This is a genomic window from Cellulophaga algicola DSM 14237, assembly GCF_000186265.1.
GTDB lineage: Bacteria > Bacteroidota > Bacteroidia > Flavobacteriales > Flavobacteriaceae > Cellulophaga > Cellulophaga algicola.
The window spans coordinates 1,672,473-1,730,143 of record NC_014934.1; the positions used below are offsets into that span (position 1 = coordinate 1,672,473).

The following is a 57,671-nucleotide window of genomic DNA, read 5'->3' on the forward strand; positions in this document are numbered from 1 at the left end:
AAAGCACCAGGCATTACCCTAAACAAACCTCTTATGAAAACCGTACTCCTAGCCTTTCTTTGCCTTTTAACTAGCATAGGAAGCGCCCAAGAACTTAGCACTGAAACCATCAGCGAGATAGAAGCTTTTGGCAAAAAGCAATTAATACATGTAAAAGAGTTTCAAATGAAAAAGTACTACGCCTCTTTTTCAGAGGAGTACCTACTGCTGTTTTTAGGAGAAACTATTGATATGAAAGAAAGAATAAAATGGGCCAAAAAACAAAAAAGATCCTATAAAAAAGATCCTAATGCGATAACATCTCCTAGAATGCGGAAATTATACGGGATGACTTCTGAAGATTTTTATGCTGATTTTAATACCTATATTTTTACTCAAGATGCTATTGCTAATGGCTATGTAAACGCTAGTGATCTTATAAAAAAGACAATGCTACTGTTTTCTAAAAGTTTTAACCCTGCCCTAGTCTTTACAAAAGATAGGTACCTGATGGTGATGCTTTCTAAACCTAGTGCAGACGGAAAACATAGCAAACATAGGGATTATATGATCCTACAAATTATTGAAAAAAAGAACACCAAATGGCAAGTGTATGCTTCGTATTTTTAAGCGCACAAAAGGCATCAAATTTTTAATTTCCCTTATATGAAAAACCACTACCTACTACTCGTTGTTCTTATGCTAAGTGCGCATGCTAAGCTATGGCCGCAACAGCAAGCAAAAGAAAGTACCATTTATACGGTTGCTGCTAAAAATGGCCTTAGCGTTAGGAGTGAACCTTCCACTAGCGGGGAAAAAATAGGGAAATTTCCTCCCGGAGAATATGTAGTATTATTAGAAGATACAGGCTCCTATTTATCGCTTGTAGATAATGGCGTGCCTGTAAACGGAAACTGGTTTAAAGTAAAAACAATGCGTAATTCTTGGGACACCAAACCCATCTTAACCGGTTATGTCTTTAGTGGGTATTTATTAAAAAATGAAAGTAAGCCTTACAACCCTTCTGATGCGCTTACCACAGCAAACACCACCTTAAAATTTGACAGTTTTGATCTCAGTTTTTATTTTTATGAAACGGAGACTGGCTCTGAAACTTCTCCTATAGTAAAGCAAGATACCGTGTTTGTATCTGAAGATGTATTTAATGATTTAGGCGATAGATTACTATATATTGAACCTAAAGAAAGTACGACTAGCATAGCATTGTTCTATACGTTTAAAGAATCTATCTGGGAATATAATTTTGATGCCACAAAATCAAAAGAAAAGTATGCTTGGGAGGGGTATGGCCCTTACAAAGAACTACCGCTCACCAGAAATATGGCTCTTTTCCCGAAAATAGCGTATGAAAAAGTTGAAACCTCTAGAGAGGTAAATTTAAAACTAAAGGATACGCTGGTGCATTACCCAGGAGAAATGGGAGGCACTACAGCTACGATGAGCTACCAAGGAAGGCCATTAGTCCATTTTATAGCTGATGCTCTTTTAAAGATCGTGTTACACCATAGCAATGGTACTACAGAAATTAAATACGTAAACATTACCTTGTCCTACGGTTGCTAAACAAGGTATAGGCATGCCGATTTTTCAAATCGGTAGGATGGAGAAAAGCTATTTATTGTAATTGAAAAAATAAAAAAAATTGACCCCAGAAGAAGTAAAAAGTAAAATTTTTAAAGAAGCCACCATCTTTAAAGCGGGCGGTTTTAGACCTAAACATACTCTTGAAGAAAGTTGGATAGGAAAAGTAACGGTTTATACGGAAGCGGAAAGCATCCCTCTTGATGTACATGGGGATTTAATGTTTCCCTTAGCACAGTTCTACTTGCCTACCTTACCTTTTGTTCCTTCCAAACTATCAAAAACAAAAATAATAACCGTTTTTATCGCACCTACCTATCCAGAACGTTTAGAAGAAATGGGTCAGCATTGGGTTATTCGCGAGTATGAAAATTTAGAGGCTATTGTGGTTAAGGACTTATCTAACCCAGAATCCTTTCTTAAAGCTTTTCCTTTAAAACCAGCATTAGAAAAAGACTGCCCCATTTGGGATGGCGGAGGCTTATCTCCTGAAATGGAAGATGAGGTACTTACACTTGAAAATGAGGGTGTTATTGATAGTTATTATGACATTGCCGATTTTCACCAATATGAACATAAGCTTGGAGGGTACCCCTCCTACTGTCAGTCAGGAATTGGTATTGCTGATGGCTTTGGAGAAGGCTTTGAATTTATGTTTCAAATTACTTCGGATGATAAAATAAATTTGAATGTAATTGATCGTGGTAGTTTACTCTTTGCAAAAAATGATGAGACCAACAAATGGGCTATCTATTATGATTTTTATTGAAGAACTTGATAAAAAATGTACGTATTGAAATTAGCTAATAGAATGGTGGTTTATATTAAGCCAATTTAGTCTTGTTTGCTTTTGTAGTAAAAGTCAATTCTTTTTTAACTCTAGAATTTTTGTACATATACAAACGTGCTGTAGAAGTTTCGTAGCTCGTTTCTGTAACAATAGTTTTTGGCGTAGTTTCTACTTTCACTTCTTTAGTCGACTCTTGTGCTTGAGCAGTGATTCCAGTAAAGATTAAAAAGATAGTGATAAGTAAAGTTTTCATGTCTTGTAATTTGTTACACTAATAGAACGCAGTAACTCTTGTTTTACTAGGTTCTGATTCGCCCAACGACACTGTTTTTCGTTATCTTGAGGAATATCAGCCAAGCGGTAAAACAACTCCGATTAATGACAAGGGTCCTATTTTCCGTTTACCGAAGCCCTATGCATTTCATCGGTAGTGGTCTGTAGGAGTTGGTTTTTAATGTAGCGTTGTACCGTTTCATTTTTCATTTCTTTAGCAGGCCTTCTTATGTTAAAACAGCAAAAAAAAAATTCTTAACTTTCCTACTCACAAATAATAGGGCTATGAAAGATTTGAAAAAAGGGGCTATTTCTCAAGAGGTGTTTGATCTGTATGATGATTATGCGCACAATAAATTAGACCGCAGGCAATTTGCAGAAAAACTATCGCTCTATGCGGTGGGCGGTCTTACGGTAGCTTCTTTATTAAGCTTTATGTCTCCCAACTATAAAGACACCCTCTTGGTAGCACCTAATGATCCTAGTTTAGATTCTGACTACATCACCTATGATTCTCCTAAAGGTGGTGGTACTATAAAAGGATTGCTTTCTAAACCTAAAGGGATAAAAACCAAACTTCCTGGGGTTATTGTAGTGCATGAAAACAGAGGTTTAAACCCCTATATTGAAGATGTAGGCAGGCGCGTAGCCGTAGCAGATTTTATAAGTCTTGCACCAGATGCCTTAACACCGCTTGGTGGGTATCCAGGTAATGATGATGATGGTAGAGCCTTGCAAAAAGAGCGTAACCAAGCAGAAATGCTAGAAGATTTTATTGCTGCCTATGCCTATTTAAAAAACCATAAAGATTGCAATGGCCATATAGGCGTGGTTGGTTTTTGTTTTGGTGGATGGATTGCCAATATGCTAGCAGTACGTATTCCGCAACTTGGTGCTGCAGTACCGTATTATGGCAGACAACCCGAAGCAGAAGATGCCGCTAAAATTAAAGCACCCCTACTCTTACAGTATGGCGAACTAGATGAACGTGTAAATGCAGGAATACCAGAATATGAAGCGGTTTTAACAGCACATGCTATTGCCTACAAAACTTATATTTACCCTAAAGTAAATCATGGTTTTCATAATAATACAACGCCAAGGTTTGATAAAGAAGCTGCGGATTTATCGTGGAATAGAACTATCGAATTTTTTAAAGAACACTTAAAATAACCGGAACAACATAGCACAATACCTCTAAAAAAATGAACACACTAGACGAAAGCCTACATCTTGAAATAGAAAAATTATCTGAGCAAGGCGATGCCTTGGCAGAAGCGGGTAACTATAGCGATGCCCTTGATGCCTACTGGGCCGCTTATGATTTGGTCCCAGAACCCAAAACAGAATGGGAAGCCACCACCTGGATCTTGGTAGCTATTGGCGATGCTAATTTTTTAGGTGCCGATTTTCAGGCGGGTGTAGAGAACCTTAGCAATGCCATGCATTGCCCTAATGGCATCGGCAATCCGTTTATTCACTTAAGGCTTGGACAATGCCAGTTAGAAACCGGGAATTTAGAAAGGGCTGCAGATGAGCTTACCAGAGCGTATGCCTTGGAAGGTGAGGAATTATTTGCGGATGACGATCCTAAATATTTGGAGTTTTTAAAGACAAAAATCACCCTAGAAAAACCAAAGAAAAAACCTTGGTGGAAGTTTTAGTTGCTCATCTTCAATACGTAGTAGGACCTCTAAGGTTGCTGAAAAATCGGTAACCTTATCATGCTATAGGAACACCCCTCATTAATGCAAAGCATCAACCTATATTTCCTGGGCTGTAGGATAACACTATAGCAACATCACCCTAAAAAAAAACCTGTTCCCTCAAGGAAAGCACCACTTCCCTAGTTGCTCCTATTCCGCTAGGATAAAATAATCTAGATTTGAGCATCCATCTAAAAAACAACACTTATGAAAACTATTTTTAGTACCCTAATCACTTTACTACTTCTAGCCTCTTGTACCACGGAGAAAAAACCCAAAGTTGTATATACAGACCAAGAAGCTAAAACCTTGGTAAAAGACACCTCTATGGTTATCGTAGCAGATTTACCTATTTTAATAGATAGTACTAACTTTCTAATGCACCCTATTGGAGCATTGCAATTGTATGCTAAGGATCGTAAAATAGCATCGGGTTCTTGGAGCTATGCTTCTGGAACTAATTTTAATATTGCTAGTTATGATAATCATAAAGTCTATGGCAACTTAACCAATATAAAATTTAAAGAAATAGGGACGAATAAATTGGTAGCGCTTACCGATAAAGATATCCGGATTACCTCAGCAGATTTTTTATGGGATTTGTATGAGAGAACAGGCAAACAGCTTTTTATTTATGATGTGATTGATGCGGATACCAATGCCGATAGAACCTTAGATGACAAGGATATAAAAACCTTATACATTAGTAAAATAGACGGTTCTAGTTTTAAGCGTTTAATGCCAAAAAATCATGAATTATTGGAATGGAAAATTATCCCAGAAATAGACCGTTTGTATGTAAAAAGTATTGAAGACACTAATAAAAACGGTAGTTTTGATAAGAATGATAAATTGCATTACAACTATATTAATTTAGTAGATGATGCCTTAGAGGTGATTGATTATTACCCTTATTAAAAGGTTTACACCCCTCTTTTTCTCTGTAACTGATTTCTTATAGAACTACCTAAAAATAGAAATTAAGTTAAAAAATGGTCTAATTGCCTAAAAAGTATGTTTTAAAAAGTTCAGCAGTCTTTTAAGTTTGTATATTATCGTCCTAATTTTGAAAATGATGAGAAAAAGTTTTCCAGTGGTACTAGGCGTGTTTTTAGTAACCACAATGATGAGCCTGAATGCTCAAGAAATTCCGGTAGAAAATCTAAGCACAGATTTACCACTATACAGTCAGCAATACGCTAAAACCATATTAGCCGATGAAATTAAAGGCATCCATGTAGAACATATTGCATTAACAGGAAAAAATACAATTCTTGATGCTACAGAAGATGGGAATAAATTAATCTACCTGTTTTTTAAAGGGAATGGTACGGTAACGGCTGAAGGCACAGATTATGCGATTGTACCTGAAACTATTTTATTACCTAATGCTGTAGAAGAGATTCAGCTAAAAACAACAGCAAATGATACGCTTCATTATTTGAGAATTGCTAGCAAACTAAGCAAACAAGATCTTATAGATTTAGAAACGTTTCCTAAAGAGAATACACAGCACGTATATTATAAGAAGTTTACGGATTGTGAGCCGTATACAGAGCCTATAAAAAGTCCAAATACGGTGAGTAGAACTATTATGCCTAATAAGATAATTCCTAGAATTGCCATGGGAACGGTACAAACAACAGGACCAGATAAAGTAGACCCGCATGAGCACCCGATGTTAGAACAATTATTTTTAGGCCTTTCTGAAAATGACGTAGTGGTTTATGCAGATGATGAAAGTACCCCTTTAAATGAATATGCATTATTACACATTCCGCTAGGATCTAGCCATTCGGTTACCGTAGAAAAAGAAAAAGTTATGTACTATGTATGGATGGATTTCTTTTTAGATGCCAAAGGAGAAGAGTGGTTAAAAACACACCAAGTGATTGAGAAAGAAAACGAATAAGTTTCTATTACAATTTAAAAAGGTCCTACAACGTTGCTGTAGGACCTTTTTTTATGGGTATTACTTAAATATATTTAATCATTAAAAATAGGCGTCTCCTTTAAATTTACAAGTGCCCCTACCGAACTTTTAGCGATACGTTTTGCTCGTAAAAAACGATCATGATTGGCTTCATCATAATTAGCTGCATTGCTATCCATACTGCTAATATGTACCTGCCCTGAGGAATGTATAAATTCATTGTTACCAATCCACATGCCTACATGTACTACTTTTTCAGTTTTATCATCCGTAGCTGGCTTTCCAAAAAACAATAAATCTCCAGGAAGGAGTTTTTTAAAATTTTCTTTGGTATCAATCAATTCCCCCGTATGTACTTGTTGCGATGCATCACGTGGAATAATCATCCCGTTTAAAAAATAGATAGTTTTTGTAAAGCCACTACAATCTACTCCTTTCGTAGAAGTACCTCCCCATAAATACGGTAAGCCCATTAATTGTTTGGACGTAGCTACTAAATTTTCTTGGTTTGGTTCTGCAGTTGCCAACCATTCTGTGTACCAACTAGCTTCGGTTTTAGCAACGTAAGCTTCTCGCCCATCTGGGTATTTTACCATAAAAAAATCACTTTCTTCATCCTCATCCGTTACTAGTAGTTCTAGAATTCCGCCTGCAACAATATCAGAAACTACTTGCGAGGTTTCATCTGGCATGGTATACGTATTTCCACTAATCTTAGTATAGATCATCTTTTGTGCATCTTTCCAATGTTGATAATCGGCTGCATTCATAGCTACAATTCCGCCATCATCTACCCATGATAAATACTGGTCTGGTGTTTGAATCAAAGACCAGGAACCCTCTTTCTTAATTATTTTTACAGGTGTACCTAAAGTTGCTTGTGTGCCTAATTCTGCCGAATGTTTAGGATTGCTTCTTAAATTGGCTACAGATATAGTTACTAGTCCAAAGTGTTTATCTTTTAGATCTTCTTCCGGTAATAATTTTATATTATCTGTATATTTAATCCCCTCTTCGGTTAAACGTTCTCTTAAAGCCGTTACGGCATCAGGAAGGTTACTTTCCCCATACAGGGTATAGTTATTTTTTATTCTATAAGCAGAAACATCAAAAAGGGCTACCCGTTTATCAGGGGCGTATTCTGATCGTATAGCTGCGATATCATCCACTAAAACAGTATCGTTTTTATCATCATCAGAACAAGAAAACAAAGTAATTAGTAGAAAGGAAAAAGAAAGAATAAAAGTGATTTTTTTCATGGACGCAAATTTGATAGTAGCGGTATGCCCTAAAATTAAGACTATTTTTTTAGTTAATCTGTATTCCTAACAAGAACTTAACGCTATAGTATAATATTCATTTTAGTAGTTTTTAAAACTTAACATACTGTTAATCAATGTATTTTATTTTGAATTGACTAATATAAAGCGTACTTTCAAGATTATGATCGAATCGGAAAAACTAGAAAACAAGAACTTAATTGAGAAATCGGTAACTCATTTGCAGGCTACCGGATTTGAGCACATTAAAGCTGATATTGAAGGTTACGAGACTCCAAAATCATACACCAGGAAAGGGCATGATTCTAAAATAACCCCAGATATTGTTGCGATTAAAAATGGTAGAAAATACTTTTTTGATATTAGTTTAAAATCTAAAAAGCCAAGGTTACTAAAGACCAAATGGTTGTTTTTAGATACGATTAGCCGTATGAAATCTGACCGGTTTAGGATTATTACGACTAAAGGGCATTATAAATTTACAGAAGATATGTTAGAAGATATTAATCTAGCAAATAAAGAACCGATTAAACTATAATTGAAAAAGCGCCTTATGGGCGCTTTTTTTGTGAATACCTACTCCTACAGCGCTAGCAACCGTATATAAAATTAAAAAAAATAGTTTTAAAATTACTCGATTTCAACAACCGTCATTGAATTTCAACAACTGTCATTGAAATGATCAACCTCATTAGAGAACTCATACAAACTAAAAGCTTCTCGATACTAATGATTTCTCCGCTATCCCTACAAAATCATTCACTAGAAGTGACAACAGGAATTCAACAACTGTCCTTGAATTTGTACTTGATGAAAAACCGAAAATTAAACAACTGTCATTGAAAAAAACTAGATTGTCAGTTCGAGTGTTTTTCATGAAGAGAAACGCAATGAAAAATGTATCGAGAACTTATTTGAACTAAAAAGCTTCTCTATATTAATGACTTCTCCGCTACCGCTACAAAATAATTCACTCGAAGTACAACAGGAATTCAACAACTGTCATTGAAAAAACAAGCTTATCAAAAAACTAGATTGTCAGTTCGAGTGTTTTTTAGGAAGTGAAACGTATGGAAAAATGTATCGAGAACTTATCCGAACTAAAACCCTTCTCGATACTAATAATTTCTTCGCTACCACTTCAAAATTATTCACTCGAAGTGACAACAGGAATTCAACAACTGTCATTGAAAATCAACAACTGTCCTTGAATTGATCAACCTCATTAGAGAACACATACGAACTAAAAAGCTTCTCGATACTAATGACTTCTCCGCTACCGCTGCAAAATCATTCACTCGAAGTGACAACAGGAATTCAACAACTGTCATTGAATTGATCAATCTCATTAGAGAACTCCTGCGAACTAAAAAGCTTCTCGATACTAATAATTTCTTCGCTACCACTTCAAAATTATTCACTCGAAGTGACAACACGAATTTAACAACTGTCCTTGAATTTGTATTTGATGAAAAACCGAAAAATCAACAACGGTTGTTGAATTACTAAAACATAAACAAACTGTCCGTTCGAGTGCTACGACCAGCAGGAGAAGGGTATCGAGAACTTTTTGAAGTTATCAACACTTCTCGATACTAATGATTTCTCCGCTACCGCTACTAAATCATTCACTCGAAGTGACAACAAGAATTCAACAACTGTCCTTGAATTAATCAACAACGGTTCATGAAATATTCAAACATAAACTACACCGTCAGTTCGAGTGTTTTTCAGGAGGGGAAACGTATGGAAAAATGTATCGATAACTCCTGCAAACTAAAAAGCTTCTCGATACTAATAATTTCTTCGCTACCGCTACAAAATCATTCACTCGAAGTGACAACACGAATTCAAGGACGGTCATTGAAAATCAACAACCGTCCTTGAATTGATCAACCTCATTAGAGAACACATACGAACTAAAAAGCTTCTCTATACTAATAATTTCTTCGCTATCACTACAAAATCATTCACTCGAAGTGACATTACAAATTCAACAACTGTCCTTGAAAAAACAAGATTATCAAAAAACTAGATTGTCAGTTCGAGTGTTTTTCATGAAGAGAAACGCAATGAAAAATGTATAGAGAACTCCTGCTAGCTAAAAGCTTCTCGATACTAATAATTTCTTCGCTACCACTTCAAAATTATTCACTCGAAGTGACAACAGGAATTCAACAACTGTCATTGAATTTGTACTTGATGAAAAACCGAAAATTCAACAACTGTCATTGAAAAAACAAGATTATCAAAAAACTAGATTGTCAGTTCGAGTGTTTTTCATGAAGAGAAACGCAATGAAAAATGTATCGAGAACTCATACAAACTAAAAAACTTCTCGATACTAATGACTTCTCCGCTATCACTACAAAATAATTCACTCGAAGTGACAACAGGAATTCAACAACTGTCCTTGAATTTGTACTTGATGAAAAACCGAAAATTCAACAACCGTCCTTGAAAAAACAAGCTCATTAGAAAACTAGATTGTCAGTTCGAGTGTTTTTCAGGAAGTGAAACGTATGGAAAAATGTATCGAGAACTTATCCGAACTAAAACCCTTCTCGATACTAATGATTTCTCCGCTACCGCTACTAAATCATTCACTCGAAGTGACAACAGGAATTCAACAACCGTACTTGAAAAAACAAGCTCATTAGAAAACTCATACAAACTAAAAAGCTTCTCGATACTAATGATTTCTTCGCTATCGCTACAAAATCATTCACTCGAAGTGACAACAGGAATTCAACAACTGTCATTGAAAATCAACAACTGTCCTTGAAAAAACAAGTTCATCAAAAATAATTTAAGTACTCAGTACGAGAACTCCTGCAAACTAAAAAGCTTCTGAATACTAATGATTTCTCCGCTACCGCTACAAAATCATTCACTCGAAGTGACGACAGAAATTCAACAACTGCCATTGAATTTCAACAACTGTCCTTGAAAAAACAAGCTCATCAAAAATAATTTAAGTACTCAGTACGAGAACTCCTGCGAACTAAAAAGCTTCTCGATACTAATGATTTCTTCGCTACCGCTACAAAATCATTCACTCGAAGTGACAATACGAATTCATCAACTATCATTGAAAAAACAAGCTCATTAGAAAACTCATACAAACTAAAAAGCTTCTCGATACTAATGATTTCTCCGCTACCGCTACAAAATCATTCACTCGAAGTGACAACAGGAATTCAACAACTGTCATTGAATTTCAACAACTGTTCATGAAAAAAACAAGCTCATTAGAAAACTAGATTGTCAGTTCGAGTGTTTTTTAGGAAGTGAAACGTATGGAAAAATGTATAGAGAACTTATCTCAACTAAAAAGCTTCTCGATACTAATGATTTCTTCGCTATTGCTATTAAATCATTTACTCGAAGTGACAACAGGAATTCAACAACTGTTCATGAAAAAACAAGCTCATTAGAAAACTAGATTGTCAGTTCGAGTGTTTTTTAGGAAGTGAAACGTATGGAAAAATGTATCGAGAACTTATCCGAACTAAAACCCTTCTCGATACTAATGATTTCTCCGCTGACGCTACAAAATCATTCACTCGAAGTGACGACAGGAATTCAACAACTGTTATTGAATTTCAACAACCGTTCATGAAAAAACAAGCTCATTAAAAAACTAGCATGTCAGTTCGAGTGTTTTTTAGGAAGTGAAACGTATGGAAAATGTATAGAGAACTCCTGCAAACTAAAAAGCTTCTCGATACTAATGATTTCTTCGCTATCGCTACAAAATCATTCACTCGAAGTGACAACAGGAATTCAACAACTGTCCTTGAAATTCAACAACTGTCCTTGAAAAAACAAGCTCATCATAAATAATTTAAGTACTCAGTACGAGAACTCCTGCAAACTAAAAAGCTTCTCGATACTAATGATTTCTCCGCTACCGCTACAAAATAATTCACTCGAAGTGACAACAGGAATTCAACAACTGCCATTGAATTTCAACAACTGTCCTTGAAAAAACAAGTTCATTAGAAAACTAGATTGTCAGTTCGAGTGTTTTCCAGGAAGTGAAACGTATGGAAAAATGTATCGAGAACTTATCTGAACTAAAAAGCTTCTCGATACTAATGATTTCTCCGCTATCGCTACTAAATCATTCACTCGAAGTGACAACACCATTTCAACAACTGTCATTGAATTTCAACAACTGTCCTTGAAAAAACAAGCTCATTAGAAAACTCATATAAACTAAAAAGCTTCTCGATACTAATGATTTCTCCGCTATCGCTACAAAATCATTCACTCGAAGTGACAACAGGAATTCAACAACTGTCATTGAAAAAAAAAGTTCATTAAAAAACTAGCATGTCAGTTCGAGTGTTTTCAGGAAGGGAAACGTATGGAAAATGTATAGAGAACTTATCTCAACTAAAAAGCTTCTCGATACTAATGATTTCTCCGCTATCGCTACAAAATCATTCACTCGAAGTGACAATAGAAATTCAACAACCGTTCATGAAAAAAAAAGTTCATCAAAAAACTAGCATGTCAGTTCGAGTGTTTTTTAGGAAGGGAAACGTATGGAAAAATGTATCGAGAACTTATCTCAACTAAAAAGCTTCTCTATACTAATGATTTCTTCGCTATTGCTATTAAATCATTTACTCGAAGTGACAACAGGAATTCAACAACCGTCCTTGAAAAAACAAGCTCATTAGAAAACTAGATTGTCAGTTCGAGTGTTTTTTAGGAAGGGAAACGTATGGAAAAATGTATCGAGAACTCCTGCAAACTAAAAAGCTTCTCTATACTAATGATTTCTCCGCTATCGCTATAAAATCATTCACTCGAAGTGACAACAGGAATTCAACAACGGTCATTGAAAAAACAAGCTCATTAGAAAACTCATACAAACTAAAAAGCTTCTCGATACTAATGATTTCTCCGCTATCACTACAAAATCATTCACTCGAAGTGACAACAGGAATTCAACAACTGTCATTGAAAAAAAAAGTTCATCAAAAAACTAGCATGTCAGTTCGAGTGTTTTTTAGGAAGGGAAACGTATGGAAAAATGTATCGAGAACTCCTGCAAACTAAAAAGCTTCTCGATACTAATGACTTCTCCGCTACCGCTACAAAATCATTCACTCGAAGTGACAATAGGAATTCAACAACTGTCATTGAATTTCAACAACTGTTCATGAAAAAAACAAACTCATTAGAAAACTAGTATGTCAGTTCGAGTGGTTTTTAGGAAGGGAAACGCAATAAAAAATGTATAGAGAACTTATCTGAACTAAAACCTTTCTCGATACTAATGACTTCTCCGCTATCGCTACTAAATCATTCACTCGAAGTGACGACAGGAATTCAACAACCGCCATTGAATTTCAATAACGGTTCATGAAAAAAACAAGCTCATTAAAAAACTAGCATGTCAGTTCGAGTGTTTTTCAGGAAGGGAAACGTATGGAAAATGTATCGAGAACTCCTGCAAACTAAAAAGCTTCTCGATACTAATGACTTCTCCGCTATCGCTATAAAATCATTCACTCGAAGTGACAACAGGAATTCAACAACTGCCATTGAATTTCAACAACTGTTCATGAAAAAACAAGCTCATTAGAAAACTCATACATACTAAAAAGCTTCTCGATACTAATGATTTCTGCGCTACCGCTACAAAATAATTCACTCGAAGTGACAACAGGAATTCAACAACTGTTCATGAAAAAACAAGCTCATTAGAAAACTAGATTGTCAGTTCGAGTGTTTTCCAGGAAGTGAAACGTATGGAAAATGTATCGAGAACTCCTGCAAATTAAAAAGCTTCTCGATACTAATGATTTCTTCGCTATCGCTACAAAATCATTCACTCGAAGTGACAACAGGAATTCAAGAACGGTCATTGAAATTTAACAACTGTCCTTGAATTAACAAGTTATGAACAGGCTAATTTTTAATCATATTCATATGCGGAATACCGTCTTCTAAATACTCTTCACCTACCACATTAAACCCCAATGAGGTGTAGAATTTTAAAAGGTATTTTTGAGCAGAAATACGGATAGTATCTTCTCCATACGCTTTGTTAACAGCAGCAATAGAGGCTTTCATAATTTCTCTACCAAAACCATCCTTTCGGTATTTAGGGCTAACTACTACTCTACCTATACTGGCTTCCTTAAAATAATCGCCTGCTTTAAAAATACGCGTATAAGCTGCAATATCTTCATCGTTATACCCTATAACATGTAATGATTTGAAATCTTTACCATCTACATCTTGGTATACACAATCTTGTTCTACCACAAAAACTTCACTTCGCAATTTTAAAATAACATACAATTCTGTTGTAGATAATTCATCAAACCTTTTTACTTGAACTTTTAACATAGCTTAATCTTGAACTATAATTTGTTTGTTATCAATCTTATCATATTCTGGCTGAATATTGACATGGTTAATTCCAAATTTATGAAAGACCTCTTCTTCTATCTTCTCTAGAATAGCATCAAACTCTGATAACCGAATGTCGGTATCAAAATCTATATGTGCTTCTAAATGTACTTCGTCCTCATTTAATTGCCAAATATGTACGTGGTGTACATTTTTAATGGTATCTATCTTATGTAAAGCTTCTACAATTTTATTTATCTCTATTGTATTTGGCGTAAAAAGCATAAGTACCCGCGTAGAAGTTTTTAAAAGATCATACCCTACATAGATTAAGTAAAACGCAATACATAAGGTTAGTAAAGCATCTACCCAATACAATTCATAAAATTTCATAACCAGACCACCGATTAATACTGCTACAGAAGCCAACATATCTGTTAATAAATGTAGATATGCAGATTTCATGTTCATATTGGTATTGGCATCTTTCTTTAATAATAAGACACTTAAGCCATTGGCAACAATCCCTAATAAAGACAACCAAATAACAATATTAGACTGAATGGGGTGTGTATCAAAAAAACGTTCTACAGCTTCTTTAATTAAAATAATAGCAACTACAATTAAAGAAGCAGAGTTTACGAAAGCTGCGATAATTTCAGCCCTTTTATAACCAAATGTTTTATTGGTAGAAGCCTCTTTTTTCGCATAAATAGCAGCAATGTAACTCACAATAAGTGATAAGACATCACTAAAATTGTGCAGTGCATCTGATAATAAAGACAAACTACCAGATACCAAACCCCCTATAACTTGCGCTACGGTGATAATGATATTTAATAAGATAGAAATCAAAAGGTTTCTTCCTTTTAAATCTGGATGGTTATGTTGGTGGCCATGTGCGTGATTGTGACCCATATCCTAAATTATTTACAAGGTATTTTTTCTACTCTACGTTCATGTCTACCACCTTCAAACTTAGTCTCTAAAAATGTCTTTACCATTTCTAAAGCTTGAGGTAATGAAATATAACGCGCAGGGAGACTTAATATGTTAGCATCATTATGTTGCCGAGCTAAAGCAACAATCTCATTGGTCCAACATAACGCAGAACGTACTTTTTGATGTTTGTTGGCTGTAATAGAAGCACCATTACCACTACCACATATAATGATACCAAAATCTACAGCGTTAGAAGCTACATCTTCTGCCACTGGGTGAACAAAATCTGGATAGTCTACACTATCTGTACCATCAGTACCATAGTTCTTAACCTCTATATGCATAGATTTTAACATTCCTACTATGGCTAATTTGTAATCTGTACCGGCATGGTCATTGCCTATAGCTATCTTCATAATACACTGTTATTTATACCGTAAAGGTACAAATACCTATGGTTTCACCACAGATTTTGGCTTATTAACAACATTTTTTTAACCATATGGAAAAGATGCTGTTACTTAGCTCTTTAGTACTTATGTAGAATTGTTGATAAACTACTTAAAAAAACTAACTAGTAAATTTTGATATTAAATAGTAATTCTGGTTTACGAAACTTATTGGTATTTCAACGATAAACTTCTAAAAATCTACAGAAAAGATATCACCACTTCAAACAGAGTAGTTAACAATAAATTTACATCTACTTATCAATAAATTGATGTTAACAGAAGTTGTTAAGATTAGTTAATAACCTATTTAAAGGACTGATTTTAAATTTATAATCAATTGTATAAATTGTCAATAAAGTTATTTATAAACGCAAAACAAGTAAACTTAATTAAATTTATATCGGTTATTAACACACTATAATAATCACCATTTTATTTAAATTTTAAAAAAAAGAAAAAGTATATATATTATATATGTTTATAACTAAGAAGATTTAAAAAAGTGAGTTTACAAATGCTTAATGCTACCTATGGATTATAATTTGTAATTTTCCGATAAATTAAAGAATTGAATGTCGAAGAAAAAGAAAAGCTCTTCAGGTCAGAAAAAGAATGAAATTACAAGAGGTATTTTCACTGTCCTAGAAAAAGAACCAAATAAAAGTTTTAATTACAAAGAGATTGCTGCTAAAATACAAATTAGTGAGGCTAACGATCGTAATGACTTAATAAAGAGATTAGTACAATTAAAAGAGAAGCGTAGAATTGTAGAAACTTCCCCAGGGAAATACAAGGCTATAGAGAATACCAAAACCTATCATACCGGTACTGTAGATATTACAGGAAGAGGTAATGCTTACATCATTATTGAAGGTATGGACGATGATGTTTTCGTTCCTGTGAACAAAATAAACAAGGCTTTTCATAAGGATACGGTAGAAATTTACATCTATCCACGTAGAAAAGGGAAGAAATTAGAGGGTGAAGTTACTAAAATTGTAAAACGTTTTAAGACCAGTTTTGTAGGGATTCTTGATATGCAAAAGTCTTTTGCTTTTGTACGTGTAGGCGATTTTAGAATGTATACCGACTTCTTTATTCCTAAAGATAAAATTAACAATGCGGAAGATGGCGATAAGGTTATTGTAGAATATAACGAATGGCCAGATAAAACCGATTCTCCTTATGGTACTATTACACAAGTTTTAGGAAAACCAGGAGAACACAATACGGAAATACATTCTATCTTAGCAGAATATGGTTTGCCTTATGAATTTCCAGTAGAAGTAGAACAATTTGCAAATGATTTAGATACTTCTATTAAACCAGAAGAAATTGCAAAACGTAGAGATATGCGTGATACGCTGACCTTTACAATTGATCCACGTGATGCTAAAGATTTTGATGATGCCTTATCTTTTGAAGTTTTAGATAATGGGAATTTTGAAATAGGAATTCACATTGCAGATGTTTCGCATTATTTAACGCCAGATACGGTGATGGATGATGAAGCATATGAAAGAGCAACATCTGTTTATTTAGTAGACAGGGTGGTACCTATGTTACCAGAAGTACTTTCTAACAATGCGTGTTCTTTACGTCCGCATGAAGAAAAATATACTTTTTCTGCTATTTTTGAAATTGATAAAAAAGCACATGTCATTAAGGAATGGTTTGGCCGTACGGTTATAAATTCTAATGAACGTTTTTCTTATGAAGAAGCACAACATATTATTGAAAATAAAGTAAATAGCATTCCTGAAGATATTTCTATTAGAGCTGCTGCTTATGAAGTTTCTGAAGAAGTTGTTAATGCCACTTTAAAATTAGACGAACTCGCAAAAATTATGCGTTCGCGTAGAATGAATGCAGGAGCTATATCTTTTGATAAAGTAGAAGTACGTTTTAATTTAACACCAGAAGGAGAACCAGAAAGTGTTTATTTTAAAGAAGCTAAAGATGCTAATAAACTTATTGAAGAGTTTATGCTTTTAGCAAATAGAAAAGTAGCCGAATTTATTGGGAAGCAAAAACCAGAGAAAACTTTTGTGTATCGAGTGCATGATGAGCCAAATGAAGAGAAACTAATGGCTTTAAATGGGATTATCTCTCGTTTTGGTCATAAGCTAGACTTCAAGAGTAAAAAGACCATAAGTAGCTCTTTAAATCAGCTTTTAGAAGATGTAAAAGGTAAAGGCGAGCAAAATATGGTAGATACCCTTGCTATACGTACCATGAGTAAAGCTATTTATACTACCGATAATATTGGTCACTATGGTTTAGCTTTTGATTACTATACCCATTTTACTTCACCAATTCGTAGGTATCCTGATGTAATGGTACATCGTTTATTGCAACATTATTTAGATAATGGTGCTACCGCTAAAAAAGAGGTTTATGAAGAAAAATGTAAACATTCTTCAGATATGGAAGGTTTAGCTTCTAGTGCAGAACGTGATTCTATTAAATACATGCAAATTAAATTCATGGAAGATCATCAAGATCGTGAATTTGTGGGTGTAATTTCTGGAGTAACCGAATGGGGAATCTATGTAGAAATTGTAGAAAACAAATGCGAGGGAATGGTTCGTATTAGTGACATAAAAGGTGATTACTATAATTTTGATGAAAAACAATATGCTATCATTGGGGAACGTACTAAGAAAGTATACCAACTTGGTGATGAAGTAATCGTAATGGTAAAAAATACAGATCTTGTAAAAAGACATTTAGATTTTACATTGATTGGTAAGGCAGAATAGCGAATTTTTGTAGTTTGGAATAGAATTTGTTTAGTAATGATTAGAATTACCTAAAAACAAAAAAAATGAAACAATATTTTATAGTAACTTTCTTAGTGATTGGCCTAATTACTGGACAAGCACAGAGCGAGAAGGTTACTCAAAATCTTGATAAATTTACAACTGTCAAGGCATTTGATGGCTTGTCTATTAATTTAATAAAATCTACTGTTAATAAAGCAGTAATTACTGGTTCTAATACCAGTAAAGTAGCTATTGTTAATAATGAAGGTGTATTAAAATTACGAATGGAGCTCGGTAAAATTTTTAGTGGGTACAGAACTTTTGTAGATTTGTACTATACAGAAGATTTAATTACTATTGATGTTAATGAAGATGCGCGTATCACCAGTAAAGAAGCTATAAAGCAAGATTTACTAGAGTTAAAAGCTCAAGAGGGTGGTGAGTTGGTTATCAATACACAAGTAGAACAATTGCTTATTAAAACCGTTACTGGTGGTATAATAACTACAACAGGCTTTTCTGATAATCAAGATGTGATGATCAATACCGGTGGTATTTATCAAGGAAAATTATTTAAAACTAATTTTACTACTGTAAATGTTAATGCAGGTTCTAAAGCAGAAATTTATGCTATTAACTATGTGAAAGCAAGTGTTAAAGCAGGAGGAGAAGTTTTAGTGTATGGCAATCCGAAAAAAATGGATGAAAAAACTGTTTTTGGCGGGACTATAACCAGAATGTAAAAATTTATGATTGAAGATATACAGGCAGCCATACCATTAGGTTTTTTTTTAAGCTTTATGATTGGCCCTGTTTTTTTTGTTTTACTAGAAACAAGTGCTACAAAAGGGTTTAGAGCTGCGCTTATATTTGATTTAGGTGTTATTCTAGCAGATATTTTATTTATTACAGCAGCTTATTTCAGTAGTTTTCAATTGCTTGAAAATTTAAGCAATCAACCAGGACTCTATGTTTTTGGTGGCGCTATATTATTGGTGTATGGCATTATAACTTTTAAAACCAAACAAGTAAAACTTAGAGATGAAGCAGTTAAAGTAACTAGCGGCCATTACCTAAGTTTATTTGTAAAAGGCTTCCTACTTAATTTTATCAATATTGGCGTACTCGTTTTCTGGCTTGGAATTATCATTATTGTTGGTCCTAGCTTAGATAATAATAGTGACCGTATCCTCGTGTTTTTTGGTTCTATGATAGGTGCCTATTTTGTAACAGATATTTTTAAAATGTTATTGGCTAAGCAGTTAAGAAAAAAATTAACGCCTAGACGTATCTTCTTAGTAAAAAAAGTTTTGGGTATTATTTTAATTATTTGTGGTCTGGTATTAATTACGAAAGGTTTCTTACCTAAAGACAAATTAAACCTTCAAGAAGGAATAGAATTAATCCGTGAGGCGGAGCAACAATAGGCATTTTAAAGCGCTTTATTTTTACCTCTTCTTATGTATCTACTTATTTTAGCAATGCGATTTTATTACGTATTAGCAACCGTGTTACATTCAATAGCACCAAAAAAATCTGAATACATTTTAAAGACATAGTCTTATTGAGAACCGCGAATACTGTCTTAATAGTTTAAATTTCTTTATATATTATCTATAGAACAGGTACTATTCTCGTTACCAAATTTGATAAATTAATTTTTTAAAAATGATGAAAGAAAAATTTCTTAATTTAATGAGTACTTATTCTGTTGATGAAGCTTATAATGTTGAATGTTGGGAAGAAATAGCCCAGAACTATTCATCTAATTCTAGGTATTATCACACGCTTGATCATATAGAGCATATGCTTAAGGAATTAAATAAAGTTGAAACTGAAGTTAATAATTTAGATACTCTGTTATTTTCTATTTTTTATCATGATAGTATCTATTCCGCTACAAAAAGTGATAATGAGCATAGAAGTGCGGTACTCTTTCAAAAAAGAATAGCTAAAACATCATTCAAAAACATAAAAGAATGTATGGCTCAAATTGAAGCTACTAAAGAGCATAAGCTATCAGAAAATAAGGATATAAATATACTTTTAGATGTAGACTTAACAATTTTAGGTCAAGGTACTGAAACCTATAAAAAGTATGCTGAACAGATACGTAAGGAATATCAGATCTATCCTGATTTTATGTATAGAAAAGGAAGAAAACAGGTATTAAAAAGTATTTTAGAATTAGATACTATCTATAAAACAAATGTTTTTATAAAGGAATATGAAACGCAGGCACGAGAGAATCTGAGTACTGAATTAAAGGAATTATAATAAGAGTAAATGTATGCGAATCTTAAATTCTAAATTTTACAGAGCGCCAGCCACTTTAAAAACATATAGTTGAATAGTATTGTAGCGGTTGCTATAGCTATAGGATTTTAAAACAAAAAATCCCCTTCTAATGAAAGAAGAGGATTTTGAAGAGGCATCGAGCGGATTCGAACCGCTGTACAAGCTTTTGCAGAGCTCTGCCTAGCCACTCGGCCACAATGCCAATTTAGGTTTGCAAATTTACGAAAATTAATTACAATAGAAATTAATTATTGCAATGTTTATTCAATTTTTACTACAAAAAAGCTCTAAATCTTTCTTTAAAAAAAATTAGAGCTTTTTTTTTCGCTTTTATACTATGAACTTAATGCTAAATATACCTATTTAAGCGCTATTTTCAGAGGCATCGAGTGGACTCGAACCACTATGAAAGTTCTTGCGGAACTTTGTCTATCCATTTCGACCACAATGCCATAAATTGTGGTGCAAATGTCTGCATAATTATCATGTTATCCTATGTGTTAGGAGTGTAGTTCATCGACTTAATTGTAAGTTTATCGAAACCATTTCAACATCGCCATTAATTGGAGGGTTAATTTTTGATACCGTTACACTACCTGATTCTACAGTTAGACATTCTTTAAAAATTCGGTCTAAAATACGTTTAGCCACATGTTCTAAAAGTTTAGACTTTATAGCCATTTCTTCTTTAACAATGTAATTTATCACTACATAATTTACCGTATCTTTTAAATTATCTGATACCGATGCTTTAGCTAAATCTGCTTCTACTTCAATATCTACCCGATAATCACTACCATTAATACTCTCTTCTCTTAAACACCCATGATAGGCGTATACTCTTATATTACTAACGCTAATTTTACCCACTTGTGTTTACAATTTTGGCAAATTTAATGGATGTATTTTAAAATAACTGTTTTTAACCGTTAATATGTACATCTACAATTACTCAATCCTTGGAATAAATCTACGCCTAAGGTTACAACATGCGTACCTGTACTATAGTTTGTAATTTCGTTTAATTGTATTTGATAGGAATATCCGAAGTATAAATTATTCTTTTTAAGTCCAACAATCGGAGCAATATATAAAGGCTTTCCAATTTGATCATTTAAGAAACGGTAGTTGATACCTGCATAATAGTAATCTTCATATTGATAAAATCTAAATTTTAAGTTCATATCCGTTTCAGAACGGCCATCACTTTCAAACATTTTATATAAAATAGAAGGTTCTATTTCAAGGTCACTATTTTTACTTTTCTTGTAACGGTATCCTGTATACAAGTAATAATTTCTTAAACGGTTAGGTTCATAGGTAATGTTGAATCCTGATAAATCTTTATCTAAAATGTTTGATGCATTTAAACTCGCATAGAATTTGTCTTTTCTATATAAAAGACCAACGTCAAAGTTGTGGTTTGCCGTAGATCTATCATCGGTAACCCCAGGATCTCCCCCAGCGTTAACAAATTCCTGAATGTCTATTCTAAATTGGTTAAAATTATAGGATAAACCGAAAGATAAAAACTCATCATTATATCTATCTAGCGTTAAATGATGCGCAAAAGATAGTCTAGCCCCTTGTTGTTTGGTATAGCCATTTTTATCATTATATAAAAATATACCCACACCAGATCTATTTCCAATACGCATATCTGCCGCTAAAGATTGTGTATCTGGGGCATCTTCAATTCCTACCCACTGTGTTAATCCGTTAATACGAATTTTCACATGATCGCCAATACCTGCATAGGTTGGCGATAAAACGAACGGGTTGTCTGCTAAATACTGAGAGAGCTGTGGTGAGTTTAACTCTTGGCTTTTTGCAAATAAGCTGCATATACAGAGCACTAAAGTAATTCCAATTTTTTTCATTGCACTTGTAGGTTAATTTTTTTATCTGTACAGGGTAAAATGTCCGACAAATTCTCTTTCATCGTTTTCACCTTGTAGTTTTATTATGTACCAATAATCACCGGTTGGGAGCTCAGTGTCTTGGTAAAGGCCATCCCATCCTGGGTCGTTTGCACCCAGTCTATAAACCTCTCTACCATAACGGTCAAAAATGATCATTAGTATATTTGGGAAGCCTTCTAAATTTTGAGGAATCCATGTATCATTCTGTGAGTCGTTGTTCGGTGTAAAGAAATTAGGAATCTCTATATCAATGAATTCCATTTCAATACTTGCAATAGCCTCACAACCATTACCATCTACAACTGTTACGGTATATGTACCCGATTCATTGATGTACATAGTGTTATCATCTTCATTGTTTTTATCACCAAAATAGAAGGTATAATTACCATCACCACCAGCTGCAATTGCTGTAATTTCATTGATATTATTATTTTCTAATGAAAGTACTAATGGATCAAAATTTTCTATGGTAAACGGTATAATTTCTAGACAACCATTTAAAGAGATAATAAGTGTATGATTTCCAGGAGCAATGTTCGTAAAATCTGGCTCCAGACGTACATCTGTAGAATTTTCATCATCTAATTGATATAAGGCTAAACCTTCTACACTTGTATCTTCATGAGTTACTACCAAGTAATTATTAGGTGTATCTCCTGTACATTCATATACTGGTGTTACTGTTGCTTTTAGGTTTACACCTTGAGCAATGGTTACTTGAACATTTGTTTCACAACCTAAATCATCTATGACATAAACGGTATGTTCTCCAGAAGCTAAATCAGTATAACGAATCATATTAGCTACATAACTTGTATTTTTTAGTCGTGTACTGTAGGGCGCTGTGCCACCAGAAAGCACTAAATCTATACTTCCGTCATTGCTACCTAAACAAGTTTCTCCTGTTGGTGTTGCATCTATAACTATTGGTGTTGCCGCAGTAATGGTATACACAGTCTGTACAAAACACCCATTTTTATCTTGGGCAATTACGGTATAGATACCTGGGGCTAAATCTGTAAATGAATTGGTATCTTCAAATTTGGCTAAATTTGGAGAAATAGCGTAGAGATAATCACCAGATCCACCAGATAACGAAACATTGATATATCCGTTGGTATCACCAGCACATATAATTGCGGAGTAATCATCAGTGTATACTAATGGTGTTGGTTCATCTATAGTTATTACTGTTGTTGTTTCTTCACAATCTTCACTAGTTACTTTTATATAATAGTTTCCTGCAGTTAAATTTCTAAATATTCCATTAGTATTAGGACCTTGTAAAGGTGTAGTACTTGTTGGGGTATCTAATAATTCATAGAAATAATTTCCTAATCCGCCACTTGCTCTTGCAATTAATTGTGCTGTATTTTCTCCATTACAACTTATAGTTGCTGCGGTTTCATCTACTACAATTGTAATCGGAGCAACAGGTTCTGCTTTTATTTCATTAGAGAGTGTAGAGGTACAATTAAATGAATCTTGTACATAATATCTATACGTTCCTGCACCAGAATTTCCAGAAGCAAGAGTATTAAATATATGTTCATTTCCATTATTAAAGGCTGTAAAACTCACACCGTCTGTACTAAAACTATAAGGTGCTGTTCCTCCATTTGCTGTTAGTAATAATTCTAAATTATTAACACAAGTTATAGATTGTGTCATGGTCAATGAACCAAAAACATCTACAGGATCTGTGATGGTTGCTATTGGTGTTTCTGTAGAACATCTTACATCATCAGCTATTGATATACTATACAATCCAGAGAATAAACCTGAGAATGTATTTGAAGTTTGCGCTGCTGAGGTAGTTACAATTACGGTTCCTGTTGAATCGTATGTATTTAATCTATATTGTAAAGTTCCAAGTCCGCCAGAAGTAACTGTTGCAGTTACAAAACCAGTATTATCACCATAACAAGCTAAAGTAATATCTGCTGAAATAGCTGCTACAATTGGGTCTGGTTGTACTAGTATTTGAGAATACGTATCATTAACACAACCAAATGCATCTGTAATGGTTACTGCAAAATTACCAGCTGATAAGCCTGTAAAAATATGAGCTTGAACCCCTGTTTCAGTAAATGTTTGTGTAGCAGAAGCTATCGTAATGGTATAAGGTCCTTTTCCTCCAGAAGGATCTACTAAAATACTTCCTCTATTACCATCACAAGTTACATTAGACTGTTCACTAACTACTGCTGTAATAGGAAACTCTGGTGCATTAATAGTTACTGCATTAGAATTATCAGTACAGAACGTACTTGTAGCATCTGTCTCTATAATTTGAACATAATAACTACCGCCTGGTAAATCATCAATTACAAGTGCTGTACCTGTATTTCCTGATAAAATTCCAGAATAGGGTGTACCATCTGCTCTAAATACTTGGTAGTCATAGCCTCCTGTATAATTGGCTATAGTTACATTAAAACTACCACCATTTACACCATCATTTAAACAAGTTTCATCGGTAACTTTTACCGCTGTTACTTCAATAACCTTAGGATCTTTTGCACTATGTGTAGTGCTTACAAAACATCCTGTATCATTATTGGTAATTGTGATGGTATAGTTTCCTATTCCTAATCCCGTAAACTGTTCTGAACTGTTTGTAGAACTTATAGTTTGCCCATATCCGTTAGCACTAGAAACTACATAGGTTAAATTAGGTAATGCAGTTGCTGGAGTGATGGTTATACCCACCGTAATAGTTTCATCATCACCATTACAGGTTACCGTATCATCAATGATAACTGTTGGTGCACTAATCCCTACAAAAGGAGTTATGGTTGCTGTAGTTGTATCTGAACAACCCATATCGTCATACACCGTAATGGTATAATTACCACCCGCTAAGTTTGTTTCTGTGTATTCTGCATTGCTACCATCTTGTACCGGAGTACCTGGTGTGGCATCATTTACAAATACGTAACGTACATAGTTACCAGAACCACCAGTTACTAATCCGGTAAGAGCTATAGTTGCATAGTTAGTTGTATTTCCAGTAGTACAATCAAATTCTGATACTGTTGGCGTTCCAACAGTTAATGCAGCCGCAGGTTGTGCTATTGTTTGGTTTATGGTTACAATACAACTATTAGTTCCGGTTACTGTAATGGTATAACCAACACCAGTTGTATTTGCTAAGCCTGTAAATACAGCACTTGTTGCTGTACTGCTTGTTGGGTCAGTAGGTATCGTTAACGTAGTACCATCCATAGCTGTAATTTGGAAGGTATATGGATCAAAACCATTTGCCAATATACTTACAGAGATGGTTCCATCGGCAGCATTGAAACACGTTACATTAGTAAAGGCATCAATTGTTGGTGTTGCAGGAAGAACGGCAGCTTCTTGTGTTTTACTAATAGCTACAGAACATAATGTTGCATCTGTTATGGTGAAAGAATAGGTTCCATTTTGGGTTAATGTAGAGAAGATTCCGTCTGTATTTGCTGTTAAAGGCGTTCCGTCTGGGAATGTTCCTGTATAGTTAAATGGTCCGTTACCACCAGTTTGTGATATGGTTATTTGTCCACCAGGATCTACAGTACAATCGATAGCTTTCACTACGGTAGCTAAAGGCACCATTTCTTCGTATAGCGTAATGGCATTTGCTGTTGGAGCAAAACAACCCCACTGATCACTAACAATTACTTGATACTGTCCAGCACCTAGGTTACTAAAGGTATCATTAGTTTGAATTGGTCTTAGGTTTACATAAGCAGTACCATCAAAACGTTGTAATTGGTAGCTATAGTTAGTTCCTTGACCACCTGTTTGATTGATTACTTGCACTTCTCCTTCAAAATTAGAACAGTTTTCATTGGTTAATTGAAGGTCTGCAGTAATCGCAGTTGGTAAACTTAAAGTGATGTCTGCTAATTGTAAAGAACAACCACGACTATCTATCACCCAAATTTCATACGTACCTGCTGCTAAGTTTTCAAACTTAGGAGTAGCCACATAGTTGCTTGCATCCGTAGGATCTGGATTAGCTGTAGTACTTACGTAGTACGCATAGCCACCCCATCCGCCAGTTACATCAATAATTTCAATAACTCCGTCGGTACCTGGAACACAAGTAATAGGCGATTCAATAGGAGTACCTGCTGCTAAAGCATTTGTAGGTTCTGCAATACTAAATGGCGCTCTATTATCACAAGTAGGCACGCCATCTTGAGTGAAAGTTACATAGTAATCTCCTGCCAATAAAGCATTAGCAGTAAAATTAGGAGAACTTCCTGTTATTCCTGTTGTTGTTGTATTTGCATTGAACACCTCCCAAGAATAGGTTCCAGAATAGGTTGCATCATCCACTGTAAAAGTTGCAGTTCCTGTTGCAGTTCCCATACATATTACATCTGTAGTTACCGGAGTAGCTATGGTAAATGTATTTGGATTTTCTACGGTATGAGAAATAGTAACCACACAATTGGTATTTATATTTCTCACTTCAAAAACATGATTTCCTATGGCTAAATCTGTAAATACATTAGAAGTTCCGAATGCATTAGGTAATACTCTAAATTCATAGTTAGCAAGACCAGCAGGCGTACTAGAATCGGTTATAGAACCAAAAGCATTAATGGTAACATCTTCACCAGCATTTACACATGATATTGCTTCATCAATAGTAATGGTTGGAGTTAACAATTCATCAAAAGCATCAATGGTTGCTGTAGTTGTATCTGAACAACCCATATCGTCATACACCGTAATGGTATAATTACCACCCGCTAAGTTCGTTTCTGTGTATTCTGCATTGCTACCATCTTGTAATGGAGTACCAGGAGTGGCATCATTTACAAATACATAACGTACATAGTTACCAGAACCACCAGTTACTAATCCGGTAAGATCTATAGATGCATTATCATCTGTATTTCCTGTAGCACAAACAAATTGTGTAACGGTTGGTGTTGGTACATCTAATATTAGAGGTTGCGTAATTGTTTGCGTAATTGTTGTTGTACAACTATTTGCAGCGGTTACTGTAATTTCATATCCTGCTGCTATTGTATTTGCCAATCCTGTAAATACAGCACTGGTATTGGTAGTGCTTGTAGGATTAATAGTTGCCACAGCACCATCCATACTTGTAATTTGGAAAGTATACGGATCAAAACCATTTGCCAATATACTTACAGAGATGGTTCCATCGGCAGCATTGAAACACGTTACATTAGTAAAGGCATCAATAGTTGGTGTTGCAGGAAGAACGGCAACTTCTAGTGTTTTACTAATAGCTACAGAACATAATGTTGCATCTGTTATAGTGAAAGAATAGGTTCCATTTTGGGTTAATGTAGAGAAGATTCCGTCTGTATTTGCTGTTAAAGGCGTTCCGTCAGGGAATGTTCCTGTATAGTTAAATGGTCCGTTACCTCCAGTTTGTGATATGGTTATTTGTCCACCAGGATCTACCGTACAATCGATAGCTTTCACTACGGTAGCTAAAGGCACCATTTCTTCGTATAGCGTAATTGCATTTGCTGTTGGAGCAAAACAACCCCACTGATCACTAACAATTACTTGATACTGTCCAGCACCTAGGTTACTAAAGGTATCATTAGTTTGAATTGGTCTTAGGTTTACATAAGCAGTACCATCAAAACGTTGTAATTGGTAGCTATAGTTAGTTCCTTGACCACCTGTTTGATTGATTACTTGCACTTCTCCTTCAAAATTAGAACAGTTTTCATTGTTTAATTGAAGGTCTGCAGTAATCGCAGTTGGTAAACTTAAAGTGATGTCTGCTAATTGTAAAGAACAACCACGACTATCTATCACCCAAATTTCATACGTACCTGCTGCTAAGTTTTCAAACTTAGGAGTAGCCACATAGTTGCTTGCATCTGTAGGATCTGGATTAGCTGTAGTACTTACGTAGTACGCATAGCCACCCCATCCGCCAGTTACATCAATAATTTCAATAACTCCGTCGGTACCTGGAATACAAGTAATAGGAGATGTTGTAGGAGTACCTGCTGCTAAAGCATCTGTTGGTTCTGCAATATTAAATGGCGCTCTATTATCACAAGTAGGTACACCATCTTGAGCGAAGGTTACATAGTATCCACCAGCAAGTAAAGCTGTAGCTGTAAAATCTGCAGAAGTACCTGTTTGCACAGAGGTATCATCTAAATAGTTTGTAGGCGTATCATTATCATCAAATACTTCCCAAGAATAGGTACCTGTATAGGTGGCATCAGCTACTGTAAAAGTTGCAGTTCCTGTAGCAGTTCCCATACATATTACATCTGTAGTTACCGGAGTAGCTATGGTAAATGTATTTGGATCTGTTATATTAATTGAAGTGAATAACTCACAATCCGTATCCACATGTCTTACTAAGAAGTTATGTGTACCCACTCCTAAATTAGGAAATACACTAGAAGCTTGCCATGTAGTACCATTATCATTACTATATTCAAATTTAGTAGTATCACTATTTGTTGAGGTAACTGTAATAGTTACTTCTCCATCATTTCCAGGACTACAGGTAATTGCACTAGAAATAGCTGAATCAATAGTCAATAATTCATCAAAAGCATCAATAGTTGCTGTTGCTGTTCCAATACATCCATTGTCGTCATAAACAGAAATAGTATAGTTACCACCTGCTCTATTGGTTTCTGTATAGATGGTATTTGTACCGTCTTGAACGATTGTTGAAGTTGTTGTATTTTCAAATATGTAGCGTACATACGTTCCTGATCCGCCACTTACCGTATTTACAGTAATGCTTGCATTGTTATCTGTATTAGTACTTGGTGTACATGTAAACTGTACTACATCTACTAATGGATCAATAGTTACAACCACTGCTGTAGGTTCTGCAATTTGTATGGCAGCGCTATCTGTTGTACAAGCGTTAGTCGTAGCATCACCAGTAACGGTAACCACGTACCCTGCTGCAGTTGCTGTAGGCACAAGACCTGTAAATTCTGCGGTTGTATTTGTAGAACTTGTAGGAGCTATAGTTTGAGGCGTTCCATCTAAAGAGGTAATTTCAAAAGTATAAGGCCCTGTTCCGTTATCTACTGCAGTGATCGTTATAGTACCATCATTATCACCAATACACGTTATTGGTGTAGCAGCTGTTGTACTGATTACAGGTTCAACTCTAACTGGAACGTTTACTGTAAATACTCTATTACAACTTACACTACTAGGAGTAGCTGTATCATAAATAGTAATGATATAATCACCAGCTGCAGAGGCGTCATAAACAAACGGACTTGTCAAAGTTGTTTGTGCTACTGTTGCAGCTCCAGAGATTGAATATTCATAGTTTCCTGAACCTGTTAGAGCTTCGATTGTAATGGTTGCATCAGGTGTACCTGTACAATCTAATAATTTAGTTAATTCTGCTTTTGCTGAAAGCACAGGGTTTACGATATATGCTGTTTCTTCAGCTGTACATCCATTACCATCAATTACATAAACATTATAGCTTCCAGGAGTAACATTGGTAAATAAACCATTATTATCTAAGTAGCTTGTTGGCATAGGATCTCCCGCGGCAACAATAGCATAACGTAAGTTTCCGGCAGCAGAAGTACCTACTGCTTCAAGGCTTATTGGAGCAGCACAATTGTCTTGTGTTACTGTAATAGTCGGTTTAGGAGTTAAGCCTAATGTTACAGGAGCTAGTGTTACCGGACATCCGTATTGATCATTTAAGGTCACTATATAATCTCCAGCAGGAGAATTTACAGGTATTTGTATTGGATTACTTGTTAAGCCAGTTAACGTAGTTGTACCATCAGGATAAAGAACATCAAAAGTATACGGAGCACCGCCACCACCATTAATTGCAGATACTGTAATTAAACCAGGTAAATTACAAGAGATATCTCTAGTTGGTGCAGCAGTTGCAGTTAATTCTCTAAGTTCATCTACTAATACATTTTCACTACCACCTCGGCAAGTATCAGTTGTTCCATCTGTTTGCCAAACTTCTATATAATATTCTCCTTCGGCTAAATCAGGAACGATAATAGTATTGCTGTATGGGACGTTACTAGCTGGGGCAGGAACAATAGCACCACTAACCGCAGTCGGACTTAAATTTCCTAGTAGGTACACTTCCCATCGCATTTGTGTACTTGATGTTGTTGGATTAAGAGTAAATATTATTTCGCCATTACCTACACCTGGAGTAGCACTAAAACAACTAGGTATAACTTCAGTAGTAATTACAATTGGAATATTTGAAACAACATCATTAACATTAACATTACTTTGTCTAATACAACCAGCAGTATCTTCAACGTAGAACACATAGGTTCTACCTGGAACTAATAAAGGTAATCCAGGAAGTTGAGGTGTTGTAGGATCAATATTTGCGAATGTATGAGATGTTCCTGCTGGAATTCTTGCAGTCCATACAGGTGTTGATGTTCCAAAACTAGCAGGATCATCTGTATATGTATATCTATATCCGTTTGTATCATCTCCATTACTACCTCTAACAGTAACCTGTAAATCATTACAATCTAGTATTTGTGGAAATAAGGTAATATCTAAGCTATCTAAAGGATAAGGAATAATATATCTAGGAAAATCTTTTTGACAAATTGTACCACTTGCTAGGGTAACACGAATAGATGGATTAACTGCAGTTCCAGAAGGATAACCTCTTAATTCATTGGAGTTCTGCCAAGTTGTACCGCCATCAGCGCTATATTCTATTGTACCAGTTGGAGTAACTACATTTGTAAATTCAAATCCATATAATAAAGGATCTGGATCATCACAAACAACAGGTAATATAGGCGTAATATCTGCTGTAATTTCTACTGCATTGTTAATTGTAATTATAGCTGAAGTAAGAGAACATCCATTAACATCTGTAATCGTAATTTCATAATTACCAACACCAATTCCGCTAAAAGCATTTGTTGTTGCGTTGATGTTCGAATAACTTACACTATAATCAATACCATCTGCTGGAGATAAATCTGTTAAGGCATAGGTATATGGCATGTTTCCACCAGCAGCAAGAGCATCAATAGAACCTAATCCATCATAACATTCAGGATCTGTTGGAGTTCCAGAAATAGTTAAAGTAGCTGCCGTATTTACAATGATATCTTCTTCGGTAAACGAACATAGAGAACTTACACCATTATTATCAAGCACATACACATCATAACCAGCAGGATTAGCCGTTGCCATAGCATTGGTTACCGTTAAGCTATTTGATGTTGTATATAATCCAGTAGGATCAGTATTGGCAGGAACTATTGCGTATACTAAAGTTCCGTTACCACCTGTAGCATTTACTGTAATACGACCATCATTACATGAACTAACATCTAGAACAGTTGTAGTTACTACTAACTGTGGAGTCAATACCACTGTTTCTTGTACGGCATCACAACCAAAACCATCTTTTACATCAATGGTATAGGATCCATTTGCTAAGCCTGTAAAGGTATAGGTTGTTGCACTCACTGGAGAAGGAGTAATCCATGCCCCACCATTGATACTAAACTGGAAATTTTCATTTCCAGGTGTAGAGGTAATATCTACTTGTATCGTACCATCATTGGCACCAGAGTAACAGGCTGTAGGAGTTGCGGTAAATGTAGGTACTTCTGGAGCATCTACGGTTACCGCCGGTAAGGTTACATTTGTACAGTTTCTGCTATCTAAGATACGTACTACATAGTTTTCACCACTTGCATTTGCAGGTACATTAGTAAATGTAGCTGTAGTTTGGTATGCTCTAAGTATAGTTCCTGTATTTGTTTCTAATTGGTAGGTATATGTTGGAGTACCTCCATTAGCTACTGCTGTAATTGTTGCACCCGTATTAGCACACGTAAACGGTGTTGTTATACTAGCTGTTGCTGTAATTGCATTAGGCTGTGTAAGATTTTGCGTTAAAGGAATAGTACATGTTGTTGGACTACTTACATCTCTAACGGTAATTGAATAGTTTTGTGCGGTTAAACCAGTAACGGTTTCAGCACTTGTAAACGGACCTACAAAAGTGGTACCATCTAAAGAATATTCAAATCCACCTGCTCCAAAATTAGAAGCGTTAATAGTGAATCCTCCATTGCTTTCTCCAAAACAAGTGATGTTTATTGGTGCAGAAATAGAAGCGGTAAATGCTCTACCACTAGCTACGTTTACGATAATTTGCGTGGTACATTCACTTCCGTAATTTACCTCAATGGTATGGTTTCCTGCGGCAATAGTATTAAATACATTTGCTGTAGTTCCTGTTTGTGGTGTTCCACCATCAATTGAATACGTATAAGAAGCATCAAAAGGAGCGATGGTTATATTACCTGTTCCTTCACAATTGTAAGTAACACTACTTGTTAATGTTGGTGCAATTGGTAATGGATCAATAATGACGTCACTTAAAGTAACAACACAAGTAATTGCCGCTGCATCTCTTACGTCAATAGAATAAGTACCATCTGTTAATCCAGTAAATACTGTTCCGCCGGTAGTTGAAGCGGTCCATGCACCACCATTAATACTGTATTGGTAATCACCAGAACCACCAGCTGTAGGAGCTATACTTCCTACGGTAATTTCTGCTTCACCACTAGGTAAACAGGTATAGTCTTTTGTTTGAACAGCTTCTGCAGTAATTGCATTAGGTTCGTTTATGACAACACTTAAAGGTTCTGTACATAAATCTGCATCTTGAACTAACACTTGATAGGTTCCCGCTATTAAATTTGGAAAGCTTGAAGATGTTGTTTGATAAGTCGCCCCATTATCAATACTGTAACGATATGGAGCATTACCACCTGTTACGGCTAAAGATATAGCACCATCAGTACCTCCAAAACACGTAACATCTGTTAGAGTTTCTGTGATTGCAATAGGTGCATTTTTGATGATAGTAATATCAAACATATCAAAACAGAATCCTGTTGCACCTGCATGATCACGTACATATACATCATAATCACCTGCTGCAGCAATAGCAATAGGATTGGTTGTAGCAAAATCACTAGCTACAGGAGTTACCCCATCTGCTACAATAGCATAGACATAATTAGCATCACCACCAGTAGCGGTAATAGTAACATCTGTACTTGTAGCACAGGTTGTAATAGCACTTGCAGAAGCGGTAACGCTTAATTCAGGATTAATGGTTATGGTTTGCGAAGCAGCAGAACAACCATATCCATCTTGAACATTTACGATATGATCTCCTGAAGCTAAATTGGTAAAGGTATAGGTAAAAGCCGTTGTAGGTGTTGGTGCTACAAACGGACCGTTATCAATACTGAAAATTAAATTTCCATTACCACCAGTTACGTTAACTACTATTTCACCATCACTGGCACCAGAGTAACAGGCTGTAGGAGTTGCGGTAAATGTAGGTACTTCTGGAGCATCTACGGTTACCGCCGGTAAGGTTACATTTGTACAGTTTCTGCTATCTAAGATACGTACTACATAGTTTTCACCACTTGCATTTGCAGGTACATTATTAAATGTAGCTGTAGGTTGGTATGCTCTACTTATAGTTCCTGTATTTGTTTCTAATTGGTAGGTATATGTTGGAGTACCTCCATTAGCTACTGCTGTAATTGTTGCACCCGTATTAGCACACGTAAACGGTGTTGTTATACTAGCCGTTGCTGTAATTGCATTAGGCTGTGTAAGGTTTTGCGTTAAAGGAATAGTACATGTTGTTGGACTACTTACATCTCTAACGGTAATTGAATAGTTTTGTGCGGTTAAACCAGTAACGGTTTCAGCACTTGTAAACGGACCTACAAAAGTGGTACCATCTAAAGAATATTCAAAACCTGCTGTTCCAAAATTAGAAGCGTTAATAGTAAATCCTCCATTGCTTTCTCCAAAACAAGTGATGTTTATTGGTGCAGAAATAGAAGCGGTAAAAGCTCTACCACTAGCTACGTTTACGATAATTTGCGTGGTACATTCACTTCCGTAATTTACCTCAACGGTATGGTTTCCAGCGGCAATAGTATTAAATACATTTGCTGTAGTTCCAGTTTGTGGTGTTCCACCATCAATTGAATACGTATAAGAAGCATCAAAAGGAGTGATGGTTATGTTGCCTGTTCCCTCACAATTGTAAGTTACACTACTTGATAATGTTGGTGCAATTGGTAATGGATCAATAATGACGTCACTTAAAGTAACAACACAAGTAATTGCTGCTGCATCTCTTACACGAATGGTATAAGTACCATCGGTTAACCCTGTAAATACAGTTCCACCGGTAGTTGAAGCAGTCCAAGTTCCTCCATTAATACTGTATTGGTAATCACCAGAACCACCAGCTGTAGGGGTTATACTTCCTACGGTAATTTCTGCTTCACCAGCAGGCAAACAGGTATAGTCTTTTGTTTGAACGGCTTCTGCAGTAATTGCATTAGGTTCGTTTATGACAACACTTAGAGGTTGTGTACATAAATCTGCATCTTGAACTAACACTTGATAGGTTCCAGCTACTAAATTTGGAAAGTTTGAAGATGTTGTTTGATAAGTCGTCCCATTATCAATACTGTAACGATATGGAGCATTACCACCTGTTACGGCTAAAGATATAGCACCATCAGTACCTCCAAAACACGTAACATCTGTTAGGGTTTCTGTGATTGCAATAGGTGCATTTTTGATGATAGTAATATCAAACATATCAAAACAGAATCCTGTTGCACCTGCATGATCACGTACATATACATCATAATCACCTGCTGCAGCAATAGCAATAGGATTGGTTGTAGCAAAATCACTAGCTACAGGAGTTACCCCATCTGCTACAATAGCATAGACATAATTAGCATCACCACCAGTAGCGGTAATAGTAACAGCTGTACTTGTAGCACAAGTTGTAATAGCACTAGCTGAAGCAGTGACGCTTAATTCTGGTGCAATTGTAATATTTTGAGGAGTTGTTGTACATCCTAATTCATCTTTTACATTGATGATATACGTACCAGAAGCTAAGTTGTTAAATACATAGGAACTTGCTGTGGTAGGCGTTGGAGCTACAAACGGACCATTATTGATACTGAACAGTAAACCGCCATTACCTCCGGAAGCATTTACGGTAATAGTACCGTCACTTGCTCCAGAATAACAAACAGAAGGTGTTGCTGTAAAAGTCAAAGCCGTAGGTGCTGTAATGGTAATAGCTGTATTTATAGGATCTTCACAACCACTATTATCTCTTGCAATAACAATATATTGACCTGCAGTAACATTCGTAAAAATTTTATTAGCACCGTTGGTTGCAAAGTCATACGTTCCAATTACTGTTCCCGCAGTATCTTCTAATTGATACACATAGGTTGGTGTACCTCCTGTTGCGTTTGCAGATATGGTAGCTCCGGTATTTGAGCAGGTAAAAGGGTTGGATATTACAGCTGTGGTATTTACAGCGGTTGGTTGTGTAATTGTTCTTGTTATTTGTTGAATACAAGTAACATCATCTACTCTTCTAATATCAATAGTGGCTGTGCCAGCACCCAATACTTGTGGCGTAGTTACTGGAGAAACTAGTGATGTGGTATAATTTACACCATCTGTAGAATATTCGAATCCATCTGTAGCATCAAAATTTAATACTTCAAAAGTTATGGTCCCATCTGTACCACCAAAACACGTTACGTTTGTTGAAGAAATATAATTAGCTTCAAAAGCTTTATCATTTTCAACAGTTACTAAGTTTTCTACAAATAATTCACATACTTCAGGAATTTGATAGACCTCTATATCATCGATTGCTAAATCATTACCATCATTACCCACTTTATCTGTTCTAATAACAAACTCTAATGAGGTATTAGCACCAGGGTTTAGATCTGCTGCAAACTCTGTCCAATCGCTCCCACCTGTATTTTTAGCAATATCTCCAGTTCGAATGGTTTGAACAGGAGTTCCAGTACCTGTTTCTTGTATTTCAATTATTAAGTTAGGATCTAATCCAGAACTAGTACTTTTTAAGAGGTTTAGTATCCATAAGGAAACTCTTAAAGGTTGGTTTGGAATAATATCATTTATTGTTTTTGTGTAAATTACTTGTCCTGTTGCTGGTGTACCAACATTAATAACTAAGTAACGACCGTTACCTGTTCTGGTACCGGTAGTATGGTCAATAGGATTTATCCAAGAGCCAAAAGGAGAAACTAATCTGCTTGTTACTGTATATTCATAGTCATTAATATTACTATTGCTATCACCTGGTGCATTTCCAGTTTGATCTTCATAGGTATACCCTACAGTATTTATACTAGAAGTAGTTGCACCAGAACCAAAATTTTCTACCAATAATAAACTTGGCGTTGGCGGAGTTTGAGAGGTGTAATTCGTAGTAATGGTATACGTACCTGAAGCTATACTACTAAAAATATTAGAGGTTTCATCAGGACTATTTAAGACACCATCTATTTCATACGTATAATCATAGGTGCTAATATTTGAATTTAAAGTAATATTCCCAGTACCATCACAATTGTAATCTACCACCGGAGTTATAACAGGTTCTACGGGAGCATCTTCTACATATACATCCATTGCAAACTCACAACCAAGAGCATCTTTTACCACTACAGTATTATAATTTCCTGGAGGAAGTATTGCAGTACTTGCGGTACCAAAAGTTGTTCCACCATCAAAACTGTAGGTGAACGGTGCTTGACCACCAACAACATTGGTAATACGTACTTCTGCACCTGCGGGATTACAAGTTACATCTCTAGATACCCCTGCAGAAGCAGTTAGGGTTGCTGTTTCTGTTATGGTATGGGTTTCTGTTATATTACAACCAGAACTATCTGTTACAACAATATTATAAGTACCTGCTCCTAAGCCAACAAAGCTTGGAGTGTCTTGCGTTGTTGTACCACCATTAATACTATATTCAAAAGGACCAATACCATTTGTAGTGCTTATCGTGATACTAGCATCATTATTTCCGCTACACGTAACAGGAGAATCATCATTAATAGAAATGGTCATACCACCCAAATCTTCTATGGTAACGGCATTAGATTCTATAAAACAGTTATTAGCATCTACAACAATAAATTCATAAGTACCTTCTTCGCCTGCAAAGTATTCATCAATACCATCATCATCCGTATCTCTATATCCAAATTTAAAAATAGGATCTGTGGTATATTCTGATGCAGGAACATCACCCAAAGTACTGTATAAATCGGTACCATTGACACTCCAAATAGCATAACTATATTCAGGATTAGGGAATCCGCCTTCAGGGGTCAATGTTATAGTACCAGCGGTACAGCCAATATTTGCTATTAATGCGGCTGTTAACCTTAAATCATCAACCTTCGTTACTGTTATATTTTGTGTACTAGTACAGCCATCTTGTGTGGTAACAATTACCGTATAGTCATCAGGATTTAAGTTTTCAAATGTATAGTTATTTGATGTTTGAGCTGTTACAAGATTTACTCTGGTTCCTGTACCATAGGAATGCGTAGTACCATCGTTAAATCTCAAATCATAGGTATAGTTAGCTCTTACATTTAGGGTTTGTATATTAATTATTCCTAAAGTGTAACAATTCTGTGGTGTGGTAGATAAATTAACGGTAAAGTCTCGGTCTCTTATTCCTATTTCTGGGGATTGAAACTCACAAGAATTTGCAATTGGATTTCCTGAACTGTCTAATTGACGAATGTCTACCCTATAGTTCCCTGCAATAGCAATATCAAAACTATTTCCGTTGTTTGCGCTAAAAGGAACTTGTATGCTATTAGCATCTAAATTAATTAACTGAAAGCCATATCCAGAACCAAGATTGGTTATGGTAATATTTCCATCTGTATCACAAAAAATATCTCTAGTGGTTGTATCTACTGGTAAGTCGTTCTTAAAGGCACTAAAATAATAGCGACTAGAACACCCATTTAAATAATTAATTACTAATCTATAATCCCCAGAATCAGTAAGTGTAAAGGCATTTCCTGTGGCTATGGTTGAATAACAACTATTTCCTTTATTAGGACAAGCAGGATCTGTAGAGGTACAACTAGTATTTAATTCTTGCCATTCTAAACTTACAGCATCTGGAATGTTTATTTCTATTAACTCTGTATCTGCTGACCCGCATAAGAAAATATTAGCCAAATACTCACCATCAATAGAACATCTTAATATTTCACCTTGAATATCATTTGAAATATCTGCGTCACTATTTCTATCGTTAAAAAAGTCTATGATAGGATTTGTTTGGGTTGTTCCAAAAAATTCTACAGTAATGATCTCTTGGAAACCTTTACAAGGATCTGCAACTATTTTGTCTACTATATAGATTCCAGGTTCTGTAACTGTTAATGTACTTAAATCTCCATCAGGATTACCATCATTTAAAACGGTATCAACACCTAAATCTATTACGTTGTTTTCATTAACATCTCTGTACCAGATATAATCATCAAAATTATCTCCAGCATTTAAAATAACATTATCACCACAAAGTTGTACTGTTCTAGAAAAGTCACAATCGGACAAATCATCTAGTAAAAAGTTGGTAGCACCCGGCGTTATAAACCCACAAGAATCAAAATCTGTAACACTTGGATCATCTGTAATTACATTATCATTATCTACTCCTTGATAGGTAGAATATGCTAAATTCTGAATTTGGTTGGTACACGCATTGACAAAATCAAAGCAGTTTTCTGCCACTTTAACTTCCATGCGAATGGTCTCCACAGGAGCACCTTCAATGATTAAATTATCTGGTATGGTAAATACGATAGTTCGTGTAGTAGCGTCATAAACGTAGGTAACTCCAGGAGGTAAATTTCCTGAAGTTGCTAAGGCTGCTTCATTTAAAGTTATATTTTGAGGTAAAACATCGCGAATTGTATAGCTTGTAGCATCATCATTCCCTACATTTTCAAAAGATAATATATATTTTAAATTATCCCCTAAATTTACGCCAGAGCCTGTTAAATCTACAGTTTCTGCTAAATTTGTCACTCTTTTTTCAAGAATAATTTTAGGTTCAATAATTTCAATATTAAACGAGTTGAAAAAAGGATAGTATTGATCTCCGTTAGAGGTAAACCTAAATGTTGCCTGTGTGGCATTATTATCAATAATAGAATTACCACTATTGGTTAAATTAAAAATGTCAGTATCATATCCTAAGGTATTTATACTATTAGGATTTCTGTTGGTAGTTACTGTTCCATTGGAAGAAATATTACTATTAAAAAAGTTGTTGGAAGGGTTTGCACCGTTATTAATAGTGGTAAAAGGATCTGTTGTTTTCTCTCTAATACGAAGTCTATCTCCTGTAATTGAAAAATCTCCTTCTAATGCTGCTGCCCCAATATTTGCATTTACGTATCCTGCTGGGATTGTTTTGAATCCAGAATAGTTAATATCTACGTTTGGATTGCCAGAATTGACTCTTGCAAAACCATCAAAAGTGGTAATTAATTTACCACTAAGTGTTGGGTTCTCATATACGATTACTAAGGTCCACCCCCCTGCAGCACCACCGGATAGTGATCCTACAACAGAACGGACATTGGCTACAGTATATTCTCCTGTTGGGTCTGCCATAGGAGTCATTAAGTTGGTTATTTCTGCATAACATGCATAAGGACTATTAGCCCTGTTTTGATTATCAGTTGCGGTAAAACCATCATATAAAACTTCATCTGCAGTAATGTCTACATAGGAGCCTCCTGGTATTTTTAATTTTACACTGTTAAAATCATTTTGTCTGTTTGTTCCTAAAGATTGGCTTGCTTGCTCACTAGGGTAGGTTGCAGACCAATATAAAGCAGCATACCGTATTAAATTACAATCAACATTAGGGAAATTTAATGAGGCAGAACTAGAACTAAATGTTGAGGTATCGCTATCAACATCAATATACTGCATGTCTTTAAAATCATTAAAATTATAAAAACCACCTGTTTCATTATCATAGTAATTGGAAGGTTCATTTGAGTTTACCCGAAGATTTTGATTGTTATAAGCATCTTCTGGTTCGGTAGTAGAAGTACCACCATCTCTATTAACAATGTTATTGGCAATAAAGATTAAATCACCTTTAATATTATTTTGATACCTGAAGTTATCTCCAGAAGGATACGTTCTTGTAAAAGGCGTATATTCTTGACTAAATCCAAGTTGTGTTGCACCAGCGAAACTTAATAGCGCTAGTATGACGTATGATTTTCTTAAAAACAAAGTTCTCATTTGCTGTTTGGTTTGGTATCTAATTGATTATTACAGCCTAAAAGGCGTAATGCTATTTTTGACTTTTAAGGCCAGAGATATACTCAAAATCACTTTTTTACAGGTGATAGTTGAGTTAACATAACAAATATGATGTAAATTGATATGTTGTAAAATTTATTGTTGTGGTATGGTATTTTTATGTTGTGTACTGCATTTTATCAATGGTCTCCTTGCGTTTTAGGCTAATTTCCTACAAAGAGGATTCGTTTAAGATTATCGTTCAGTTTATGAAGGTATACTGCAATAATTTTGAAGTTTCCACAACGAGAAAAGGCCTTCAGAATTAATCTGAAAGCCTTTATATATTTTAGTTTTGTAGTGTTATGTGAGCAATCCTGCGCTTACTTTCATAATCCACATTTTTTGATCGTATGCATTATTTATTTTTGAATAATAAGACATTAATGCATTATTCCAAGAGCCATGTTTTTTAAGATATACGTAGCGGTAATTATTTTCTGGGTTGATAAAGTAACTAGCATTTAATCCTTTAGAATTTAATAGTTTTACAAAATTATTTGCATTTTTTGGACTCGCAAATACGTTGGCTATAATATAGTATCCACCATCTACCCCATTTAGATTAAAGTTTTTATAAGAAGGACTTCCTGTAGCTGCAACATTATCTTTTTCTATTACATTCTTCCTTAAATTAACGGCATTATATTTAGCTGATTTTTCTTTTAATCTAGTAGAGTTAGTAGCATATGCAGTGTCTGTGTAATTGGTATTATCTACATTCATAATCCATAAGTCGCCCTTATAATTAGCTTCTTTTTCATATCGATAAGAACTCAGCGCATTGTCCCAAGAATCTTCATGGATTAGGTATACATATTTTAAACCATTTTTCTTGTTTTCAAAATAGTCTGCGTTAATCCCTTTAGCTTTTAAATCTTCAATAAATTTGTTCATGTAATGTTCACTTTTATAAACATTAGCAACCACATAAAAACCATCATTTACACCTTCTAGGTTTCTAAATTTTCTACTCTTTATATTATTCTTTTTAGCAATTTCTGTAAATGCATCTTTTGTTTGCTCAGATGGTGCTGTACTTGTTTTAGGAGTCTTTATATAATCTGTTTTAGCAATAGCATCTGTAGTTTGTGTTTGCTTAGGTGTTTTTATAGTTCCCTTTGTTGTACCCGTAGTATTTGTAGCTGAAGGAGCTGTTGCCGTGTTGCTTCCGTTTGCACGGGTAGTTGTACTTGTTCCAGTTGCTTCTGTTGTTTCTGTGGTTCCAGTTGTTGAACCAGGATTATTTGTATCAGTAGAATTTTTGATGTTTTGCACTAAGGCATCTGCATCTTTTCCTTGAGAAGGATTAAGTATACCATTTGGATTATTGTACTTTTCTGTACCATCGGTTCGTAGGGTAGGATCGGTTTCGGTATCCGTATTATTTGATGCTACTTGCGTAGCGTCTCGATCTTTTAGGTTATTTAATAAGTATAATTGTTTTGCTTTTTCTTCTAAGGCAGGGTTTTCTCCATTAGTTTCTTTGCGTACCATACGCATCACCAAATCAAAACGGCGCTCTAAATCACTATTTCTACTACCTTCAATAGAATCTTGACGGAACATTAGCTCTGCTACAATTTCATTGTTTTCAGAAAGTGCTGCTTTTAATTTTTCTATTTCTTCATCTCTAGAAGTTAATGCTTCTGTATCTTTTGTTAAATCGTCTACATCTACTAATTCATCAGAATCTTCTAAAAGCACGCGGTCTTCTGTAAGATTAGGCGTTATAGAATAGGCAAATGATATTTCATGAGTAAGGCCAAAATCATTGAATGTATTTGATAGCCCTTTCTCCATAGTATACCCAATAGAGATACGTTTGTTTAGGTTAAAACCAATACCTGCAGCCGCACCATAGTAGCTATCATAACCTGCTTGAGCCCATCCTAGTTTTGGTAAATCTAATATTAGACTCCCTCCAAGAATAAAATCTTTTCCGGCAACCTCATATTTTTCTCCACCTTTTTTTACTCGTAATAAAGGCATTAAGCGTGCACCTTCTAATACGCCATCTCCAGAATCAAAAGGATAGGTGTATTGTAGATGACCAGAATAGGTCTTGTCACCAAACTCAGTAACAGATTCATTAGTTTTTATATTATAATCAAATAAGTTTTCTGCAAATACTCCAAAGTCAAATCTACCATAAGAAAGGTTAAAACCAGGCTGAAAAGATATTAAATTACTGTTCTGTAAGCCACTTAATAATGGATCATCGGGATCTACAGTATTTCCTCTACTACTGTCATAACCACTTCTATAATAGGAGAAGTTAGCACCAAATGTAAAGTTACTCTTGTCACTTAGTTTAATTCCATAAGCGTAATTTGCTAAGATACCGTAGTTAGATATGGCACCAGATTGTTGTGAATATAAGCTTAAACCTAAACCAGTTCTATCACTCATACGACCACTATAACTTAAGAAATAAGTTTGGTTATTATCGTTGAAAGTCGCAGATTGATTTCTGTGTAATAAATTAATATACGACTTGTCTTCCCTAACAGTTGAAAAAGTTGGATTCAGTAAGAATCTATTAAATTTCAAAAGGTTTTGAGAAGGCACATCATAAGTGATGTATGGATTCTCATCCTGAGCGCTTACCTTGGTAAGCGCTGTGATGAACAGAAACAGGTATATGATATATTTTTTAAGCATGTTGTGGTTAAATGGTTTGGTGGTAAAACTTGGTTACTTGATAACGGTAATAGTACCTTGTTTTATTGTGTCGGAACCCTTTTTAATCTTATAATAGAAGACCATATTTTGTGATGTGAAGCTTGTAGAAGACTCTGGCCAGTTGTTTTGGTATTCGAAAACATTGTACATTTCTTCTCCTTTATCATTGTATATGATCACATTAACATCGGCTTGGTATGCATAACTATTAGGTATAAACCATAAGTCATTTATGCCATCTCCATTTACTGTTATAACGTTCGGTATTTTAAATGTGTCTTTGTAAGTAACATTTACTTCTTTTAGGATAACACAGCTTTCTATGTAGGCTATTAAGGTATACGTACCTTCTGTATTTAATGTTATAGAAGCGCTGTTGCTTATGCTAATGTTATTGCTATCTCTCCATTCATAAGCTGTTCCTCCGCTTGCTGTTACGGTTTTAGAACCTCCTTCTGGGAATACAATATTAAGGGCGCTATCTAAAGTGATTAACGATTCGTCTAAAGGACTAATTGTAACTTCGTTTGATGGTATAGCACATCCATTTCTTGTAACCATTAAACGGTAGGTACCTGCTTCTGTTGTATTTAAATCAAGAGAAGAAGTATCTATAATGGTTCCATTTTTAGCCCACCCAAAAGTAGCTCCAGTTAAATCTGTAGGAGAACTTATCGTTATAAAGTCTGTACTATTACAAGCAACTAAACTACTTGCTTCAATAGTAATAATCTCATTACTTCTTAGGACTACTGGTAAGGTGTTAGAACTAGGGGTAAAGGTTTCAATAGTTGCATCTATTTGATACGATCCATTTTCTGCGATATCCGTTAGGCTTATGCTAGAAGAAGTTGCACCACTAATAGCTGTGCCATCTTTCTTCCACTGATAGCTCATAGAAGCTTTTAAATCACTTGTAACATCTGTTTTGGTGCCATTGGCTGCAACAGCATTTATAGTGGTTATATCAAGTACTATTTCGCTATTTTCACAATCAGTATACGTACTGGTATAATTTGCAATTATTTCGAATGAAGTTGGAGCAACTACATTAATCTTATTAGAGTTAAGAGATGATGCACACGCCCCACCTTGTGAAACAGTAACATAATATGCTGCCTCTTCTGAAATTGTTATCGTATTTGTGGTAGCACCGCTAATTGCTGTGCTATTTTTATACCATTGATATGTTGGTGATACAGCTGTTGATGTTACACTTAGTGTTTTTGATTCTCCAGGTAATATTACCATTTCTAATGGTGTATTTTCTGTTACAGTAAATGCTCCTGTTTTAGAGATGGTTAATGCAGGAGTAGTTTCAGAGCAAATACCGTCTGCTTCTACTTTTACGGTATAATCACCATCAAAATCAGGACTATTGGTATCAAATGCATAAGTATAGTTTCCTAATGTTTTTGCTTGTACTACAGTTCCATCTTTATACCAAGTATAGAATATGTCAGAATCTGCTATTGTTGCTTCAAGTGCGGTAGCTGTTTCGCCTTCACAAAAAGATGTTTTTGTTGGTGTATTGATAGTTACTCCTAGGGATGCGCCTGTTTCTACGGTAATTGAATTTGATAGTGTTCCCGCAGATCCAGAACAAATGGCACCATAATCTAATTCCACATTATACATGCCACTTTCAGAAACGGTCAATGTAGGTCCAGTTTCAGAAAGTATGGTTGAGCTTTTTCTCCAAATATATTTATAGGTTTCAGCGTTTGGTACATTATCTACAGCAATAACAGCAGTATTACCATCACAAATAGAGATTGTTCCATCGCCTATACTTCCGCTTCCATTTTCAGTAATTTGAACAGGACTTTTGTAATCAACATAGTACATGTTGTAAGCCTGAGAAGCCGGACTGTATAGTTCTGGACTTGTACTTTTTACTCTTAATTTGTATCCAGTGCCTCTCAACGTAAGCGGGATTACAAAACGTATGTCAAAATCTGTTGTACTGTTTTTGTCTGTTACCGTTGTTAATGTAGTAGGCGAAGAAAAACTTCCTGTAGCATCTGATAATTCCAAAACAAAAGTGTTATCACTTAATACGCTAGGTGATGCACTCCATTTAAAATTTACATAATATTCATTAAAAATAGATGATGCACATACTGCTGTCCATGCGCTGCCGCCAGTTCCAAAATTTGGATTTTGAATTGCGGTAGGTTTGTTTAATGTTTGAGCCATTAGTCCTATACTGCACATTAATAATGTGAAGAAAAAGAACGCTTTTTTTGAGAGTGTAGTAGGTCTGTTCATGTTGCTGCAACTTTAGGTTACTATTTGGGTTTGTAGCTTGGTTTCAGGAGGTTTTACCGTTAGTCGGATTAATCTACATCCTATCCATATGTTACACAGCTACAGTAATTAACATCAAATATGCTATTAAATTGCTGCTAAATGTATTTTATGTTGTAGCGTTGATTAAAAGTGTTGTGAAACCCTATTATTGCATGGTCTGTATCTTTTATAGAGCGCAACAATTCCTTTTTTAGTAACTTTGTAATTCAAAAATTTTGCAATGAGCGATGATACAAAGTCTCTGAATTTTATAGAGCATATTATTGAGGATGATTTAGCCAATGGTTTTTCTAAAAACAAGCTTAGATTCCGTTTCCCACCAGAGCCTAATGGGTATCTACACATAGGCCATGCAAGCTCTATTTGTTTAAACTTTGGATTAGGACTACGTTATGATGCTCCTGTAAACCTTAGGTTTGATGATACAAACCCAGCAAAAGAGGAACAAGAATATGTAGATGCGATAAAGAAAGATGTAGAATGGTTAGGCTTTAATTGGGCAGAAGAAGTTTATGCGTCCGATTATTTTCAACAATTATATGACTGGGCGGTTACATTTATTAAAGACGGCAAGGCTTATGTAGACAGTCAAACTGCTGCTCAGATCGCAGAACAAAAAGGTACACCTACTGAACATGGTGTACATAGCCCTTTTCGTGATCGATCAATAGAAGAGAACCTTTCTCTTTTTGAGGCTATGAAAGCAGGTACTTATATAGAAGGAGAGCATGTATTAAGAGCTAAAATAGACATGACCTCTAGCAACATGCTTATGCGAGATCCTATTATGTACCGTATACTTCATAAGGCTCATCACAGAACAAATACCGATTGGTGTATTTATCCAATGTATGATTGGACCCATGGTGAAAGCGATTATTTAGAACAAGTTTCGCACTCTTTTTGTACCCTAGAATTTGCAATGCACAGAGAGCTTTATGACTGGTTTTTAGATCAAGTTGTTGCGTCAGATAAGGTACGTCCTAAACAGCGAGAATTTGCTAGAAGAAATTTTAGTCATACGGTTGTTAGTAAGCGTAAACTTTTACAATTGGTTGAAGAAAAGAGGGTTACTGGATGGGATGATCCTAGAATGCCTACTATTTCTGGTCTTCGTAGAAAAGGATATACGGCTGAAGCTATTCGTAATTTTTCTAATACTATAGGTATAGCTAAAAGAGAAAATGTAGTAGATGTTAGTCTTTTAGAATTCTCAATAAGAGAACATTTAAACAGGGTTGCACCTAGGGTTATGGCTGTTTTAGACCCTTTAAAAGTAGTGATTACTAATTACCCAGAGGATCAAGAAGAGTGGTTAGAAGCAGAAAATAACCAAGAAGATGAGAGTGCAGGATACCGAACGGTACCTTTTTCTAGAGAATTGTATATTGAAAAAGAAGATTTTAGAGAAGAAGCAAATAAAAAGTTTTTTCGTTTGAAATTGGGGAATGAAGTTCGTTTAAAGAATGGATATATAATTAAGGCTGAGTCGTGTACAAAAGATACCGATGGGAATATTACCGAAGTACAGTGTACCTATGATCCAAAGAGTAGGAGTGGTAGTGGTACAGAAGAAAGTCTTCGTAAAGTAAAAGGTACATTACATTGGGTTTCTATAAAACATGCAGTTCCTGCAGAAGTTCGTTTATATGATCGTCTTTTTACAGATGAAACGCCTGATCAGCATAAAGACAAAGATTTTATGGAATTTATAAACCCAGATTCTTTGACGGTAATTACCGGATATTTAGAACCAAGTTTAAAAACGGCGCGACCAGAAGATTTTTTCCAGTTCCAACGTTTAGGATATTTTAATGTAGACAAGGATTCTTCTACAGAGAAATTAGTTTTTAATAAAACGGTTGGTCTAAGAGATACTTGGGCAAAAATGCAACAGAAATAAAAATATAGTTTTTTCTTATTGTTTATAAAATAACAATTGGTATTAACTATTAAAAACAAGCTTTATAAGTTTGTTTTAACGCATAAAAAAAAACCATCAATACGATTTTATGTATTGATGGTTTTTTTATTTTAAAACGTCTTAAAATAAGTATTTATTCTAATCGGTCTATTTTAAAAATTATATATAAGTTTTTAAGATATAAATCATAAAACTTATTGGTATTATCTATAGTTTTAAAAACTATTAATTATCATTTTTCTTCTTATCAGCAATTTCCTTTTTTTGCTGTTTCATAGTTTCACCAATCATATTACTAGCCGTGAATGAAGCAACCATATTATTTAACATATCACTTCCTGCTTGCGGAGAATTTGGTAATAAAATTAAATTACTATTCGTTTCTTCACCTAAAGATTGTAACGTATCATAATGTTGTGTAACCACAATTAGGGCAGAAGCTTCTTGAGAATTAATTCCAACTCTATTTAAAACTTCTACAGATTCTTCTAAACCTCTAGCAATTTCTCTACGTTGATCTGCTATACCCATACCTTGCAATCTTTTAGATTCAGCTTCGGCTTTTGCTTTCTCAACAATTAAAATACGTGCTGCGTCTCCTTCAAATTGTGCTGCAATCTTCTCTCTTTCAGAAGCATTAATACGGTTCATTGCTTGTTTAACCTGTGAATCTGGATCAATATCTGTCACTAAAGTTTTAATGATATCAAAACCATAAACCGACATATATTGTTGTAATTCACCTTTTACTGCAATGGCAATATCATCTTTTTTAACGAAAACATCATCTAATTTCATCTTCGGAACTTCCGCTCTTACTACATCAAATACAAAAGAGGTAATTTGTTCATGCGGATATTCTAATTGATAGAAAGCATCATAGACTTGTTCACGTAATACAACATATTGTACGGATACTTTTAACTTTACGAATACATCATCAAGAGTTTTGGTCTCAATAATAACATCTAATTGTTGAATTTTTAGACCAACTCGGGCAACAATTTTATCAACTAGAGGTAATTTCATTTGTAAACCTGAAGTTCTCACGCTATGGAACTTTCCAAATCGTTCAATTATAGCAGCTGTTTGTTGTTTCACCGTAAAAAATGATGAAAATAAAATTACCGCACCAATAAATAATAGGGGTATTAATAAGTAGCTCATACGTTTGTTTTTATGTTAATTAATAGTTCTCTACAATATAGGTAGCAATTCTCTTACTTTTGTTACAATTAATTTATTTTAATTGATCAATTGCAGTTTTTATTCTCTGTAAGCTTTCCTCTTTCCCAATAAATTCTAGGATATCAAATAGGTGAGGGCCCTTCATTTCACCTACAATGATGAGTCTTAATGGGGGCATTACTTTTCCAAAAGATAATTCTTTTTCTCCAATCCATGTCTTAACAATTTCTTCTGTTTGTTCTGATGAAAAGTCTTCTATAGCGGCTAGTACGTCATGTACGGCTGTCATGATACTGGAAGTATCTTCTTTCCATTGTTTTTTACTAGCTTTTTCATCATATGAAGTAGGACTAACAAACATATAATCAGATAGCTCCCAAAAATCTGCCACAAAAACAGCTCTTTCTTTTATTAGGGAAACTACTTTTTCTACTTTAGTTAAAGGCGCTTTTATCCCTTTTTCTTGAAGTATTGGAAGGTATAATTCCGCTAGTTCAATATCCGATTTTTGCTGTAAGTATTGTTGATTATACCATTTGGTTTTATCAGGATCGAATCTAGCTCCCGATTTATTTACCCGTTCTAAACTAAACAAGTTTGTAAGTTCTTCTAATGAAAATATTTCCTGTTCTGTTCCAGGATTCCATCCTAACATGGCAAGGAAATTTACTACAGTTTCAGGAAAATATCCTTCTTCTTTATATCCTTTAGATTCATTCCAATTTAAAGGAAAAACAGGGAAGCCTAATTTTTCTCCATCGCGTTTGCTTAATTTACCTTTCCCAACAGGCTTCATAATCAAGGGTAAATGTGCAAACTCAGGTGCTTGCCATTCAAAAGCATCGTATAATTGTTTATGCAGTGCTAAAGAAGGTAACCATTCCTCTCCGCGTATAACATGAGTAATCTCCATTAAATGATCATCAACAATATTTGCTAAATGGTACGTTGGCATTCCATCACTTTTATATAATACTTTGTCATCTAGTACATTAGAGTCAATAGTCATGTTTCCTCTAATAGTATCGTTTAATTTTATTTGTTGGTCTGGTGCTGTAAGAAAGCGTACCACATACTCCTCGCCATTTTCAATTTTCTTAGTTACTTCTTGAGGCATTAAAGAAAGAGAATTGTCTAATTTTAACCTATTATGCCAGTTATATATAAACGTTTTTCCTTGTTCTTCGTGTTCTTTTCTGTGATTATCTAAGCTTTCTGAGCTGTCAAAAGCGTAATATGCTTTCCCTTTTTCTAGAAGAACGTTTACATATTCTTTATAAAGGTGCTTTCTTTCGCTTTGTCTGTAGGGTCCAAATTTACCTTCTTTTCCTGGGCCTTCATCAAAGGGTATATTACACCAGTTTAAGGCATCTATAATATATTGTTCTGCACCTTCTACATATCTATTTTGATCGGTATCTTCAATCCTTAAAATAAATTCACCATTGTGTTTCTTAGCAAAAAGGTAATTAAATAGTGCTGTTCTTACACCACCAATATGTAGGGCTCCTGTTGGGCTAGGAGCAAATCTAACGCGAACTTTAGTACTCATAATTTTGTATTTGTTGTAAAGATAGTAAAAGGTGAAAATTAGAACTAATAGTTAAATAATTTAGATTTATTGTTATTGTAAACTGCACATATTGAGAGGCTTACAATTAACATGGTTATGGCATATTTATATTTTGTATTATTTACCTTTGCGGTTATTTCATTCCGTTACTCTAAAAGTGTTTTTTTTTCGAGTATCTTGGTAATAAAATCCTACAATTGACTGCATTAGATCATATAAAGAAAAACCTGAAGGACTTTGTTAAAAGTTATTATACCGCCCAATTAATTAAGGGATGTATTTTATTTTTGGCACTAGGTAGCTTGTTTTTGTTATTGGTGTTAGGAGTTGAATACTTTCTTTGGTTGAGTTCTGGTTTTCGCTTATGTATTCTACTTAGTATGTTATTGGTCTCATTATATTTGGCTTATCAATTTATTTTGACACCCATTTTTTATCTATTTCGACTAAAAAAAGGTTTATCAGACAGCCAGGCTGCGGATTTAATTGGGCGACATTTTCCTGAAATTGAAGATAAGCTTTCCAATTTAATAGACTTACAAGCCACTACGGAACAGTCTGAATTACTTTCTGCAAGTATACAGCAAAGGGCAGAAGTTCTTACACCTTTTAATTTTTCAAAGGCTATAAATTTCAATAATTCTTATGCATATGCTAAGTGGATTGTTGCTCCGCTTTTAATTTTTTCATTAATTTTCTTTTTTGGGGATATAAAATCTTTTTTTAAAAGCTATGAACGTGTAGTAAACTACGATTTAGCTTATGAAAAACCAGCCCCTTTTAAATTTATTTTATTAAGTTCTAATTTATCCGTCTTAAAGAATGAAACTGCATCAATTTTAGTTGAAACATCGGGTACGATTCAGCCAGAAACTATTTCTATTAGTATAGAAGGGGAGGAGTATGTTATGAAAAATGCAAATGGTATTTTTCAGTACGATATAAAAGCGCCTACAGATTCATTTACTTTTCATTTTATTGCGAACGGATATACTTCTAATTCTTATCGTTTTGAAGTTATTAATACACCTTCCATCCTAAATTTTAATTTAGAATTAAACTATCCGAAGTATACTAATAAAAAACCTGAAGTAATACAGAGTACGGGTACAGCTATTCTACTTGAGGGCACCACAGTAAAATGGAATGTTACTACTGAATATACAGACAAATTACTTTATAAAGATTTAGATACTATTAAAGAATTTACTAAAATTTCTTCTCATAATTTTATATTTTCCAAACGTATATATAATTCTTTAAGCTATACGGTTACTACCTCTAATGAACGTGTTTTAGATTTTGAAAATTTAAATTATTCCTTTAAGGTTGTAAAAGATGAAGCTCCTAGAATAGAAGTAGAACAACGCGTAGATAGTCTTGTAAATAACACTGCTTATTATAGTGGGACGCTTTCTGATGATTATGGTTTAACTTCTCTTAAATTATTTTATTATGATATGCTATCTCCGGATAAGGTGAATAGTATTGAATTATCTAAGCCTACAAATACGGTAAACACTTTTTATTATACGTTCCCCTCTGGGATTGATATCTCTGCGAATAGTACCTATGGGTATTATTTTCAAGTGTCTGATAATGATGCTGTTAATGGTTCAAAACACACAAAATCTAAAACTTTTACTAGTATAATTTTAAATAATAATCAGCTTAAAAACAAGGATTTAGAGTCCCAACAAGCTATTATATCAAACTTAAACAAAACGGTAGATCAGCTTAAGAATCAAACTAAATCTCTTGAAGATCTTTCTAACAGTCAAAAAGAAAAATCTAACTTAAATTTTAATGACAAATCTAAGCTTAATTCGTTATTGCAAAAGCAAGAGGTTCAGGAAAACCAAATGCAGAAATTTTCTAAACAATTAAAAGAGAATTTAAGTAAGAGTAATGAAGAGGATGATTTAAATAAATTATTACAAGAACGTCTTGAGCGTCAAGAATTACAAGCAGAAAAGAATAAGCAATTGTTGGAGGATTTAAAGAAAATTGCAGATAAAATTAATAAAGAAGAATTATCTAGACGTTTGGATGATCTTGCAAAAAATCAGAAGAATGGTCAGCGTAATTTGGAACAATTATTAGAACTGACCAAACGGTATTATGTTACAGAGGCAGCCTCTCAACTAGCTAAGGATTTAGAGAATCTGTCTAAAAAACAAGAGGATTTATCGCAATCTAAAACTAATGATACAAAAGCAAAAGAAGCACAAGAGAAAGTAAATGAAGAATTTTCTAAGCTTTCTTCTAAATTAAAAGAACTTGAAAAAGATAATGAAAATTTAAAAAAACCAATTTCCTTAGGTATCAAGGAGGCCGAATTAAATGCTTTGGATGATAATCTAGACGCAATTTCTAAACAATTGCAAGAAGAACAAAAAGAAATAAAAAGCCCTAGTGCTAGCTCAAAACAGAAATCTGCTGCTGCTAAAATTAAAGAATTAGCAGAGAGCTTATCTCAATCTTCTTCTAGTTCTGGTGGTTCTAGTGTTTCAGAAGATGCAGAAGTACTACGTCAAATTCTAGATAATCTAGTTGTTTTTACATTTAAACAAGAAGCTATTATAGATGAACTTAGTGAAAATGAAAATGTTTTTGCAAATCAATCTAAAGTTATATTACAGCAAAAAGAACTCAAATCTCTTTTCGAGCATGTAGACGACAGTCTTTTTTCTTTGTCATTGCGTGTGCCTGAGATTTCTGAGAAGGTAAACAAAGAAGTTACAGATCTTTATTATAATTTAGATAATGTAGTAGAGAATTTATCTGAGTCTAGAATTTATCAAAGCGTTTCTTATCAAAAATATGTCCTTAACTCTGGGAATACTCTTTCAGATTTATTAGCAGATATTTTAGATAATATGCAAGAAAGCATGAAGACTGGAAAAGGAGAGGGGTCTAGCCAAGACTTTCAGTTGCCAGATATTATTAAAGGTCAATCAGAATTAAGTAAGAAAATGGGTGACGCTGGCAAGGGTAAGGAAGGTAAAAAGGGGGAAAGTGGTTCTTCTGGGGAGAAAGGTAAAGAAGGTAATCAAGGTAAGCAAGGTGAAAATGGCTCTTCTGGTAGTGACGGACAAAAGGGAAGTAAAGGTAAAAGTGGTACTTCAGGGGAGAATAGTCAAGGGCAACAGGGTACTTCATCAGGTTCTGATGCTAAGGGTGAGGGGAAATCCGGTCAAGGGAAAGGTGATGGTAATGGTTCCGGAGAAAAAGGTTCTATGGGGAATGGGAACACGGGCTTGTCAGAGGGTGCTTTAAAAGAAATTTATCAAATTTATAAAGAACAAGAACTTCTTAAGAATAAGTTGGAAGAGCAATTATCCAATATGATTAATAGCGACGATCGTAGGTTAGGAGAGAAGTTAATTAAGCAGATGAACGATTTTCAAAACAATCTTTTAGAAGATGGAATTACAAGAAGCTCTATTGATAAGGCGACTATTATACAATACGAATTATTGAAGTTGGAAGGTGCTGCTATGAAGCAAGGGGAGAAGAAAGAGCGGGAAAGTGATGTTAATAGTAAATCTTTTTCAAACCCTATCCTTTCACAACCAGAAATCTTTGAGAATTACAAAAATCAAAATGAAATTTTAAATAGACAAGCACTACCTTTGCGGCAAAATTACCAACATAAAATTAAAGAATATTTTAATACAAATGATTGAATTTAATTACGAGTTAGATTTTGAATTATCTAATGAACCCTATTATGCAGATTGGTTAACTAGGGTTATAGAATCTGAAGGTAAATCCTTGGGAAATTTAAGTTATATTTTTTGTGATGACGCTTATCTTTTAGATATTAATATGAAATATCTTGATCATGATACGTATACAGATATTGTAACTTTTGATTATTGTGAGGGAGATACTATTGCAGGAGATTTATTTATTTCTATCGAAAGGGTATTAGAAAATGCTAAGGAATATAATGTAGATTTTTTAGAGGAATTACATAGAGTTATGTCTCATGGGGTTTTGCATTTAGCAGGCTACAAGGATAAAACGGATATGGATGCGGCGCTTATGCGTAAGAAAGAAGAAGAGAAAATTAAATTGTTCCACGTGGAACATTAAGGGAAATTATGTTTGATAAAGAGTATGATGTTATAGTAGTTGGCGCTGGTCATGCAGGATGTGAAGCTGCTGCTGCTGCCGCAAATATGGGTTCAAAGGTATTATTGGTGACTATGAACTTGCAAAATATTGCCCAAATGTCTTGTAATCCTGCTATGGGTGGTATTGCAAAAGGACAAATTGTGCGTGAAATTGATGCACTTGGGGGTTATAGCGGGATCATTTCCGATAAGTCTGCCATACAGTTTAAGATGCTTAATAAGTCTAAAGGGCCTGCAATGTGGAGTCCTAGAACTCAGAATGACCGAATGGTATTTGCTGAGGAATGGAGGTTGGCTTTGGAGGATACACCAAATGTTGACTTTTATCAGGAGATGGTTTCTGGCCTATTGGTAGAGAATAATAAGGCAGTTGGTGTTACTACTTCTTTAGGAATTAAGATTAAGTCTAAATCTGTAGTTCTTACAAATGGTACTTTCTTGAATGGATTAATTCATATTGGAGATAAAAACTTTGGTGGAGGTAGAGCTGGTGAACGTGCTGCAACAGGAATAACAGAACAATTATTGTCTTTAGGTTTTGAATCTGGAAGGATGAAAACAGGTACGCCGCCAAGAGTAGATGGTAGATCTTTAGATTATTCTAAGATGATTATACAGCCTGGAGATGCTATTCCGGAGAAATTTAGCTACTCTCCAACTAAAGCTTTAGAGCATCAAAGAGATTGTCATATGACGCATACGAGTGAATTGGTTCATGATTTATTGCGTGAAGGTTTTGATCGTTCTCCAATGTTTAACGGTAGAATTAAAAGTTTGGGGCCTAGATATTGCCCTTCTATAGAAGATAAAATTAATCGGTTTGCAGACAAAAACAGTCATCAATTGTTTGTGGAGCCAGAAGGTTGGAGAACTGTTGAAGTATATGTAAATGGTTTTTCTACTTCGTTACCGGAAGATGTTCAGTTTAAAGCATTGCGTTCTGTTGTCGGTTTTGAGAATGTAAAGTTCTTTAGACCGGGTTATGCTATCGAGTATGATTACTTTCCGCCAACGCAATTAAAGCATACTTTAGAAACTAAATTAGTTTCTAATTTGTATTTCGCTGGTCAAATTAATGGAACTACTGGTTATGAAGAAGCCGCTTCTCAGGGTCTTATGGCGGGCATAAATGCGCACCAAAAAATTAATGAAAAAGAAGATTTTATCTTAAAAAGAGATGAAGCTTATATCGGTGTTTTGATTGATGATTTAATTACAAAGGGTACAGAAGAGCCTTATCGTATGTTTACATCTAGAGCAGAGTATAGAACTTTGTTGCGTCAGGATAATGCAGATTTACGTTTAACACCTATGGGATATAAAATAGGTTTAGCTCGTGAGGATAGATTAAAAAGAATGGAAGACAAGTTAGAGAAGTCTGAAAAATTTGTTCAATTTTTCAAGGATACTAGTGTGCTTCCGGATCAAATAAACCCAATATTCGAAAGTGTAAATTCTGCAGTAGTAGATCAATCTTTCAAAATGTTTAAAGCATTTTCTAGACCTAATGTAACTATGGATCATATGATGACTATAGCATCTGTTTCTAATTTTGTAAAGGAGAATGATTTAAATAGAGAAGTTTTAGAACAGGCAGAAGTACAGGTAAAGTATTCGGGGTATATTGCTAAGGAGAAAAATAATGCAGATAAATTACATCGGTTGGAAAATGTAAAGATTCCTGCAAATTTTGATTACACCAAATTAAAGTCGCTTTCCACAGAAGCGAGACAGAAGTTAACCAAGATACAGCCAGTTACTATTTCGCAGGCTTCTAGAATAAGCGGAGTTTCTCCAAGTGATATTAGTGTCTTGTTAGTCTTCCTAGGAAGATAATATTGGTTCTATTTACCAGCATATTTAAAGTCTCTAAATGTAAAAGTTTAGAGGCTTTTCTTTTTTGGTTTTACGGATATTTCATGTTATTGGTTCTTATGAATAGAATGGTTTAAAGTATTTTTTTTAATGTATGTGTTAGTAGGTTTGTGATTGTGCTGTATTTATTAATTAAGTTTGCGTAATCTAAATTCAAAAAATTTTAGCAGTACTAGAGTAGGGGGTTCTGTTTATTGCTCCGTAAGCTTGATGATCTAAGTGATGTCAGATAGGTCTAATTTTTATTGTTGTATAGATTTTAAAGGTTCATTTAATTTTCTTGTTATGATGTGTAAAAGTGTTCGGTAATCAAATTGTTCCACGTGGAACAATTTGATTACCGCTGTGCTAAATTTTCAAAAGTGTAGTTCCTGCGTCGTAATTTAATTATATATCTTGTGCAAATAAATGTTGTGTAGTCTCCTATTTTTGTTGTGAACTATTTGTGGAGAATTATTCCTTTTGGACCACTTGTTGTTCAGGTTTTTTAGAGATTTAAAACCACTCCTTTCATGAATAGATTATTTAATGTTTTAGTTTTTCTTTTTGTTTTATCATCATTTGTGCTCATTCGGATTGCTCCTAAAATTGATGATTATAAAATTTCTAAAGGAAAAAAATTTAAGCGGACTTTGTCAAAGCGACAGCTATTTATTTTTGAAGACACAAAAGAGGCGGGAGAATCTTATAAGTATGTGAATACAAAATTTCAATTGCATGATTCTCTTGTTTATGATGATGTTCCTTTTCAATTAGAAAACCAGCAATATTTTTTCGCTACTTATGAAGTTGAGATTCAAGATAAGTCTTTTCAATTAGTCCCAATTGCTTTAGATGTTTTGCTGAGTACATCTTTAGGAAGGGATGAAGTAGATCCGTTATTTTCAAATCCAGACGGAATTTCCCGTAAAGGAAATTTTTACATTGCTATAGAAGTTTATAGCGATTTGGAAAAAGATTGTTTATTGGCTAATTCTTTTTCACGTACTTCAGTTTTAAAGTATCTTCGTCAACTCAAGAAAGAATATTTAGCTACACACAATTACAATGAAATTTTATTTAAAAACTAAAGACTATTCTGTTAGTCAGGAAACCTTTGAATTATTTCTGGATCAAGAATTAGATATGCTCATTACAAAACCAGAACCTCAGGTTTTGGATTCGTATTATGATAGTGAGGTGTATATTTCTCATACGGATGCTAATGTTTCTTTGATGGACAAAATCTATCAAAGTGTAAAAAAGATTAATCTTAAAAATAAGCTTAAGGTTGTTGCTAAACATGCAGTAGGAAAACGGCTTTTAGATGTTGGTGCGGGTACCGGAGATTTTTTAGTAGTGGCAAAAGAAAATGGATGGAGCGGAGTTG

The 57,671-nt window shown here is 34.7% G+C and carries 30 protein-coding genes and 1 tRNA gene (1 of these 31 only partly in view); 18 read left to right on the top strand and 13 right to left on the bottom strand.

The features are described from left to right. The first annotated feature begins 33 nt into the window (after positions 1-33). From CELAL_RS07250 to CELAL_RS07260, 3 genes are all read left to right on the top strand, one after another. Positions 34-609, top strand: a complete 576-nt coding sequence (locus CELAL_RS07250; RefSeq protein ID WP_013550251.1) for a hypothetical protein — start codon at positions 34-36, stop codon at positions 607-609. Between the two features lie 36 nt (positions 610-645). Further along, positions 646-1,563 (top strand): SH3 domain-containing protein, encoded by a 918-nt coding sequence (locus CELAL_RS07255; RefSeq protein ID WP_013550252.1) that lies wholly within the window; start codon positions 646-648, stop codon positions 1,561-1,563. Positions 1,564-1,642: 79 nt separating this feature from the next. Then, complete coding sequence (locus CELAL_RS07260) at positions 1,643-2,350, top strand: DUF1963 domain-containing protein (RefSeq protein WP_013550253.1); 708 nt, start codon at positions 1,643-1,645, stop codon at positions 2,348-2,350. 55 nt (positions 2,351-2,405) lie between these two features. Here the strand turns inward: CELAL_RS07260 and CELAL_RS07265 are convergent, their stop codons facing one another. Then, positions 2,406-2,624, bottom strand: coding sequence for a hypothetical protein (locus CELAL_RS07265; RefSeq protein WP_013550254.1), 219 nt, complete (start codon positions 2,622-2,624; stop codon positions 2,406-2,408). A gap of 305 nt (positions 2,625-2,929) precedes the next feature. On the opposite strand from CELAL_RS07265, the gene CELAL_RS07270 reads away from it, so the two are divergent. The 4 genes from CELAL_RS07270 (at position 2,930) to CELAL_RS07285 (ending at position 6,262) form a co-directional block, all read left to right on the top strand. Continuing rightward, positions 2,930-3,817: a dienelactone hydrolase family protein gene (locus CELAL_RS07270; protein ID WP_013550255.1), complete on the top strand. Its 888-nt coding sequence runs from the start codon at positions 2,930-2,932 to the stop codon at positions 3,815-3,817. Between the two features lie 32 nt (positions 3,818-3,849). Beyond that, positions 3,850-4,308, top strand: a complete 459-nt coding sequence (locus CELAL_RS07275; RefSeq protein ID WP_013550256.1) for a tetratricopeptide repeat protein — start codon at positions 3,850-3,852, stop codon at positions 4,306-4,308. Positions 4,309-4,557: 249 nt separating this feature from the next. Continuing rightward, complete coding sequence (locus CELAL_RS07280; protein WP_013550257.1) at positions 4,558-5,268, top strand: hypothetical protein; 711 nt, start codon at positions 4,558-4,560, stop codon at positions 5,266-5,268. 154 nt (positions 5,269-5,422) lie between these two features. After that, positions 5,423-6,262 carry a cupin domain-containing protein gene (locus CELAL_RS07285; protein ID WP_245529683.1) on the top strand — a complete coding sequence of 280 codons (840 nt, stop codon included), beginning with the start codon at positions 5,423-5,425 and terminating at the stop codon, positions 6,260-6,262. A 74-nt stretch (positions 6,263-6,336) separates the two neighbouring features. Here CELAL_RS07285 and CELAL_RS07290 read toward each other — a convergent pair whose 3' ends face one another. Then, a complete protein-coding gene (locus CELAL_RS07290) occupies positions 6,337-7,542 on the bottom strand; it encodes a C40 family peptidase (protein ID WP_041557601.1) in 1,206 nt (401 codons plus the stop codon). A gap of 184 nt (positions 7,543-7,726) precedes the next feature. Between CELAL_RS07290 and CELAL_RS07295 the strand changes: the two genes are divergently transcribed. Then, positions 7,727-8,101, top strand: a complete 375-nt coding sequence (locus CELAL_RS07295; RefSeq protein WP_013550260.1) for a hypothetical protein — start codon at positions 7,727-7,729, stop codon at positions 8,099-8,101. Between the two features lie 5,390 nt (positions 8,102-13,491). Here the strand turns inward: CELAL_RS07295 and CELAL_RS07310 are convergent. The 3 genes from CELAL_RS07310 to rpiB are packed head-to-tail and all read right to left on the bottom strand — an operon-like array spanning position 13,492 to position 15,296. Next, positions 13,492-13,935 carry a GNAT family N-acetyltransferase gene (locus CELAL_RS07310; protein WP_013550262.1) on the bottom strand — a complete coding sequence of 148 codons (444 nt, stop codon included), beginning with the start codon at positions 13,933-13,935 and terminating at the stop codon, positions 13,492-13,494. Positions 13,936-13,938: 3 nt separating this feature from the next. Further along, positions 13,939-14,856 carry a cation diffusion facilitator family transporter gene (locus CELAL_RS07315; RefSeq protein ID WP_013550263.1) on the bottom strand — a complete coding sequence of 306 codons (918 nt, stop codon included), beginning with the start codon at positions 14,854-14,856 and terminating at the stop codon, positions 13,939-13,941. 8 nt (positions 14,857-14,864) lie between these two features. Then, positions 14,865-15,296, bottom strand: a complete 432-nt coding sequence (gene rpiB / locus CELAL_RS07320; RefSeq protein WP_013550264.1) for a ribose 5-phosphate isomerase B — start codon at positions 15,294-15,296, stop codon at positions 14,865-14,867. Positions 15,297-15,904: 608 nt separating this feature from the next. Here rpiB and rnr point away from each other — a divergent pair. The 4 genes from rnr to CELAL_RS07340 all read left to right on the top strand — a co-directional run bounded on the left by rnr (position 15,905) and on the right by CELAL_RS07340 (position 20,374). Continuing rightward, entirely contained in the window at positions 15,905-18,094 is a 2,190-nt protein-coding gene (gene rnr / locus CELAL_RS07325; protein WP_013550265.1) for a ribonuclease R, read from the top strand. Between the two features lie 65 nt (positions 18,095-18,159). Continuing rightward, positions 18,160-18,840, top strand: a complete 681-nt coding sequence (locus tag CELAL_RS07330) for a head GIN domain-containing protein (RefSeq protein WP_013550266.1) — start codon at positions 18,160-18,162, stop codon at positions 18,838-18,840. 6 nt (positions 18,841-18,846) lie between these two features. Next, positions 18,847-19,524, top strand: coding sequence for a LysE family translocator (locus CELAL_RS07335; RefSeq protein WP_013550267.1), 678 nt, complete (start codon positions 18,847-18,849; stop codon positions 19,522-19,524). A gap of 241 nt (positions 19,525-19,765) precedes the next feature. Beyond that, the gene (locus CELAL_RS07340) at positions 19,766-20,374 is read left to right on the top strand and encodes an HD domain-containing protein (RefSeq protein ID WP_013550268.1); all 609 of its coding nucleotides are present in this window, start codon (positions 19,766-19,768) and stop codon (positions 20,372-20,374) included. A 152-nt stretch (positions 20,375-20,526) separates the two neighbouring features. Here CELAL_RS07340 and CELAL_RS07345 read toward each other — a convergent pair. From CELAL_RS07345 to CELAL_RS07370, 6 genes are all read right to left on the bottom strand, one after another. Next, positions 20,527-20,597: transfer RNA gene (locus CELAL_RS07345), tRNA-Cys, on the bottom strand. Positions 20,598-20,908: 311 nt separating this feature from the next. Then, positions 20,909-21,265, bottom strand: a complete 357-nt coding sequence (folB, locus tag CELAL_RS07350; protein WP_013550269.1) for a dihydroneopterin aldolase — start codon at positions 21,263-21,265, stop codon at positions 20,909-20,911. 59 nt (positions 21,266-21,324) lie between these two features. Further along, the gene (locus CELAL_RS07355; RefSeq protein WP_013550270.1) at positions 21,325-22,275 is read right to left on the bottom strand and encodes a PorP/SprF family type IX secretion system membrane protein; all 951 of its coding nucleotides are present in this window, start codon (positions 22,273-22,275) and stop codon (positions 21,325-21,327) included. 21 nt (positions 22,276-22,296) lie between these two features. Continuing rightward, a complete protein-coding gene (locus CELAL_RS07360) occupies positions 22,297-40,542 on the bottom strand; it encodes a T9SS type B sorting domain-containing protein (protein ID WP_013550271.1) in 18,246 nt (6,081 codons plus the stop codon). Positions 40,543-40,905: 363 nt separating this feature from the next. After that, entirely contained in the window at positions 40,906-43,266 is a 2,361-nt protein-coding gene (locus CELAL_RS07365; RefSeq protein ID WP_013550272.1) for a PorP/SprF family type IX secretion system membrane protein, read from the bottom strand. A gap of 33 nt (positions 43,267-43,299) precedes the next feature. Beyond that, positions 43,300-45,558: a T9SS type B sorting domain-containing protein gene (locus tag CELAL_RS07370; protein WP_013550273.1), complete on the bottom strand. Its 2,259-nt coding sequence runs from the start codon at positions 45,556-45,558 to the stop codon at positions 43,300-43,302. 262 nt (positions 45,559-45,820) lie between these two features. Here CELAL_RS07370 and CELAL_RS07375 point away from each other — a divergent pair, with 262 nt between their 5' ends. Then, on the top strand, positions 45,821-47,503 hold the full coding sequence (locus CELAL_RS07375; RefSeq protein ID WP_013550274.1) for a glutamine--tRNA ligase/YqeY domain fusion protein: 1,683 nt from the start codon (positions 45,821-45,823) through the stop codon (positions 47,501-47,503). Positions 47,504-47,749: 246 nt separating this feature from the next. Here the strand turns inward: CELAL_RS07375 and CELAL_RS07380 are convergent, their stop codons facing one another. Continuing rightward, positions 47,750-48,691, bottom strand: a complete 942-nt coding sequence (locus CELAL_RS07380) for an SPFH domain-containing protein (protein WP_013550275.1) — start codon at positions 48,689-48,691, stop codon at positions 47,750-47,752. 73 nt (positions 48,692-48,764) lie between these two features. After that, positions 48,765-50,264 (bottom strand): glutamate--tRNA ligase, encoded by a 1,500-nt coding sequence (gltX, locus tag CELAL_RS07385; RefSeq protein WP_013550276.1) that lies wholly within the window; start codon positions 50,262-50,264, stop codon positions 48,765-48,767. Between the two features lie 218 nt (positions 50,265-50,482). Here gltX and CELAL_RS07390 point away from each other — a divergent pair, with 218 nt between their 5' ends. From CELAL_RS07390 to CELAL_RS07410, 5 genes are all read left to right on the top strand, one after another. After that, on the top strand, positions 50,483-53,974 hold the full coding sequence (locus CELAL_RS07390; protein WP_013550277.1) for a hypothetical protein: 3,492 nt from the start codon (positions 50,483-50,485) through the stop codon (positions 53,972-53,974). Further along, entirely contained in the window at positions 53,967-54,386 is a 420-nt protein-coding gene (gene ybeY / locus CELAL_RS07395; protein ID WP_013550278.1) for an rRNA maturation RNase YbeY, read from the top strand. Before CELAL_RS07390 ends, ybeY begins: the two co-directional genes overlap by 8 nt. 8 nt (positions 54,387-54,394) lie before the next feature. Further along, positions 54,395-56,263: a tRNA uridine-5-carboxymethylaminomethyl(34) synthesis enzyme MnmG gene (gene mnmG, locus CELAL_RS07400; RefSeq protein ID WP_013550279.1), complete on the top strand. Its 1,869-nt coding sequence runs from the start codon at positions 54,395-54,397 to the stop codon at positions 56,261-56,263. A gap of 551 nt (positions 56,264-56,814) precedes the next feature. Next, positions 56,815-57,372: a hypothetical protein gene (locus CELAL_RS07405; protein WP_013550280.1), complete on the top strand. Its 558-nt coding sequence runs from the start codon at positions 56,815-56,817 to the stop codon at positions 57,370-57,372. Continuing rightward, a protein-coding gene (locus CELAL_RS07410; RefSeq protein ID WP_013550281.1) for a class I SAM-dependent methyltransferase crosses the window boundary here: on the top strand, positions 57,350-57,671 show its start. It continues 506 nt past the right edge of the window; 322 of the gene's 828 nt are visible here — the first part of the coding sequence; its start codon is at positions 57,350-57,352; its stop codon lies off the right edge, out of view. Before CELAL_RS07405 ends, CELAL_RS07410 begins: the two co-directional genes overlap by 23 nt.

What these genes read in the sequence shown, in the direction of transcription:
- CELAL_RS07290 (WP_041557601.1), bottom strand. Translation starts at nt 7,542, where the DNA reads ATGAAAAAAATCACTTTTATTCTTTCTTTTTCCTTTCTACTAATTACT.
- mnmG (WP_013550279.1), top strand. Translation starts at nt 54,395, where the DNA reads ATGTTTGATAAAGAGTATGATGTTATAGTAGTTGGCGCTGGTCATGCA.
- CELAL_RS07280 (WP_013550257.1), top strand. Translation starts at nt 4,558, where the DNA reads ATGAAAACTATTTTTAGTACCCTAATCACTTTACTACTTCTAGCCTCT.
- CELAL_RS07370 (WP_013550273.1), bottom strand. Translation starts at nt 45,558, where the DNA reads ATGAACAGACCTACTACACTCTCAAAAAAAGCGTTCTTTTTCTTCACA.
- CELAL_RS07310 (WP_013550262.1), bottom strand. Translation starts at nt 13,935, where the DNA reads ATGTTAAAAGTTCAAGTAAAAAGGTTTGATGAATTATCTACAACAGAA.
- CELAL_RS07255 (WP_013550252.1), top strand. Translation starts at nt 646, where the DNA reads ATGAAAAACCACTACCTACTACTCGTTGTTCTTATGCTAAGTGCGCAT.
- CELAL_RS07405 (WP_013550280.1), top strand. Translation starts at nt 56,815, where the DNA reads ATGAATAGATTATTTAATGTTTTAGTTTTTCTTTTTGTTTTATCATCA.
- CELAL_RS07270 (WP_013550255.1), top strand. Translation starts at nt 2,930, where the DNA reads ATGAAAGATTTGAAAAAAGGGGCTATTTCTCAAGAGGTGTTTGATCTG.
- ybeY (WP_013550278.1), top strand. Translation starts at nt 53,967, where the DNA reads ATGATTGAATTTAATTACGAGTTAGATTTTGAATTATCTAATGAACCC.
- CELAL_RS07375 (WP_013550274.1), top strand. Translation starts at nt 45,821, where the DNA reads ATGAGCGATGATACAAAGTCTCTGAATTTTATAGAGCATATTATTGAG.
- CELAL_RS07330 (WP_013550266.1), top strand. Translation starts at nt 18,160, where the DNA reads ATGAAACAATATTTTATAGTAACTTTCTTAGTGATTGGCCTAATTACT.
- CELAL_RS07295 (WP_013550260.1), top strand. Translation starts at nt 7,727, where the DNA reads ATGATCGAATCGGAAAAACTAGAAAACAAGAACTTAATTGAGAAATCG.
- CELAL_RS07365 (WP_013550272.1), bottom strand. Translation starts at nt 43,266, where the DNA reads ATGCTTAAAAAATATATCATATACCTGTTTCTGTTCATCACAGCGCTT.
- CELAL_RS07265 (WP_013550254.1), bottom strand. Translation starts at nt 2,624, where the DNA reads ATGAAAACTTTACTTATCACTATCTTTTTAATCTTTACTGGAATCACT.
- CELAL_RS07355 (WP_013550270.1), bottom strand. Translation starts at nt 22,275, where the DNA reads ATGAAAAAAATTGGAATTACTTTAGTGCTCTGTATATGCAGCTTATTT.
- CELAL_RS07315 (WP_013550263.1), bottom strand. Translation starts at nt 14,856, where the DNA reads ATGGGTCACAATCACGCACATGGCCACCAACATAACCATCCAGATTTA.
- gltX (WP_013550276.1), bottom strand. Translation starts at nt 50,264, where the DNA reads ATGAGTACTAAAGTTCGCGTTAGATTTGCTCCTAGCCCAACAGGAGCC.
- rnr (WP_013550265.1), top strand. Translation starts at nt 15,905, where the DNA reads ATGTCGAAGAAAAAGAAAAGCTCTTCAGGTCAGAAAAAGAATGAAATT.
- rpiB (WP_013550264.1), bottom strand. Translation starts at nt 15,296, where the DNA reads ATGAAGATAGCTATAGGCAATGACCATGCCGGTACAGATTACAAATTA.
- CELAL_RS07285 (WP_245529683.1), top strand. Translation starts at nt 5,423, where the DNA reads ATGATGAGAAAAAGTTTTCCAGTGGTACTAGGCGTGTTTTTAGTAACC.
- CELAL_RS07340 (WP_013550268.1), top strand. Translation starts at nt 19,766, where the DNA reads ATGATGAAAGAAAAATTTCTTAATTTAATGAGTACTTATTCTGTTGAT.
- CELAL_RS07360 (WP_013550271.1), bottom strand. Translation starts at nt 40,542, where the DNA reads ATGAGAACTTTGTTTTTAAGAAAATCATACGTCATACTAGCGCTATTA.
- CELAL_RS07275 (WP_013550256.1), top strand. Translation starts at nt 3,850, where the DNA reads ATGAACACACTAGACGAAAGCCTACATCTTGAAATAGAAAAATTATCT.
- CELAL_RS07250 (WP_013550251.1), top strand. Translation starts at nt 34, where the DNA reads ATGAAAACCGTACTCCTAGCCTTTCTTTGCCTTTTAACTAGCATAGGA.
- CELAL_RS07335 (WP_013550267.1), top strand. Translation starts at nt 18,847, where the DNA reads ATGATTGAAGATATACAGGCAGCCATACCATTAGGTTTTTTTTTAAGC.
- CELAL_RS07380 (WP_013550275.1), bottom strand. Translation starts at nt 48,691, where the DNA reads ATGAGCTACTTATTAATACCCCTATTATTTATTGGTGCGGTAATTTTA.